Genomic DNA, 57,671 nt, shown 5'->3' on the forward strand with positions numbered 1-57,671 from the left:
CAGCCTTACGTGTTGATTCATCCGAAAGACAATGTGCTGGTGGCTTTAAGGGATTTGCCGCAAGGCGAAATTATTGATTTTGCGGGATTGCAATTTCCATTGGCACATGCGGTTGCAGCGAAACATAAGTTTACGATAAATGCCATGCTTAAGGACGACGAAGTGTTGATGTATGGCGTTCTTGTGGGCAAATTAAACTACGATTTGCCACAAGGCGAATTGATTACGACCGACAATTTAAGGCATGCAGCTGAAGGTTATCAGCTGGGCGAACGCAAATTAGCATGGGAGAAACCAGATGTATCCTATTTTTCAAATAAAACATTTAACGGTTTCCATCGGTCAAATGGAACAGTGGGTACTGCCAACCATTGGCTAGTGATTCCGTTAGTATTCTGCGAAAACAGAAATGTCTTGACGCTGAAGTCGGCGCTGGAAGAGAAATTAGGCTATCAGATTGAATCAAAAGATTATTCCGACAAAGTCGATGAGCTGATTGCCAAATACCAAAATGGAGCTTCGGTGGATGAATTGTTGCAAGTAGATTTAAGTTCAGCCAAGCAAAACCGTCAATCTAAACGTTTATTTGAGAATGTGGATGGCGTGAAATTTTTAAACCACGATATGGGTTGTGGCGGAACACGCATGGACTCGGATGCTTTATGTGGCTTGTTAGCGGGTTATATCACGCATCCAAATGTTGCTGGCGCAACGATTTTAAGTTTGGGATGCCAGCATGCGCAAGCGTCTATCTTGAGAAATGAAATCGCCAAGCGTGACCCTCAATTCGATAAACCGCTGTATATTTTCGAACAGCAATTTGAAGGAACCGAACAAGAGCTGATGCAGAAAGCAATCAAAGCTACTTTTGCGGGATTAACTATAGCGAATCAACAGACGCGTCAACCCGCTGCGTTGAATAAATTATGCATTGGTCTGGAATGCGGTGGTTCAGATGGTTTTTCAGGTATTTCAGCGAATCCAGCACTGGGTTATTTGTCTGATATGTTGGTGACCTTAGGCGGTTCGGTGATTTTGTCCGAATTCCCAGAGCTTTGCGGTGTTGAACAAGAACTGAGCGATCGCTGCATTGACGTGCCTACGGCTAATAAATTTATGGAGCTGATGACGACGTACAACGCCAAAGCCGAAGCGGATGGTTCGGGATTTTACATGAATCCATCTCCAGGAAACATCCGTGATGGATTGATTACAGATGCGATTAAGTCTGCTGGTGCAGCGAAAAAGGGCGGTACATCGCCCGTTGCAGCGGTAATAGATTATCCGGAATTAGCAAATCAGCCAGGGCTAAATTTATTGTGTACGCCAGGCAATGATGTAGAAAGTACAACAGCTGAAGTCGCCGCTGGGGCAAATATTGTTTTGTTTACAACAGGACTGGGAACCCCGACGGGAAATCCCATTACGCCAGTGATTAAGTTGTCAACGAATACCAAAACATTTGAGAAGATGCCGGACATTATCGACATCAATTGCGGAACAATTATCGATGGGCAGGAGAGTATTGAAGAAGCCGCGCATCGTATCCTAGACTATGTGATTGAAGTGGCGAGCGGCAACGAATTGCCAAAAGCTGTCCAATTGGGTCAAGATGATTTTATTCCTTGGAGACGAGGAGTTTCGCTATAGCATTATAAACTAAAACCTTCCAATATGAAACAGTTATTAATTATCTTTCTGCTTTTACAAAGTTTTTTTCTGAGCCATGCGCAAGAAAAATACGTTCCTTCGCAAGCAAATATCGAAAACAGAGCTTGGTTTGAAGCCTCTCGTTTTGGCGTGTTTATCCACTGGGGTGTATATAGTATTTTAGGGGATGGCGAATGGGTGATGAACAACCAGAACTTTGCGCTGGATGAATACAGTTTGTTGCCGAGCTTTTTTAATCCGATTGATTTTGATGCAAAGCAATGGGCGAAATTGTTCAAGCAGTCCGGTGCAAAATACATTACGTTTACTTCGCGCCACCATGATGGATTTTCGATGTGGAATTCAAAAGCATCTGAATACAATATCGTTAAAGCAACGCCTTTTAAACGGGATATCGTGAAAGAACTTGTCGAAGCTTGCCGGGCAGAAGATATTAAGATCATGTTTTATTATTCCTTATTGGACTGGAAACGCGACGATTACTTGCCTACAGGTAAAGTCGGAAAAGGAATCGTTGGACGGGATTCGACTAAAGGGAACTGGGATTCTTACATTGGCTTTATGAAAAGCCAGTTAACCGAGTTGCTGACCGATTACGGACGTATTGATGGGATTTGGTTTGACGGGCATTGGGATAAGCCCGACGAAGATTGGCATTACAAGGAAATCTATGGATTGATCCATCAGTTGCAACCGCAATGTTTGATTGGAAACAACCACCATATCGCACCCATCGACGGAGAAGATTTCCAGATGTTCGAACGCGATCTTCCTGGGGAAAATAAAACTGGGTTTGGAACGTCCGCAGATGATGTTGGGCATCTTCCAAAAGAAGTCTGCGGAACGATCGCTGGATCTTGGGGTTTTGATATCAAGGATCGCCATCAGAAGACTTTTAAAGAAGTTCTGCATTACTTGGTCAAAGCAGCTGGTTACGATGCCAATTTGCTGTTGAATGTCGGTCCCATGCCGAACGGTCAAATTCAAGGTTATCAGCAAGATCGTCTAAAGGAATTGGGCGCTTGGCTGTCAACCTACGGAGAAACTATTTATAATACGCGCGGAGGATTTGTTGCGCCGCATGAAGATTATGCATTAACAAAAAACACAAAAAATACCTTTATTCACGTGTTGAATGGAAAATCGGGTACATTGACAATCAAAGGCTTTGCTCCCAAAGTCAAATCGCTTGTCACTTTTGCGGGCAATCAAAAGATTAGCTTTACGCAAACGGATGAGGGATTGCAATTGGAAATACCTGATAATGCAATCAATGCGGATGATTTGGTTCTAAAATTAACAGAAAAATAATGTCAAAATTAAGCGGTAAAGTAGCGGTTGTTACAGGCGGAGGAAGTGGGATTGGCGAAGCCATCAGTAAATTATTTGCAGCAGAGGGCGCTGTCGTTCATATTGTGGATCTGAATGTAGAAGGTGCCAATCAAGTAGCGGAAACAATTGTGGCAACAGGCGGACAAGCCAAAGTTCATGCAGCAAATGTAACCGATCAGCAAGCAATTGTTCAAATTGCAAACGAAATCGGAAAGATTGATGTCCTAGTCAATAATGCCGGGATCGCCCATGTTGGGAATCTAGAAAATTGCGCAGCAGATGATTTTGATCGGGTGCTGAATGTCAATGTGAAAGGGGCTTACAATACGTTGTTTGCAGTAGTTCCACGGATGAAAGCAAATGGCGGTGGCGCGATCTTAAATTTAGCATCGATTGCTGCATGGGTCGGTATCGCCGATCGTTTTGCGTATTCAACAAGCAAGGGCGCTATTTTTGCGATGACTTTATCTGTGGCACGCGATTATCTGAACGATAATATCCGTTGCAATAGCATTTCTCCAGCGCGTGTGCATACGCCATTTGTCGATGGTTTTATCGCTAAAAACTATCCGGGTAAAGAAAGCGAGATGTTCAAAAAATTATCACAGTCGCAGCCCATTGGCCGTATGGCAAAGCCAGAAGAAATTGCTAAGTTAGCTTTGTTTTTATGTTCGGATGATGCCGGATTTATTACGGGGAATGATTACCCCATCGATGGTGGATTTATAAAATTGAATAATTAAGTTTAAAAAATAGATATGAAATTAATACGTTACGGTGAAGTTGGCGGTGAAGAAATAGGTGTTCAGATCGATGGCATCAATTATAGTGTGGCTTCGTTTGGTGGAGATTATAACGAGGCGTTTTTTGCCGAAGATGGTTTGGCTCGATTAGAACAATTTGTCAAAGACAATGAAGGCAAATTGATTGAATTGCCTGCGGATATCCGCTTGGGCGCACCATTTACTCGTCCATCTAAAATCGTTTGTATTGGCTTAAATTACAAAGATCATGCAGAAGAAACGGGAGCTAAAATTCCTGCCGAACCGATTATCTTTATGAAATCCAGCACATCGCTGGTAGGGCCGAATGACCAGATTATGATTCCCAGAAATTCAACAAAAACAGATTGGGAAGTAGAATTAGGAATTGTGATCGGAAAGAAAGCATCCTATGTCGAAGAAGCTGAAGCATTGGATTTTGTAGCAGGTTATGTATTGCACAATGATGTTTCCGAACGCGAATACCAGTTGGAACGTGGCGGAACTTGGGATAAGGGAAAAGGATGCGACACCTTTGCGCCGATGGGCCCATTTTTGGCGACGAAAGATGAATTTGAAGATATTCACAACATTAAGCTTTGGCTAAAAGTGAATGGAAAAACTTTCCAGAGCGGAAATACAAGCAACTTGATTTTCTCTGTGCCATTTGTTGTGGCTTATGTTTCCCAATTTATGACCTTATTGCCAGGCGATGTGATTTCTACAGGAACACCTGCAGGTGTAGGGTTGGGATTTGATCCCCCAATTTATTTAAAACCTGGCGATGTAGTCGAATTAGGAGCAGATGGTTTGGGCGAAGCAAGACAGGAAGTGGTAAGTTTTAAATCCCACTAAGTCCCCCTAGCCCCCGAAGGGGGAACTATGATGGAAAGAGAACATAGCCCTAATTTCGGATTACGCTATCAGTGATTGGGAAAAATGCATCGATAGAAATTTGAATTAAATATTCTATTTAAAAAAATAATATCAATCCTTGTTTCCCCCTTTGGGGGATAAGGGGTATAATAATTAACCATATGCGAATAGATGCTCATCAACATTTTTGGATATACGATGCGGTAAAAGATGCATGGATTACAGATGAAATGGCTGTATTGCAACGCAACTTTATGCCGACGGATCTTGCACCCGTTTTAAAAGCCAATCAGATAGACGGCGTAATCGCTGTGCAAGCTGACCAATCGCTTCAGGAGACACAGTTTCTAGTCGATCTATCGACCATGTACGCGATGATTAAAGCGGTAGTCGGATGGGTTGATCTGCAATCGCCTACGCTGCATGAACAACTGAATCATTTCAGGCAATTTCCGATTATCAAAGGCTTCCGGCATATCGTTGAAGCAGAATCTGATCCCGATTTCTTGCTTCGTGATGCGGTGCAGGGAGGCATCGAAAAGCTAACGGAGTATGGCTATACCTATGATTTATTGGTCAAACCTATTCATTATCCAGCGGCATTATCCTGTGTTCGCAACAATCCCGAACAGCAGTTTATTTTAGATCATATGGCGAAGCCAAATATCAAAGATAAAGCATTTGAAGATTGGGCGCAGTTTATCGATGAATTGGGTCGTCTGCCAAATGTCGCCTGCAAGATTTCTGGACTAGCGACAGAATCAGATTGGGAAAATTGGGAATTGGTAGATTTTGCGCCGTACATACAGCATGCAGTTCGCAGTTTTGGAAAGGACCGTTTGTTATTCGGCTCTGATTGGCCGGTCTGCTATTTGGCTGCCAGTTATGAAGAAGTGATAGCGATTGTAGAGAATAATTTGGTGGATTTTACTTCAGCGGAGCTGAATGGATTTTGGGGAGAGAATGCAAAGCGCATTTATAAATTTTAAAAGAAAATGGATTTAAATCTAAGAGATAAAGTCATTGTAGTAACCGGAGCGGCGAAAGGAATAGGCCGTGGTATTGTGCATGCTTTGGCAAAAGAAGGAGCGATTCCGGTCATTGTCGGCCGTACGCAAGCAGATAACCTGATCATACAGCAGGAAGTAGAAGCTTTGGGGGCCACAGCATTTGCTGTCGAAGCCGAATTATCGGATCCGAAAGCATGCGAAGAAGCTGTAAAAGCCGTCATCCAGAAGTACAATCGAATTGATGGTTTGGTCAATAATGCAGGAGTTAATGATGGCGTCGGTCTGGCATCTGGTAGCTACGAAGGCTTTGTTGCATCTCTGCATAAAAACTTAATCCATTATTACTTAATGGCACATTATGCCTTGGATGAACTTAAAAAATCCAAAGGCCCAATCTTAAATATTTCCTCGAAAACTGCCGAAACGGGGCAGGGGAATACCTCCGCATACGCTGCATCCAATGGCGGAAGAAATGCGCTTACGCGCGAGTGGGCCGTAGAATTATTGCCTTTTGATATCCGCGTCAATGCGATTGTCGTTGCCGAAGCGTCCACGCCTCAATACGATAACTGGATCAAGACGCTCGATAATCCGGAAGAAACCCTAAAGAAAATCACCGACCGCATCCCTTTTCAAAACCGAATGACGACTTCCGAGGAAATCGCCAATACCGCTGTCTTTCTTCTTTCCGACAGATCCAGCCATACCACCGGACAGCTAATCCATATCGATGGCGGTTATGTGCATTTGGATCGATCGCTGATTAAGGAGTGATAGATATGAGATATGAGATTTGAGATATGAGAGGATAGATATGAGATTTGAGAATTCGCAAGCGCAAATTGTCAATCTGACGGAATGGACGAGTCTCAAGTTAGTGACTAGAAATGTTTTTTTACTTTTAAATTTTTACTTTTTACTTTGAAAACTGGGAGATGTCGAACTTTGAATAAACGGGATTTGCAATCCCGTAAAATAGAGCGGATTGCAAATCCGCTGTTATCAGACATTCAGGATGACCCTTCGGAACATCCTGAATAGCGAAATAGCGAATATTGTCAATCTGAGTGAAACGAAGATTCTCGCAATTTGATTCTGCTGTTTCTTAATTTAAAAATGAATGAAAAACGTCAACTAATTACATCATGAATTCCGATTTAATACTTCTGATAACGAGCAGTATCATTTGCTTTTTGACGATAGGCTATACCATCAAAAGAAATAGAAAATTTGGTCTAATCAATCTGGCTTTATTTGGAATATATAGTCTGTATTTCTATTTTAATTATTTTATTAATGACGGAGGTGGCATTTCGTTGATTTATTGGGCTTATCTTTTATTTGTTACCTTATTACACAGCACCCTTATTGGAGGTTATTATATCATTAAGTATTTCAGAGGGGTGTTTAGTGGATAATGAAACAGCGCTATTAGCAGGCGCAAGTTGTCAATCTGACGGAATGGACGAGTCTCAAGTTAGTGACTAGAAATGTTTTTTTACTTTTAAATTTTTACTTTTTACTTTGAAAACAGGAAGATGTCGAACTTTGAATAAACGGGATTTGCAATCCCGCAAAATAGAGCGGATTGCAAATCCGCTGTTATCAGACATTCAGGATGACCCTTCGGAACATCCTGAATAGCTAAATATTGTCATTCTGACGGAACGGAAGAGTCTCAAACTTACATCCTAGATTCTTTGCTGTGCTCAAAATGACATTAGGTGTAATTGTCATTCTGAATAAAACGAAGATTCTCAACAATCATTATCGACCTATATTACCTAGAAATGTTTTTGAATTTTGAATTTTAACTTTTGAATTAAACTCCTGAATTTACTCCAAAGAAACATTTTTCAATATGGTATGTTAAACAAGCATATACCAAATGAAAATGATATGAAAACGAAAAATCAAGCTAATCCTATCAAAAAGTATCCGAGTCCACCGTTTAAAAAGCAAACTCAAAAACCGCCAGGTGTTGAAAAAGATTTAAAACCAAAAGCCGACCATGGTGAGAAGAGCTATCAAGGTAATGGCTTATTAAAAGACAAAGCCGTCATTATTACAGGTGGCGATTCTGGAATCGGAAAAGCAGTTGCCATTGCGATGGCGAGAGAAGGAGCGGATATAGTAATTTCTTATCTGGATAAAGTAGAAGATGAAGATGCGAAAGACACGCTTAAATGGGTGAAGAAAGCAGGCCGTAAAGCGATACTAGTTCGTGGCGATATTCGTTCGGAAGCGCAGTGCAAAAAGATTGTAAACAAATGTGTTAAGGAATTCGGAAAGGTTGATATCATTATCAATAATGCAGCATATCAGATGACTTATCAAACGGTCGAAGAGATAACAGCTGAAGAATGGAACAAAACATTTGAAACCAATATGAGCGCAATGTTTTATTTAGTCAAACATGCAAAAAGCCATATTCCAGCAGGAGGTTCGATTATCAATACAACCTCGGTCAATGCTTACGACCCAAATCCTACTTTATTGCCGTATGCAGCAACCAAAGGCGCTATTCAGAATTTTACAGCGAGCTTAGCACAACTATTTTTGGAAGATGGTTCTGGCATTCGGGTTAACGCTGTCGCTCCAGGCCCGATATGGACGCCATTAATTCCGAGCACAATTCCAAAACATGATAAGTTTGGCGATAACACACCGATTGGAAGGCCGGGGCAACCCATTGAGATTGCTCCAATCTATGTCTTCTTAGCATCCGAAGCAGCGTCTTATATCTCCGGGGCTACCATACCAGCAACAGGTGGTCGAGTAACGATTTAGTGGTTAATAAGTTTTTTTCGGGTAAGGAATAAAGAGCAAGGAGCAAGGATTTTGTCAATCTGAGTGAAACGAAGATTCTCAAACGTACGTCTTAGATTCTTCTCTGCGCTACCAATGACAGATTTAATACTGGCTAAGCCATACAGATATTGCTCCGTAGGAGCTACCGCTTTGTAGCAAGATTAATTGATAAATATATGCGTGCCTTAGGCACGCTCCTTTTGGAAAAGGATTGTACCTACCGTACAGAATATTTCGCTGGGATGTTTGCTACAAAGCGGTTGTGCTTAGGACACATTGACTGGAAAATGTATTGCTTTTGAACTTGCTCCGTAGGAGCAAAATACTTGTAGCAAAGGAATGCGCAATAAAAGCAGCGTGCCGTAGGTACGCAACAATTTATTTTTAAGCTATATGAATCTTTTCGATTGGGTTGCGTACCTAGGGCACGCATTAAATCTCTTACGTATTTCTACAAACATTCAGCCTCTGACGAGGCTTTAAAAGAGAGTATAATCCAAACTTTACTATCTCCAGGTCTTACGCAACAAAACATCAATCAGCAAAACATTGTCATCCTATTCCAAAAGTTTTGCGCGCAAAATTTTACCCCTCAGAATGACAATATGTATAATTGTCACTCCGCTGTTCGATATCTTCCGAAGGGAGATGTCGAACTTATAATAAACGGGATTTCCAATCCCGAAAGACTAGTTTATTTGCGGATTAAAAATCCGCTTTTATCAAAGATTCTGGATGCCCTTTCGGAACATCCAGAATAGCGAACAATATGCGTTATTGTCACTCTGAGTGAAACGAAGAGTCTCAAACTTACATTTTAGATTCTTCAAGATAAAACATGCACACGCGAAACGCGTGCGCTAGCGAATGAATTAATACGCATAAAGGTTTTTTTACTTTTGAATTTTTACTTTTTACTTTGAAAAGCTTTTTACTTTGAAAAACTTTCTACCCCTTCAATCCTAATAGTTCTTTTTCTTTATTCCATGTAAAAGACGTAAATACAATCGCGAGCAGACAGGCAGCAATCATAACAATAAAGCCACCGTCCCATCCGAAATGATCAACAACGTATCCCATTGCGATGTTCGCAAATAAAGCTCCGCCCATATAACCGAATAATCCTGTTAATCCTGCAGCTGTTCCTGCAGCTTTCTTAGGAGCTAAATCCAATGCTTGCACACCGATCAACATTACCGGACCATAGATCAAGAATCCGATAGCGACTAATGCGATATTGTCAACAAGGATATTTCCTGGAGGATTTTTCCAATACACAACAACAGCCACTAGTACCAATAGCATATAGATAATCGTTGCGGGAGCTCTTCTGCCTTTGAAGACTTTATCCGAAATCCATCCACACAATAAAGTTCCAGGGATTCCGGCATATTCATATAAGAAATATGCCCATCCAGTTTCCTTAACAGAAAATCCTTTGGCTTCTTCCAAGTAGGTCGGCGACCAATCAAGAATACCATAGCGCACTAAATACACAAAAGCATTCGCGAAAGCGATATACCAAAGCATTTTGTTATTGAAAATATATTTAAAGAATATTTCTTTTGCCGAAAGCTCAATTTCATTCTTTTCGCTGTAATCCTTCGGGTAATCATTTTTATATTTCTCAATAGGAGGCAGGCCACAGGATTGGGGGGTATCTCTCACCAAAGCATAAGCTATAATAGCGAATAGGATCGCAATCATTCCCGGAAAGTAAAACTTGCTATGCCAGTCGGCAAAGATTTCCATTCCATAGATCGTAATCGGACCAACCAATCCGCCACCCACATTATGGGCAACATTCCAGATAGACATTTTAGTTCCGCGTTCTTTTACGGAAAACCAATGCACCATCACCCGTCCACAGGCTGGCCATCCCATTCCTTGAAACCATCCGTTGATAAATAACAGGACGAACATCAGTAGGATGGAAGAGGTAGCGAAGGGAACGAATCCCATAAAGATCATCGTACAAGCGGAAAGCAATAGTCCGACGGTCAAGAAAACTCTCGCATTGCTTCGGTCAGATACATTTCCCATAAAAAACTTGCTCAATCCATAAGCGATCGACACGCCTGATAAAGCCCATCCTAAATCTGACTTGCTATAGCCTTGTTCCAATAAGTCAGGCATGGCCATGCTGAAGTTTTTCCGTACTAGGTAATATCCGGCATAGCCGATAAATATCCCTAAGAAAACTTTCCAGCGCAAAGTTTTATAGACAGGATCGACACGGTCGAGCGGCAAAGGTTCTTTATGAGCTGCGGGTTTGAATATATTTAATGACATGATCGTTTTTTGGTAGATGTATAAGTATGCTAAAACAGATTAGGATAATCGGAAATAATTCCGTCGACACCTAATTTCCTTAAAGATTCGATTTCTTGAACTGTATTGACCGTCCAAGGAATTACTTTAATGCCCTGCTGTTTTGCTTGATTTAATAAGTCTTCCGTTACTATTTTGTAATTAGGACTCAGGATATAAGGTTTGAAACCAAGTTCGCTAATGATTTCCTGAATCGATTGTTTGTTTTTGGCATCGATCAGGTAGGATGTTTTGATAGCTGGGTATTTCTTATTGATGTACTGGATCGTACGTTTGTCAAAAGATTGGATAACGGTGCGGGATGCAATACCAGCTTTCGTTATTTCAGCGACTAACAGGTCTGAGAATTCTTTAGGAGCAGGATGGTATTCGCCATCTTTGCCCTCTTTGCTTTTTGTCTCAATGTTATAGAACATCGGAGCATGACGCTTTAGCTTCGCATAAGCTTCAGACTCTTTGATCAGGTCACTTAGCAAGGCAATATGTGTTTCTATTTTTTTCTGCTGCGGAAAATCTGCATAAGGCTTTGTTCCGATATCGTAAGCGGCAAGTTCCTTATAATTTAGGTCATAAATCAATGGGCCTTGATTTCCTTGCAATTCTTTGCCATTCGGATCCAACACAAATTTTGCATTTAAGTAATGGTCATGATAGACCACGACTTGCTTATCCTTCGTGATGTGGCAATCCATTTCCAATGTCGTTACTTTTGGAAGATCAATGGCGACTTTCATTGCGCCAATTGAATTCTCTGGATAAAGTCCACGTGCGCCACGATGTCCTTCATACGCAAAGGCTGGGAAAGGTATCGAATCTTGAGCAACAGTTTTTTGCATCTTACATCCATGTGTAGTTAAAGCGGCTAATAATACAGCGGCTATAAGTGAATTCTTTTTTATCATTTTAGTAGAATATAAATTGGGAGCACAAGCTATATACTCCCAAAAATAATCATTAATTCATTGAGGTGCTAAACTCTTTTGGCCTAACCATTTTTTGTGTGGATTTATTTCCAAAACGGTCTTCAACGGTTATGTCTATTGTAGATTTTGCATCTGAAGCTGTCGCTAAAAACAAATGCGATGTCGAGCTGGAGACAAATGAATCCGTCGGGTTGGCATTAACATTTAAGCGCTGCATCGAGTAGGAGATAATGTGCAAAGGATCCGGTTTGTGAACACGCTGGATCGCTAAGGGTTTTCCATTTTCGGTAACTGTAATTTTCCAGTTCGGCTCATATCCCCATACATTCAGCAGGATTTCATTTTTGCTATTCTTCGTTGCATATTCTTTTGCATAAGTCGGAACTTTCGCTTTATACGTGTCATTCGCCTTTGGCGTAAATTTATCTGCCGTAATGTGAACGTTATTTAAATCATAAGCTCTGAACTGATACGTCTTGTCATAGCCAATGCTCTTGTAATACCATGTCAGGTCTTTTCCAGTATTCTCCCAAACTTGATAACCTCCGGGGCTTCCATCTTTTGAAATATGGTTTCCGGCATAACCCGAACGTCCTGTCCACCACCAAGTCGCACAAACAGCAGCAACATTATGTTCCATCAACGTCGGACTTTCAATGCGGTAATTAACATGTGTATGGCCTGTCAATACTTGGATATTGCTGAATCCTTCCAGATTAGCAACAAGGTCTTTGCTATTTTTTAAGTAGTAATTGTAATTGTTGATATTGGGGTTTGTATGCAAAGGAATATGCATTGCCAAAATGATAGGAGCAGATTTGTCCGAAATGGTCTCTAAATCTTTTTTTAACCAATCAAGCTGATTTTGCGTAATCCTAGCTTCGTACGAACGATCGCCAACAACACCAATCGAGCCACCGTTATTATTAAAAACGGTATTGTCCAAAACAATATAATGTACTTTTCCAATATTGAATGAATAATAAGTCGGTCCAATCGTCTTGCGGTATGCATTTTCAGATAACCAGTCATTGGCAACGTAAGGATCATTGTCATGATTTCCAATCGTATTATAAATCGGAATATGTAGATCTTTCATCTGGTTCAGGTATTCCGGCAGGGCAAAACTATTGCTATACCAATAGGCATCCCAAGTTTGATCTCCTAAAGTCAGTCCATAGACTTTGCCAGAAGTCTTTGCAATCAGTGCTTTGGCATCTGCCATAAAACCTTTTTGAAATTGGGAAAGATCATCATTTCTATTTGCCAAATGCATATCGGCCATCACTAGCAGCGTATGGTTCTCATTGTTGACCGAAGTCAATTCAAAGTCTTTGATTTCTGATTTTGACGTTTCGCCATTTAGGCTTTTGTAAAACTGAGGAATTGTATTCTTTGTTGCAACTTCATAATTGGAGGGCACGGAGATAAACACATAGCCATTTTTTTTGGCAGAAGCCAAATAATAGATGCCATTTGCATCGGTCGAGGTAACTTCAACACCATCTGAAACAATCACATTTGCAACGCCTTTGCCTTTAGAATATACCGTTCCTTTGACAGTCATACCTTCTTTCTCAGGAATGTCTTTGTTGAAGATTAGGCTTACGTCGACATTTGCTAAGTGAATTGATTTGTCATTTCTTACTAATGTCAAGTCATACGAAGTTTCTTGAATCTTCTCTGAAAAGGGAAGTATAGCTTGTGTTCCCTTTATCTCTTTGATCGGAATTGTAAACATGCTGTTTTCAGACAATGACCTAAATTGAATCAAGTCTTCGGCTTTGAAACCATTACCAATCAATTCAAAATCTTTGTTGATCACAATTTCAAAGTTTTTAGGAATATCAAGTTGGCTTATTTCAATTGTTCCGTTTGTTGGCTGTTCAACATGCAACTTTTTTCCACATGAAGCAGAAATAAAAAGCAACAGTAAAAAAGGGTAGATGATGGTTTTATAATTCATTTTACAGGATTAAGTAAAATAATACTATCCAGAAATTTACGAAAAATTCTGGATAGTATATACACTTATTAATCTTCTAGTACGGTAATGTTTTCCCCTGTTTCTAATTCACTGATAACAGATGATTTTGTCATCGTATGGAATACATAGTTTCTTGGAGTTGTCCATTTGCGAGTAGTTGTATTAAATACACCGCCAAGCTTAACAAAGAAACCGACATCAGTAGGGGTTGAATGTGGGATGCGGTATTGGTTGGTTCCCATTGAAAACAAAGGCTGTGCTTCGCCAGTCGTTTGGTTAGTCACGTTGTAATGGTCATTGTTGCCAATGCGATAACCTTTAATGCCTATGGAATCAACAATTGTCGCTGTTCCTGTTCCACCGAAGAAGACAGCATCAATCGGAACTGTTTGTTCTCCGACATTCGTTCCAACGAACAAACCTATTGCACCGGCATTTCCACTATTTGGCAATAGACCTGAACTCGCATTTCCTATACCATCACCAGCGGTAGTCGTATAGGCGATTGTTCTAATCCAGTTCGCTGCAGAAATAGAAGTAGAGTTTGGACCATTAATTCTTTTTTGGCTACCGCCAACATAGAAAAATTCGCCCTTGCTTACTTTTCCTTCGGTTAAATTAAACTTATACGTTCTTCCTCCACCTGTTGCCCAGCCTGCTGCTGGAGGAGCTCCAGGATTTGGAGTAGCCGCTCCCGCATTAGTTCCCAAAATCAATGAGAAAGGAATTTCTGTAAAATCGATATCCGTATTGGCACGAAGCTGAATGTATTCATAATTTCCATCTCCGCCATTCGGGTCATTTACAAATCCAGTAATGATCAATGGCATTGCACCTAGGTTTCCTGGGATTTCAGGATCGGAGATATCTCTAATGTTAGAGTAGAATAATGGGAGGATGTCAAATTTTGTCGTTGCAGGAGCTTTAGATCCTAACAAAACACCAACTATTTCAATGTTTCTCGGAAGTTTCTCTTGTGCGAAATCTGCTGTAGGCAATGTGCGCAAGGTTACTGTATCTGCTCCGTTCAACAATAGCTTTCCACCTTCTAAAGTTTCACCTTCTGTAGGTTTAGGGAAAACTTCGCATCCTAGAATAGATACTAATGTACTCTCAAATACATCAGGGCGTGAATTAATTGCGTTTGCATTCGTACGTCGGCTATGTAATTGATTACTAGATGAAATTTTTTGAATATCAGACTCAGTTACCCCATCAAGATAAAGATATCCGTCTTTTTTAAGGGTTTTGTTCTCAATATTGACAACAATAGAATCACCAGGTAAGTAATTCGTTGCAATAGATCCAACCTTTATAGCAATACCTCTGAATTGTGCATTCTTATACTGTTGCATAAGAATCAAGCCTTCGGGAACATTTCCATTCTGATGATTTGAAATTACCAAACCTGTAATCTCTTTTGCAGAACTTACTTTGTCTTCAGTTAGCTGTATATCTTGTCCTTTATACACGGCTCTCAAATATTCTAATGAGATGTATGGACTTGGCGATCCTGCCGCGTAATCATGTTTTTCACAAGATTGGAATACATAAATGAGCGCCAGCAATGGAATTGCCAGTTTTAATTTCGAAAATAATTTATTGAACTTTTTCATAATTTCCTTCTTATGGTTTTTGCCACCAAACTAATGTGTTAATATTGTCAGCACCTTGAATTTCGACTGCTTTTCTATAATTCTCTCTATTTGATGATTGAATGTATACTGGGTAGTTTAAACGCACAGGCATTTTTCCTTGATTTAAATGACCAGATAGAATAGGTAATTTCGGATATCCTGTTCTTCTGAACTCAAACCAGGATTGTAGGTCTGTGAAAAACAAGGCATAATATTTCTGCTGAAAGATCAGTTCCATTTTATTGTCCAATGATGCATCTTCATTCCAAACGACATGCTCACCCAATAAGTAATTTTCAGGAAGTTCATAACCCCAAAGCTGGATGGCATTTGTTACTCCCGTTTCATAGTAAGTTTTCGCAGGTGTTGATGAAACATACCCTTTAATAGCAGCTTCCGCTAACGTGAACTGCAATTCAGAATAATTTAAGATATTTCCAAGAAGTGGTTCAACCATCAATGAAGTCGGAAGTGTTGATTTTGAAGCTGGAGGATCTCCCAAAGGATATCCACTAGGGATTCCAGCATATTCGCCATCGCTTAATGTAGCCCATTTTTGAATACGTGGATCAGACCATTCGTTTAAATTATCAACAAAAAAGCTTGCTAGTTTCGGCGTATACCAATCTGCCGGTCTCCAAGTTGCAAATGGAGAAACATAAGGCGATGAACCAGACCAACGTAAAATAGCAGATTCTGTATTGTTTGCCATAACAGGATAAACTGTTGGTTGCTCATCAACAAGTTTTTTAATAATTGCAGCTGTTCCTAATTCTGACTTTTGCGAAACGCGCATTAATAAACGCAAGTACAATGAATTCCCGAATTTTCTCCATAACAATGCGTTTCCAGCAAAAATCGGATCACTAGCTCCATCGATATTGGTGCTATTTGTCAATAAGGTATTTGCTTCTTCTAGTTTTACAAATAGATCTTTGTAAATATCAGATTGTAAATCGAATGAAGGAGTAAAGTTGTTTTCTTTACTTTGGATTGCATTGAAATAGGGGATATCTCCGTACGTATCTGTCAACATAGAGAATATCCAAGCCTGACAGATCAACGATATACCCATGTACGTTTTAGAATCTAATTCTTCAGCATAGGTATAAATATCTTTGAAATTTGTCAATTGCAAATACCAGTTGTTCCAAAGGTAATCACCCTCAGAAGAACGTATTTCATAACGAAATATGCGGCCATCGCCATCACCCATATTTACCGTGACTTGCATCAATTCATTCGTCAAGCGCTGACTGCGGCTCATGTTGTATCCAACGACTTTTGTTATCGCAGGAGCTAATAAGTTTTTCGGAAGAACTTTCTCAACACCATTTGGATTTGTGTTAATTTCTTCGAATCCTTGATTACATGATGTTATTACAAAAAGTCCTAACAGCATGCTTATCGTTTTTAATTTTCTCATTTTCTTAATTACGATTAAATACCAATAACTAAATTAAATCCAAATGTTCTTGTTGCAGGAAATTGTCCGAGCTCAAAACCTTTGTTAATATCTCCATTGCCAAGCGTTCCGAATTCAGGATCAAAACCTGGCCATTTAGTCCATGTATATAGATCACGTCCAAATACACCGATCGTCGCACGGTTAATTCCGAAACGTGACAATTGCTTAGCATTTAGATTGAAATCGATGCGTGCTTCTCTTAATTTTAAGAAATCGGTAGAATAACTTGTACCTTCCACATTATCGCGTCCTAAATGTGCATTGTAGTAATCCCAGATATTCTCTGCGATTACGTCATTCGGACGGAAAGATCCATCTGTATTCTGAATAACACCATTTCCGATAATTCCGTTGTAACGGCCAGGAAGTGTGTTTTTAGTTTTTCCTTGTTCGGCTAAAGTCGCTGCGGTCAATGAATAACCTACTGCACCAATCTGCGCATCAAATAGGAAACTGATTCTAAATTGTTTGTAACTGAATTGATTGTTGATACTTGCTCTCCAGGTCGGATTTGTATTTCCGATATACATCAAGCTGTCGGTCAATGTCGGCAATCCGTTGTTGTAAATAATATCACCCTGTGGCGAACGGTTGTATCCGCGTCCATATAAATCACCCATTGTTCCACCAACATAAGCCATGATAGCACCGCGGCTACCCGGACCATTTTGTAAAGTCATGAAAGGCTGATCTTCGGTAAGTTCTAAGATTTTGTTCTTATTCGCACTGAACGTTCCATTGATGTTCCAGACAAAATCAGATTTAGTTTTAATTGGATTTGCAAATGCTTCAATTTCAATTCCGCTATTTTCAATCTCACCTGCATTGATAATCGCCGTGCTAGATCCCGAAGAACGGTCTAAGATGGCTGATAAATGCTGTTCGTAAGTATTCATTTTGTAGTACGTAAATCCTAACGAATACCTATTTCTAACAAATTTTAAATCTGTACCCACCTCAAAACTTCTTGTTCTTAATGGCTTTAAAGTCAAATTAGGAACTTGTGTAGGGTTGGATGAACCTCCAGGGAACGTTGGTTCGCTATTGTAAACGTAGCTCGTTTGGTAAGGAGTCGTTGAACCGCTACCGACAGCTGCTATCGAAGATCTTAATTTTACATAAGAGATTGCCTGAGGGAATTTAACGATTTCAGATAAGATCAAACTCACGTTTGCTCCAGGATAGAAAAACGATGAATTTCCTTTTGAGTTAGGCGTTGCCAATGTACTGTTCCAGTCATTCCTTGCTGAAAAGTCAAAATAGGCAAAATCTTTATATGAAAATGTTCCTAAAGCATAGATACTATTCATTCTGTATCGAGCTGTCTGAGGAGTTGTAATTACGATACCTGCTGCATTTGCAATTGTATAGATTCCAGGAAACGACAATGAATCTGCCGCGTTTCTTTCTTGATAGTAATCATTTTTCAATGTACTTGCTCCGACAGAAACCCCAAATTTAATATCTCGGTTAAGCTCTTTGTTGTAATTGATCATTACATCCGTACTTTGCTCCTGAGAATTGATGCTTTGCGTGCGATACATTCCTTTTCTATACTTTTCCGTATCATAAGGGCGCTGTTGCGAACGTCTTTCGTTAGAAAAATCCAAATTCGTTCTCACCATCATATTCAACTCGTTCGAGAATGTATAGGTTGCTTCCACATTTCCGGTGATTCCTTTTCTATTTGATTTATTCAACATTTCGTTGGTAATCAAATAAGGGTTATCCGGAAAACTACTAAATGGATAACTTTGTGCAACACCTTCTTGGCCATTTAACCAGTAATTATCTAACCAGTTTAAAGGTGCATTAGGTAACCAAAAGATATTCCAATACATCAACGACTGATTGTTGTAACCCGTTGAAGGCAAGTTGTCGCTATGGTTTTGTTTGTAGTTGATCCTAGTCTGTACTTTTAATTTATCAGTAAACTGATGAGCTGCATTGATAGCAACTGTATTTCGGTCATATCCCGTATTCGGAATAATCCATTTATTATTTAGGTTGGTGTAGGAGAAACGCATGGTTGTCGTTTCATTTCCACCATCTAATGTTAACGAATTCGTAAAGGTTCGGCCTGTATCGAAAAACTCTTTGCGAGCATCTGGGTAAGGAACCCAAGGCGTACGCTCGGTACCTCTCGTTTGTGTAATCGGATCATATTGAAAAAAAGATTGTCCATCAAATTTAGGCCCCCAAGCAGAACTTGTGCTTCTCGTACTTGCGCCATCAACACCTGCGTTGAATGAATAATAAGTAGCGCCTTCCACCCCTTGACCATATTCATTTTGATAATCTGGCCATCTAGAAATCTGTTCAATGGTTGTGTTGGAAGTGAATGTCACACCTACACCTTTTTTAGAAGCTCCTGATTTGGTTGTAATAATAATAGCACCATTCGCACCGCGCTCTCCATAAAGCGCTGTCGCATTCGGGCCTTTAAGCACATTTAAGCTTAAAATATCTTCCGGGTTGATGTCATTCAAACCACTACCAAAGTCAGTAGGAGAGTCTGATGCCAAATAAGCACCGCTTCCGTTTCCTGTCATGCGTCCACTACCTCCGTTGATAATAATCCCATCGACAACGATTAAGGCATCATTCACACCTGTTAAATTATTTTCTCCGCGCAAAATGATTTTATTAGATCCAGCAGGGCCTCCACCAGATCTTACAAGATTGACACCCGCAACCTTTCCAGATAATGCATCCGTCCAGTTATTGGAAACAGCATCGGTTAGTTGTTCACCTTTTATTTCAGTGGCTGCATAACCCAAAGCTCTTACTTCGCGCTTAATTCCAAGCGCAGTAACAACAACTTCTGAAATTTCACTTGAAGTTTCTTCGAGCTCAATGGTTACGTTGTTTTGAGGAGTAGTAAAGGATTGTGTTTTAGTGGTGTATCCGATTAATTGGAAGCTAATCGTTGCGCCAGAAGTGACTTCGATTTCAAATAATCCGCTGTTATCTGTAGAGCCTAGCGACCTTCCGTTTTCTAAAACAGAAACGCTTGACAAAGCCAATTTTGTTGTTGAGTCAACTATCTTTCCTTTGATTTTAATTTTTTGCTGGATGGCTGAATCATTTACTTTTTCAGAAACATTTCCGTACAAATTGTTTTCAAAAAATAAAAATGCCAGCAAGAATAGCAGAAGAAAGCCATTGGGCAAACGACGCCATTTTACTTTGGATAGTAAATTTTTTAACATGATGTTGATTTAGATGATTTAGTTGCAAAAATTGTTATTGCAAAGTTAACTGTATATTAACTTTCGGTTAACAATAGGTGCGGTTTATGGTTATGAATTTAATAAGGTTTTAGCCTATAAAGGTTTAGTAAATTTTGGTAAAGGTTTAGTGAATTTTTTAAATTTTAAAGGTTTAGTAAAGTTAATTTATGTAATTAATGAATTATAGTATAAAGCAATACGGCCAGTAGGCTTCCTGCAATCGGGCCAAGTACCGGAACCCAAGCATAAGGAGCATTAAAACCTGCTTTGTTTTTAATTGGCAATAAGGCATGAACGATGCGAGGGCCTAAATCACGAGCCGGATTGATCGCATAACCGGTCGTTCCACCTAAAGAAAGACCAATTACCCAGACCAGAAAAGCAACTGGAATTCCTCCCAGCGAACCCATTCCAATGGTCGTGGTATCACCTAAAGAAGCATCCGTAAAATGAAGGATTGCAAAGATTAATACAAATGTTCCTATAAGCTCAGAAAGAAAATTCAACGGATAGTTCTTGATGGCAGGAGAGGTACAGAATACCGCTTGTTTTGCACCCGCATCTTCTGTAACGTCAAAATGGTCTTTGTGCATCAGCCACACTAAAAATGCGCCAATCATTGCGCCTAGAAACTGAGCTAAAATATAGTTTAACGTCGTTGCCCAATCCATTTTGCCCAAGGCTAAATTTGCAATCGTTACTGCTGGATTCAAATGTGCGCCACTGTAAGGCCCTGCGATGCAAACGCCGATAAAAACGGCTAATGCCCAGGCTGTACAGATAACGATCCAACCAGAATTATGACCTTTGGTACCCTTAAGAACCACATTCGCCACGACACCACCCCCGAGAAGTATCAATATGGCTGTTCCGATTAATTCTGCAATAAATGCGCTCATCATCTTTAAGTTTTAGGTGTATGAATTAAGCTTTTTCAGCCCAAAATTTAACAGTCTCCACCGCACGGTTCCATTCTTTTAAATTCTCGCTGTAATTTATTTTTTTGTTTACTTCAAAAGTTTTGTCTTCTTTCCAAAGTTCTTGCAATTCATTGATGTCTTTCCAGAAACCAACAGCTAAGCCTGCTAAATAAGCCGCTCCTAAAGCCGTAGTTTCTGTGATTTTAGGACGAATAACTTTGCTTTTTAGGATATCAGCTTGAAATTGCATCAAGAAGCTATTTTTTGTGGCTCCGCCATCGACGCGGACTTCTTTGATCTTCGCACCTGAATCGGCTTCCATTGCTTTCAAGATATCATAGGTCTGATAAGCAATACTTTCTAGCGAAGCACGCGCAATATGAGCATCATTGCTTCCTCTTGAAATTCCGAAAATCGACCCACGAGCATCAGGTACCCAATGCGGAGAACCCAATCCAGCAAAAGCGGGAACCATATAGACACCATTTGTATCCGGTACGCTTGTCGCCAATTTTTCTATTTCACTTGATTTCTTAATAATTCCTAACTCGTCTCTTAACCATTGAACAACAGCACCTCCAATAAAGATACTGCCTTCTAAGGCGTAAGTTACTTTGTTGCCAATCTTCCAACCGATTGTGGTCACGAGCTTATTTGTCGAAATAACAGGCTTGCTTCCAATATTCATTAGTAAAAAGCATCCTGTGCCATAGGTGTTTTTCACCATTCCTTTTGTCGTGCATAATTGTCCGAACAAAGCGGCTTGTTGATCACCAGCAATTCCTGCAATGGGTACAGGCTTAGCAGTTAATTCTGCACTCGTTTCTCCATACACTTCCGAACTGCTTTTGACTTCGGGCAACATGGATTCTGGAATATTGAAGATCTCCAGCAATTCTTTATCCCAAGCCAAATCGTTGATGTTATACAGCATGGTTCTCGATGCATTGGAAACATCGGTGATGTGCTTTTTGCCATCCGTTAAATTCCAGATCAACCAGCTATCGACTGTTCCGAAAGCTAACTGGCCTTTTTCTGCTAAAGCGCGCGCGCCTTTCACATGTTCCAAAATCCAGTTGATTTTCGAAGCGGAAAAGTAAGCATCGATTAAAAGCCCTGTTTTCTTTTGAATGGTTTCCAGATGGCCTTGCTCCGCAATTTCACGGCAGTAAGCAGCAGTTCTTCTGTCTTGCCAAACAATGGCATTGTAAACAGGTTCGCCAGTTTTTCGGCTCCAAACAACCGTTGTTTCGCGCTGGTTGGTGATGCCGATTCCTTTAACCAAATCGATTTTAACCTTCGATTTAGCTAGAACTTCTGTTACGACAGCGAGCTGCGTTGACCAGATAGTCTGCGGATTATGTTCTACCCATCCTGATTTTGGAAAAATCTGTTCAAATTCTTTTTGAGCGATATTCACGATCTGACCTTTCTTGTCAAATAATATGGCTCTCGAACTTGTCGTTCCTTGATCTAGTGCTAAAATATATTCTTTTACCATAATTGTATTTTTTAGGTTTACCTATGGGTTTATAGCGTATAGTTTTTTACTAATGTTTCAAATTCTGATAATTCATGATCGATCCATGCTTGGTCTTTTCCCAACGTTTGAGCCATGACCTTCGCAACAAGTGGTGCAGATTCTTTTGCGGCTTGCGCATCCAAAAGAAGCATTCTAGTTCTTCTCGACAGAAAATCCTCCACATGCAAAGCCATTTCATTTTGGCAAGACCAAACGATTTCTGCGATTACATTCTCAAAGCCGGGATGTATTTTTTGCCCAAGCGAGGCATCTGAAGCAATTAGTTTTTTGATTTCAATGGCATCAGAACCATAGACTTGCCAATGCGTATTGGTTTTCTCGGTCGTGTAGCCATGGATTTCTAAATGTTTCGTTTTGCAAGCGACTTCAGGTAGGTTTCCTACTTTAGCCACCATGTTCACTGTATCTTCGCCCATCTTGCGATACGTAGTCCATTTCCCTCCGGTAATGGTAATCAAGTTCGAATCGCTTTTGATTAGCTTATGGTCTCTTGAAATTTCTTTTGTACTGTTCGAATCGCCATCTTTTGGCGCAGCCAAAGGTCGTAAACCGGCATAAATGCTTTTCACATCTGCACGAGTAGGCGCATTCTCTAAATATTGATTAGCTGTTTTTAGAATAAATTCAATTTCTTCTTCCAAAGGCCTAGGTTCGATTTGATGTTCGTTAATCGGGGTATCAGTCGTTCCTAACAAAACATGTTCGTGCCATGGCACACCGAATAAGACACGACCATCACTGGTTTCAGGAATCATTAAGGCATCTCGACCGCCAAGAAACTTCTTGTCGACAACGATATGAGCGCCTTGACTTGGGCGTACTAAATTCTTATGCGTGGCAGTATCTAATTTTAGGATATCGTCGACGAAAATTCCCGTTGCGTTCACAACAGCTTTCGCTTTTACTCGATGCGCTGTGTTCGTTTCTCTATCGATAAATGATAACCCAATTACTTTACCGTTCAAATCTTTATGAATGCTGTTGACTTCGGCGTAGTTAATTATTGTTGCTCCATAGCTTGCCGCTGTCTGCGCTAAATTTACCGCGAGACGGGCATCATCAAACTGTCCGTCAAAATACAAGACACCGCCTTGCAGGTTGGTTGTGTTTATTTTCGGAAGCTTTTGCACTACTTCATCTTTGGATAACAATACGGATTTTCCGATGTGCAGTTTTCCTGCCATCCAATCATATAATTTCAATCCAATCAAAAACTTCATCTTATTAAAGAAACTATACGAAGGAATAACAAAGCTTTGTGTAGAAGAAACGTGCGGAGCATTCTTAAAGAGCAAGCCGCGTTCATGAAGTGCGCCTAGCACAAGCTTGATATCGCCATTGGCTAAATAACGAACTCCGCCGTGTACCAGCTTGGTGCTTTTGCTTGAAGTTCCTTTGGCAAAATCATACTTTTCGACCAAAATGGTTTTATATCCTCTTGAAGCGGCATCGACTGCAACACCCAATCCGGTTGCTCCACCTCCGATAATCGCAACATCCCATAGCGTATCGTCTTTTAGGTTTTGAATAGCTTCGTTTCTGGATAATTTCATTTTGTTTACGTAGTTAGTATTTAGATATTTAACAAAAGTATAAAATTTCGGAATAAAACGAAATAAAACGAAAACATTTTTGATTTATTTGATTATATATTCTAATTTAGGGTAATGAATAACGTAGAACGTCACCAATACATCCTAAAAAAAGCTTCCGAAGGCGGGCATATTTCAGTTTCAAATCTTTGCGAAGAACTAACCGTCTCATCCGTAACCATTCGAAAGGATTTACAATTTTTAGAAGATAGCGGTCTATTGTTTCGAACGCATGGGGGAGCGACTTTGCAGAACCCGTATCAGACCGACCGGCCCGTCTTTGAGAAAGAAAAAATCCACTCTATTGAAAAGAGCAAGATTGGCAAACGCGCCGCGCAATTAATCGAAGAGAATGATTCGATTATTATTGCTTCGGGCACGACCATGCAATATTTGGCCAAAGAAATCGTGCCTAAAGGCAACTTGACAGTCGTAACATCTGCGCTGAATGTTTCTCAGGAGTTAATCAAACATCCCAACGTGGAAATCATACAGCTTGGTGGTTCTATTCGCCATTCTTCGAATTCGGTGATGGGGCAGTTCGCCGAAGACACGCTGACAAACTTCTTCTGTTCGAAACTATTTTTAGGTGTCGACGGCATTGATGAAGAATTTGGAATCACGACGACCAATGCACAAGAGGCGCAATTGAACCGAAAAATGATTCATGCAGCGCAAAAGGTGATTGTTTTGGCCGATTCAAGTAAGTTTGGCCGTAAAAGTTTTGGAAAAATCGTTGAATTCGGGAAAATAGACATCCTTATTTCGGATAGCATACCTAAAAAATACATCGAATTATTTGATTCTTTAGGTATTCAAACCATTATTTGCTAACTTAGATTGTTTGTTGATAAAAAATCAGGGTTAAACTTAGATCATAAAATAAATTACCATAATGAAAGAAAAAAATAGTTCAAGAAGAGATTTCATTAAAAAATCACTTCTTGGAGCAGCTGCTTTTACCATCGTTCCACGGTTTGTCCTGGGCGGAAATGGTTACCTAGCGCCTAGTGATCATTTGACTAAAGGCGTTATCGGTGTTGGTGCTATGGGTCGCGGTCACTTTGCGTATGCAGGGACTAAGACGGTCGCGATTTGTGATGTTGATACGAGACATCTTGCGCTTGCACAGAATGCTTTAGGTGGCGGTATTAAAGAATTGCATGATTATCGTGAGTTGATTCAGCTTCCTGAAGTTGATATTGTCCACATTGCAACTCCTCCGCATTGGCATGGAATTATGGCTGTAGAGGCCGCGCGCTCCGGAAAGGATATTTGGTGTGAAAAACCGATGACGAGAACTATTGGAGAAGGTAAAAAAGTTAAGGAAGCTGTTGCGCAGCATGGAAACATGTTCCGCTTAAATACCTGGTTTCGTTTTACGGATAATTTTTACGGAATGAATGTTCCAGTAAAGAAAATCAAAAAATTAGTGGATACAGGCATGCTTGGATGGCCTTTGAAAGTGACGATCAGCAAGCATACTGGATTTGACTGGAAGTTCTATTGGGTAGGAAAGGAAAACCTTCCTGTGGAGCAAGCGCCAAAAGAGTTGGATTATGAAATGTGGTTAGGGCCAGCGCCTTACAAACCATATAGTACGCATCGTGTTCATACGACCTTTAGAGGATATTGGGATTATGATGGCGGCGGTTTAGGTGACATGGGTCAGCATTATTTAGACCCTGTTCAATATTTCTTAGGAAAAGACAATGAAAGTCCGGTTTCAATTGAAGTGGATGCGCCTCAACAGCATAGCGATGCCGTTGGAACTTGGCGTAAGATTGTATACACCTATGCAGATGGATGCCAGATTATTTTAGATGGTGCGGGTACAGAAGAAGGAAAAGGATATATCGAAGGCCCAGACGGAAAATTATTCAAAGGATTTGTTTCGGATATTCCTGATTTGGAACGCAAGCTAGCACAATACCCTGAACCGGAAGCTCAGGTGACTGATTTCTTGGAGTCGGTAAGAACGCGCAAGAAGTTTGCTTTAAATGAAGAAAATGGCTATTATTCAGCAACGCTTGTCAACTTGGGATTGGCAGCGCTTCGCTTGAACAGAACATTGAAATATGATTCTGCGAAGCAGGAATTTGTGAATGATGAAGCTGCGAACCGTTTAATTAATCAACCAATGCGTGGTCCTTGGACTATCTAACCTAGACAAAACTGAAATGAAAAAAATATTCAATACCATAGCCGCTTTGTTGATTGTACAGGCTGCCGCTTATGCGCAGCAACCTGCAAATCGCACGGCAGCGACAAAAATAGCAGATGTGCTGGCGCAGCAGCCTGCGGAAGAAATTACGAAATTCCGAGAAGCCATGAAAGGTTTGGAGGAATTTACTGCAACCGACATTGCACAGCTTTTATCCGGCTTGAAACCGCAGGGCGGAGATAACAAAACGATTGAATTTGCTGCAAACTCCTATGCATTCTATGTGATGCAACCAGGATTGGAGGCTAAGCGCGAAGTTTTTGCGCAAGGGCTTATCTTGGCATTAAGCCAGCTTCAAGATAAAGATAACAAAGGTTTCGTTTTTGAATTGATGAAGCAAGCTTCAAAGAACGAATCGATTGCTGCTGTCGCTCCGTATTTAGCAGATGAGTATTTAGCGGAGAAAGCGGCGCGGACGCTGAATGCGATTCGCACGGCAGAAGCCACACAAGCTTTGTCAGCTGCATTAGCGAATGCTAAAAACGAGAAATTAACAACTTCCATCGTTGCTGCTTTGGGCGATTTGGAATCAAAAGCCGACGAAGAACGGATAATCGCTTTACTAGGCACGTATACTTCGGACAATTTCCAGCGTACAGGTTTTACAGCTTTAAGTAAAATTGGAGGAATTGCCTCTGCACCGGTATTCTTGGCAAAATTAAAAGCAACAAATTATCAATTCGATAAGTCGAATGTTGGAGGACTTTCCATTGATTATGCACATGCGCTTATCGCGAATAATCATGGCAAGCTGGCTGAGCAATTTGCAAATACACTCTACAAGAACGCGTTAAAAATCGAAGATAATGTGGTCGTTGATGGAGCAATCCAAGTTTTAACGGAATTGAATCCATCCAAGCAGCATAAAACATTGGTTGGCTTAGCTGGGGCAAATGATGTGGTCACTCAAAATGTAGCGTTGGATTTGCTATTGGCAAATCAACAGCCTGCAGATGCGAAGAAAGTCATTAAGTTATTGGCTAAAAGTTCTGAAGAAGGACAAGAAGGCATTTTTAATTATTTAGCGGCCTTGGGCGATGCGAATAACATTCCGCTGATTGAAAAGTCATTGGCTAAATTGACCAATTCAAATGCAAAAATCGCAGCCTACAATGCATTGAGCAGTTTGTCTAAAGGTGCTAACACGGAATTTATCATTTCACAGTTCGCACAAGCAAACGAAGCGGAGTCTAGCATTCTCCAGAACTTAATTCTTTCTTCGAAAGATAAAAATGCCATCAATTCTGTCAATACTGCATTGGCATCGGCTGATAAAAAGACTAAATTAAATTTATTAGCTGTTCTTGCATCGCGCAAAAATGAAAGTTCGTCTAAAGCTGTTTTAGCAGAAATAGGAAATGAAGATGCAGAAATTCGTTTGGCAGCTTACAAAGCCTTGCCGAATGTTGTGAATCCAGAAGATTTTGATGCCGTAGCGGCTTTGCTCAACAACTCAAATCCTGAGGAAGCAAAACTGGCGCAGCTCGCAGTGATTAACGCGCTGAAGGCAAGCTCAGATTCTGATGCGAAAATCGAACGCCTAGCGACCAATATCTCACGTTCTCAAGCCCCTTCGGCAGCAAATTATTTTCCAATCTTTGCTGGAATCGGCGGAAAGGAATCGTTGGATGCCGTAACAAATTATGTTTTTAACAACAGCGCTGTGAAAACAGAAGCTATTCAAGCTATTGCTAATTGGTCAAATCCAGAAGCATTAAACACGTTGGTGGCTTTGTCGCGCGTCGAAAAAGATGCTCCTTTATTCAATACCATTTATAGAGGTTTGATTAAGCAGGTCAATGCGAGCACAGAAACGCCTGAACAAAAAACCTTGTTGTTGAAAGAGGCTTTTTCATTGGCACAGAATGTGGAACAAAAGCGTTTGGCCTTGTCTTCGCTTCAGCAAACAGGTACTTACCAGGCTTTGGTCTTCGCTGGTCAATTTTTAAATGACAAAGAATTAAAGAATGCGGCAACCAATACAGCGATGAATATCGGTATGGACCATCCTGAATATTACGGAACGGACGTTCGGACAATTCTTAATGCGGTCATGGGCAATCTTACAGGCAGCGAAAGTTCGTATTTGCGCGAGGCTTTGGTTCGTCATTTGGCAGAAATGTCGGCTGAGGAAGGTTACGTTTCCATTTTTAATGGGAAAGATTTGACCGGCTGGAAAGGCTTGGTGGAGAATCCAATCAAACGTACTACAATGTCAGAAAGACAGTTGGCTGAAAAGCAAGTAGAAGCTGACAAGAAAATGAATGAATCGTGGCAAGCCATCGATGGCGATTTAGTCTTCGAGGGACATGGAGATAACATCGCTACGGTTAAGCAATACGGTGATTTTGAAATGCTGGTAGATTGGAAGCTGGACAAGAATGGAAAGGAGCCCGATGCAGGTATTTATTTAAGAGGCACTCCGCAAATCCAGATTTGGGATATTTCACGCACAAATGTTGGTGCGCAAGTAGGTTCTGGTGGTCTATACAACAACAGCAAGCATCCGAAAGACCCGCTTAAAGTAGCTGATAACGCGTTGGGCGAATGGAATACATTCAAGATTAAAATGGTCGGCGAAAAAGTTACCGTTTGGTTAAATGGCGAATTGGTAGTCGACAATGTTACCTTGGAGAACTACTGGGATAGAAATCAATCGATTTTCCCTACCGAGCAAATCGAATTGCAGGCGCATGGTTCACGCGTGTGGTACCGCGATATTTTTATCAAAGAATTGCCTCGCAAAGAACTTTTCCAGCTTTCGCAAAAGGAAGCTCAAGAAGGATATAAAGTGCTTTTCGATGGAACTAATTTAGATGCTTGGACAGAAACGCCTGCCTACGAAATCACTCAGCAGGGTTTTATCCGCTCGAATCCAGATGCAAAATTCGGAAAGAACTTATACACGAAAGCAGAGTATGCTGACTTTAGTTTTAAGTTCGATTTCAAATTAACTCCCGGAGCGAATAATGGTGTCGGAATCCGCACGCCGTTAGAAGGCGATGCTGCTTACGAAGGCATGGAAATCCAGATTTTGGATAATAGCGCAGACATTTACAAGGATTTGAAACCTTATCAGTTTCATGGTTCGGTCTATGGAATCATGGCTGCATCCAAAGGACAGTTAAGGCCGGTAGGAGAGTGGAATACACAAGAAATCCGCATTCAGGGCAATAAAATTCAAGTTACGTTAAATGGTCATCTAATCTTGAATGGCGATTTGTCCCAAGCGACCAAAAACGGAACCTTAGATGGGAAGAATCATCCAGGATTAAAGCGTACTTCAGGTCATATTGGCTTCTTAGGCCATGGAACTGAGGTTTTCCTTAAAAATATCCGCGTGAAGGCATTGTAATCTTTGCTTTGACAAAATTTTTGAAGAGAGGCTGCCGGAAGGCAGCCTTTTTTTTATGAATTCGTATCCGTTGGAGTTTCAAAAATGGATATCGAAAATCGGTTTGGCAGTGATTACTTCGGGTGCTGGAAGAATTGTAGATTAAACGCTTTTGGGAATCGGTATAAGATATGGAAGAATTAAAACAGAAGAAATCAGAAAGCAGATCGCTTAATAAATTAGAGGGATTATTTGCATAAAATTATTGTATATTGTTTAATCATTTTTCTTTTATAGGAGGTCGTTTATAAAGTCTCGTCTAAAGCTTATGAAACTCAAACAAAATGAAATAAGAAAACTAGTATTAATTCTTGCTGTAACGGCTCAACTTATGGGTTGCATATCGACAAGAGGTCAAAAGATGAAAACTGAAGATTTATCGGGGACCTATATTTTGGAAACTGATTTAAAATATAAAGCACTGTCTAATGATAAAAATTATTCAAGTTTGGAACTTCATAAAAACGGAACGTATATCTTGAATAAGGCTGCAATAACGTTTACTCCAGTAATAGAACAATGTACTTACGCATCGAAGGGTAGGTGGTCAGTTGTCGCGGGAAACTTGATTGAGATTACCAGCGAAGATCATTATGAAAAGCAGCAAGGGTTTGAGTATGATTTAAAAAATGAAAACAAGCTATCTCAAGACAGTTTGTATATTCAGGTAGTTTTTCCTACAGATTTTCATCCTGTACATTTGAACTTTACATTTAACCACAACAACAGCAAGTCCATTAAGACAGACAAGACATACATCGTACTGTCTAAATCGCAATACTTGCGGAGTGCTGCTAATCAGGTAGCCTTTAGTTTGAGTGCGAATTTCTTTGGAGCACCTCTTTCTAAGAGCAGAACTACATTTAATATTTTTTTTGAGGAACTCATTGATACAAAAGTTAACAACTATCTCACCATTACACTGCCAAACTTTGATAGGTGTTTTTTTGAATTTGAACCTTATAATGGAGAGTTTATTTATGTAAAGAACAGTAATCAATTAGTATGGCAAGGAGAAATATGGCAATAGTAACCCATACGGCTAAGTGACTTAATGCGTATGTACGAGCGTCATTTGTAGACGAGATTGGTTATCAGCATTAGTGATTTACGAGCAAATGATGTAGATGACTAGGTATAATTCAATACATATTCGATTGAAAGCTTTGCTTTCCCTAAATAAAAAACCGGGCTATTTAAATCAATTAAATAGCCCGGCTTTTTTATCTTACGTCTTTAGTTCCTTAGCGTTAATAGCGCTGTATTTCGTTATAAATGCTGGCAAGTTTTCCGTCTTCGAATCGGAATTGAACAAGCTCAAATTCATCTTCTTGCAAAGCATACCTAAAAGTCCAAGTAGCCGCATTCGCTATAATTTCATCGTACGAACTAGAAAGCTGTTTAGCATCTAAAGAAATGTTTCTGAATAAATGAGCAAAGTTCACACGGTTGCTGATTGTTTCCAGTTTTTCGTAAACCGTTGCTACAGGATCGTTGACTTCAACTGTTGTTGTAAAGCCATTTGGCCATGCATTTACTTTTTGGCCATTGCTCAATTGTATGGAGGCGACTTTATCCTCTTTAAAGGAAATCTGCAAGGCCTCGGCATTTCCATCTAAGGTGCCTAAATGCAGTGCGTCATAATCTGAAAAAGCAGATTTAATTTGCGATAAACTTGAATAGCTTTGTTTCGTGATATTCAAATGCGTGTGGGCGTTTGCATTTGCATAGGTCTGAAAATCCGCATAGACTTTTTCGGAACTTTCTCCGATGGTTACACCAAATTTACTGCCGGTAAAAATACTGTCTTTAACGACTTCAATTGGTGTCTCGACATCGCAACACGGTTCAAGGTTGATTGGATCGTCCTTGCACGAACTGAGGACTGATACCAATAGGATGGGGGCAAGAATGGAATGTAGTTTCATTTTAGTTGTTTTACTGATTTAACGTTTTACTTTCAAAGCAATGATTGCTTCGTTTTTAAAATACATAAAATTACTCAGAAAACAGGTTTTTTAGCCGAAAACTGACATAGCATTGACTCAAAAGGCATGTTATTACTTTTAAAGAAAGTCGAGCATTGCTAATCGTTTCAAGTTCAGCGAAACTACTAAACGTTAGGTTTGAGATTCATTCATCTCAAAAACAGAATCTATTTTCCAGTTGGTTTTGTCTTTGGATGCTTTCACGGCTAACTGATCGCAACGTTCATTCAAAGGATGCCCTGCATGACCTTTTACCCAAACTAAACGGACCTGATGTAACTTATAGGCGCTCATTAGGCGAAGCCAAAGGTCTTTGTTTTTCTTGCCAGCAAAACCTTTGCTGATCCAGCCATAGACCCATTTCTTATCAATTGCGTCGATAACATATTTAGAATCTGAATAGACGGTGACTTGCTGATTTAGTTTTTTGATCGCTTCCAGCCCGATAATAACCGCCATCAATTCCATTCGGTTATTGGTCGTCTTGCGGTATCCGCCAGAAAATTCCTTTTCTAATAATTTTCCGATGAAATCAGGATTATCTCCTTGGTAGATTGTGCGCAGAATAGTTCCATAGCCACCAGGACCCGGATTCCCGCTCGATGCACCATCCGTATAAAGTTCGATCATAGCACAAAAGTGATAATTTAAAAGGTAAAAGAAAAAAATAGTTCTTCACCTTTTGTACGATCCAGGAATCTTTAGATACCTAAAAAGCTGTTTGTTTACTTCTTACGAAGATAAACAAACAGCCTTTTATTTTTATTCAACGGTTTCGAGAACACGATGAACTATGATTTGTTAATTTACCAGCCTTTTACTGCACCGCCTTTAAAGACAACTTCAGCTGTAGAATCTACTTGTTCAGATTGGTATGCTTTTATAAAGTTCTTTACTTTTTCTTCGTTTTGATTGTCTTTACGACCTACGATTAGGTTGACGTAAGGAGATTTCTCATCCTCGACAAACAAACCGTCTTTTTTGGCGGTCAAGTTGTTGCTCGCTGCAAAGTTGTTGTTGATGATCGCTACAGTTACTTTCGGATCATCTAACGTTCTTGGTAATTGAGGTGCTTCCAATTCCAGCAGTTTGATGTTCTTCGGGTTTTCGACAATGTTTTGTGCCGTTGGCAATAATCCAACGCCGTCTTCCAGCTTGATAATTCCTACATGAGCCAATAAAAGCAATGCACGGCCTAAGTTTGTTGGATCGTTCGGAATAACAATCGTTGCTCCGTCTGGCAATTCATTTAAGCTTTTAATCTTTTTTGAATAACCTGCCATTGGATACACAAATGTATTTCCCAAAATTTCGAAATCATAGCCTCTGCTTTTCGATTGGTCATCTAAATACGGTTTTGTCTGAAAAACATTGACATCAATCTCTTTCTGGCGCAAAGCTTCATTTGGCATTACATAATCATTGAATGTAATTAACTCAACGTCCAAATTGTATTTTTCTTTGGCAACACGCTTTGCCGTTTCTGCTAGGATATGTTCTGGTCCAGCCTGAACTCCTACTGTAATGACATTCGATTTGTCTTTGTTCGAACAAGACAGCAAGGTTGCGATTATGATGCTGAAGATTATATTTTTCATGAAATTAAACTGTTATGTATGTATATATTATTTTCTGTGATCAAAACTTTTTGATACGCGGTCTCCGATAAATTGAATCGAAAATACGATCAGGACCAATAAAACCAAAACGGTATTCATGATCAATGCATCGTAACCCACGTAACCATATTGATAGCCGATATGTCCTAAACCGCCAGCGCCAACTGCGCCACCCATTGCCGAATAACCGACTAAGGTGATTAGAGTCAACGTTGCCGAATTGACGATAGCAGGCAAAGCTTCTGGAATCAATACTTTAGTAACTAATTGTATGGGCCTCGTGCCCATAGACCGCGCCGCTTCGATCAGTCCGTAAGGAATTTCCAATAGACAATTTTCCACCAAACGAGCTACAAATGGCGCAGCTCCAATGCTCAATGGAACGATTGCCGCTTCCACACCGATCGATGTACCGACAATCATCCTGGTAAACGGGATCATCCAGACAATCAAGATAATAAACGGAATGGCACGAAAAACATTGACGAAGAACGACACCAAACGGTAACGGCTTTTATTCGCCAGCATCTGATTCGGGCGCGACATAAATAAGATTACACCGATGGGCAATCCGATAAGAAAACTAAATAGGCCGGAAACAAAAGTCATCAATAATGTTTCTCCTGTTCCTTTAGCTAATAACCAAATAATTGCTTCTGACATGTTGGAATAGGATTAATCTAAGCTTAATGATGGGTTTAACAATTCTTTTGTGATGGCAGATTTAGGATTCTGGAATAATTCTTCCACACTGCTCTGTTCGATGATTTCACCATTTGCAATCACCGCTACTTTATTGCACAATGCGCGGATAACTTGCATTTCATGCGTAATCAGTACGATCGTAATCGCTAATTCGCGATTGATTCTTTTTAATAAACCCAATATGGAACGAGTTGTCATTGGATCCAACGCACTGGTCGCTTCATCACACAATAAAACTTCAGGGTCTGTTGCTAATGCTCTAGCTATTGCCACACGCTGTTTTTGTCCTCCCGAAAGATTAGCTGGATATTCATCGCGCTTGTCGACCAAGTCAACCAAAACCAACAGCTCTTCGACTTTCTTTTTAATAAACGCTTTGTTTTTTGTAGTCAGTTCGATAGGGAAGGCGATGTTTTCAAAAACTGTCCGAGAAGATAATAAGTTAAAATGCTGAAAGATCATTCCGATATTTTTGCGGGCATCCAATAATTGTGCACTGCTTAAAGACAATAAATTAGTTCCTGAGACGATGACTTGACCTGAAGTCGGTCTTTCCAATAAATTAATCGTTCGAATCAATGTGCTTTTTCCTGCTCCTGAAGAGCCAATGATTCCGTATATATCACCCTTATCTATCTGTATTGAAATATCTTTTAAGGCAACGACCTCTTTATCTTTCTTTACGAATACCTTATTGACCTTTTCTAATCTTATCATTCTATCTTTTTGAGAACTGAAATGGTTTGGTCCGATGAAAAATCACCGGCTTTTTGCAAATATTTGACAAATATAAGAATAGTATATAAGCTTTGTAGATTTTTATTCAGAGAATGTATGGGCTCGGTCTAAAAAGAATCGATAGCTTAGGTCGAAGTACTTAAAATAATAATCCTATTTTTGTTGAATCACAAAACTTTTACCTACTTCATGCAAGATTTAACAAATTATTCGGAGAAAAAACTAACGATAGATTTAGCGAAAGCAACTGCCAATTCGCTTAAAATTGTAATTCCGATTGTCTTGTTGTTTGGTATTCCATACGTTTTGCTCCATACAGAACAATTTACGATAGCGAATTTTAAAAGCACGCTGAGTTATTTAGGGAAGAAGTATTCTTTTTTTCTAGGGCTTATTCCCTTAGTTGTGATGCTGATCGGAATCGTTTTGCATGAGTTGATTCATGGATTGACATTTCTGCCCTTTTGCAAGAATGGGGTTAAATCGATTAAGTTCGGAATATTAAAACAGTACATGACTCCATATTGCCATTGCAAAGAACCGTTGAAAGTGAAACATTATCGAGTTGGTGTTTTGATGCCAGCAATCGTATTGGGATTTATTCCGGCTATTGTTTCAATTGTCATCGGCGATTTTTATTTATTGCTCTTCGGAATGTTTTTTACGCAAGCGGCTGTCGGTGATTTCATGATATTGGATATTTTGAAAAATGAAAATAAAGAAGACTATGTGCTGGATCATCCAAGTGAAGCAGGGTGCATGCTGTATAGTCCTATTCAAAGTTAAATGCTATTCATTTTTATATTTTTAATTCGTGGAAAGCATATAAAATTCATTTGATTAAAATTAGTACTTTTGTAGCGAAGCAAATCAGTTCTATCGCTGCTTCTTCGGAAGGAGAGGAAAGTCCGGGCAACATAGAGCAACTCACTTCCTAACGGGAAGGCATTGCGCAAGCAATGACAGCAAGTGCCACAGAAAATATACCGCCTATCGCAAGATCGGTAAGGGTGAAAACGTGAGGTAAGAGCTCACGGTCTTGTATGGCAACATGCATTACGGTAAACCTTGGGTGTTGAAAGACCAAATAGGTTACGGATTTTGAAGGTTGCTCGCCTTCTTTTTTAACGAAAATCCGTAATGGGTAGGTTGATGGAGCTTATTCGCGAGAATACGCCTAGATAAATGATAGAAGATCTTGCAAAAGATAACAGAACCCGGCTTATATGATTTGCTTCTTTTTAATCCGATTTTTTATATTAATTTAACAGCGAAAACGCTAAACTATAATTTAAACTATGACTACAGTATTAGTTATTGATGACGAAAGACCAATCCGAAGTACGCTAAGAGATATTCTGGAGTACGAAGAATACAAAGTTATTGATGTGGATAATGGTCTTGATGGTCTTGAAATACTAAAAAAAGAGAAAATCGACCTTGTCTTATGTGATATTAAGATGAATAAGATGGATGGGATGGAAGTGTTGACTGCTGCGCAACAACTGACTGACACGCCATTTATTATGATTTCCGGACACGGAACGATCGAAACCGCGATTGAATCTGCAAAAAAAGGTGCTTATGATTTCTTAGAAAAACCTTTGGATTTAAATCGTTTATTGATTACGGTTCGTAATGCGCTGGAAAGAGGTTCTTTGGTTAAAGAAACGAAAGTCCTTAAAAAGAAATTTACCCGCACGAAAGAAATTTTGGGTAACTCCCTGGGCATCGAACAGATTAAGGAAACGATTGATCGCGTAGCGCCGACCGAAGCTCGTGTGTTGATTACAGGAGCAAATGGTTCTGGAAAAGAATTGGTTGCGAGATGGCTGCATGAGAAATCAAACCGTTCGTCTTCGCCGTTGATCGAAGTAAACTGTGCGGCTATTCCTTCCGAATTAATCGAGTCCGAATTATTCGGTCACGAAAAAGGATCGTTTACATCGGCTGTGAAACAACGCATTGGAAAATTCGAGCAGGCCAATCAAGGAACTTTGTTTTTGGATGAGATTGGCGATATGAGCCTTTCCGCGCAAGCAAAAGTTTTGCGTGCTTTGCAAGAGAATAAAATTACGCGCGTAGGAGGTGAAAAAGAACTTGATGTGAACGTTCGCGTTATTGCGGCGACGAATAAGGATTTATTAAAAGAAATCGAACTGGGCAATTTCCGTATGGACTTGTACCACCGGTTAAGCGTGATCTTAATTCACGTGCCGTCGTTAATCGAACGCATTGACGATATTCCATTATTGGCTAAAACTTTCTGTGAGGAGGTGTGTGCGGAATACAACATCAAAGTAAAAGAAATCACTCCAGACGCTACCAAAGCTTTGCAAGCATTGCCTTGGACAGGAAATATTCGTGAGCTGCGTAACTTGATTGAGCGTTTGATTATTTTGAGCGACCAAAAGATTACCGAAAAGGATGTGATTGCTTTTGCAAATCCACGTGCTGAAATAGTGAAGTCAGGAAATATGGACACCGATTACGAAGGTTTCGATTACGACAAATTTGAGTCTTTTCAGGATTTTAAAGATTTTGCGGAATGCAAGTTCATTAAATATAAACTGGATAAAAATTCATGGAATGTTTCTAAAACTGCGGATGAAATTGGTATTCAACGAAGCCATTTGTACAGCAAGATTGATAAATTTGGTCTCAAGCGAGATTAATTTCAACTAAATTTTAAAGGAACTCTTTAATCCGTAAAACGGTTAAAGAGTTTTTTTGTGAATGAAGGTTTTTTGAAGAATGTATTTCTTTTGCGAAAAAAAATCGAGTATTTCCATAGAAATTATAACAAAATTTTATAATTTAGTGAAATCAACTAAACAGAGTCATACAATTCTTTACAAAACGTTAACTTCAATAAGTATGGAGAGAAGAAATTTTATTAGATCTATGGCAGTAGTAGGAGTGGCCGGTGCCACATTAACAGCATGTGCAAGTCCGGAAGACGACGGAAAAGAAGATTTGAAATCCGGTGTTATTCTACATTCCGTCTATTTTTGGCTGAAGACTGATCTAACTGAAGACGAACGTGCGGATTTCTTAAATTTCTTTAAAGCGTTAAATTCAATACCAAATGTTCGGTTTTTGACTTATGGTGCTCCAGCTCCAACAAATCCAAGACCTGTCGTTGAAAATTCATTTGACTATAACTTAATAGTGACCTTTGATAAAATGGAAAATTTAAATGTGTATGAAACCCATCCAACGCATTTAAAAGCCATAGAAGATTATTCAAAATATTGGACTAAGGTAATGGTGCATGATACGCTGATTGCGTAATGCCAAATAACTTGTTCGAAAGCATTAATTTTCTACCTTGAGAAATAGAAAAAATGGCTGCCTGAAAAGGCAGCCATTTTAATTTAATCATTAAATTTTCTTTTTTGTCTTCTAATCAACACGAAGATAATGATCACAATTAACGCGCCTCCGATTCCAATGTATACACCTGAAGAAAATTCGCCCGCATTATCACTTGTTGTATCTTGTGCCCTCGCAATCTCAGATAAACAAGTTAGCATGAAAATACCAAACCACTTGCTCATATTTTAATTTTGTTTAAATAAGTTAAAGCTAAATATACTAAATTATTGTGTGTAAAGCAATAGAAGTACCAAGCTATAAATTATCCTGAATAAATTTTGTTAAATTTTGTAAATTCTTTTGGCTGAAGTCAAATTTTATTCCTGCCACTTCATATATTTCAGGTATCGTGTTTGTGTAACCCAGTTTTAGCGCGTCCAAATACGAATTTATTGTTAATTCTTTATTAAGCGTGTAGTTTCGCCAAAGCGCAATTGCTCCTAATTGGGCAAAACCATATTCAATATAATAAAACGGAACTTCAAATAAGTGCAATTGCTTTTGCCAAAGGTATAAACGGGCATCTTTTTCATTATCCCAGTTCGTATAGCCATTTCCAAACTCTTTATAAATCGAATTCCATGCGGATTCTCTTTCGTCGATGCTGTGTTCGGGATGCGTATAAATCCAATGCTGAAATTTGTCAATCGTTGCGACCCACGGAAGCGTAGAAATGGCATCTTCCAATTGAATGCGTTTTGCACGTTTTAGCTCCTCTTCATTACCAAAGAAAATTTCCCATTCGCTCATGGAAAATAATTCCATCGACATGGAAGCCAATTCCGCTACTTCGCTAGGTAAATTCTTAAATTCCGTCAGTTCTAAATCCGAAGAAATAAAGGTATGGACAGCATGTCCTCCCTCATGAACCATCGTGGTCAAATCTCTCAGTGTTCCTGCCGAATTCATAAAGATAAAAGGTGCACCTGATTCTGCTAATGGATAATTGTAACCTCCTGGGGCTTTTCCGATCCTGCTTTCCACATCAAACAAATTATTGTCTTTCATGATAGTCAGACAATTCCCGATGTACGGATTTAGCCTGTTGAATACCGCTGTTGTTTTGTTGATCAATTCTTCGCCATCGGCAAACGGTTTTAGTGGAGGCAAGCCATCGGGATCAACGGCCATATCCCAAGGTTTCAAAGGGTCGATTTGAAGTTTTGCTTTCCGTTCGTCAGCAATCTGTTGCATAACCGGAACAACTTCTTTGGCAACAGCATGATGAAAATCTAAACAATCCTGCACGCCATAATCAAAACGTCCCATCGCGGCGAACATGTAATCCCTAAAGTTCTCAAAACCGGCATTCAGAGCAACCTTATGCCTTAATTGAATTAATTCAGTAAACAAGGTGTTTAGCGAATCTTTATGCTCCAGGCGTTTGGCAGTCACTTTTTGCCAGACCGCTTCTCGTTTAGTACGGTCTGTGTCTTGAAGAAATACGGACGCTTGTTGCAGCGTCAGTTCCTTTCCGTCCACTTCAACCGTTAAGCCTCCTGAAATCTGCTGGTATTCTTGCTGTTTAAGCTGTATTTGAGTAAACAATGGAATGTTTTCTTCACGAAACAATTCCAATGATTTCCGTACTTTTCGCAAATAGATAAAATATTTATCCGAATCCAATTGATCAAGAAATGGACTTTCTACTAATCGGATATCCAGGTCATTCGTCAGCGGGGCAATTTTCGGTTCAATTTCAGTTGCGAAGTATTGAAATGCATTGACCGCTTCTTCATTTGCCGTATCGCTAGTCATTTTGATATACCGCCAAGCATAATCTTCCTGCAGAACGGCATCCAATTCACTGCGGTCTTGCAACCATTTTTCTAACTCAGCAACCGATTCAATGGCTCTTTCTTTCAATTCTACATATATAGGTTCAATACTTTCCCAATTGATTTCCTGATCTTCTGGGACATACGTACGAGGCTTTGCTAATGCTGTTTTCATGATGCAAGATATTAAAAATTGCAAATTAAAAATTCTTTTTAATTCAAAAGTCGGCAGAGATTTTTTGAGTGATAGTATATAGTAGTTAGTATATAGTATTTAGAGTGTGGCGCATAGCTCTGCGAAACTCTGTGATATCCTCTGTGAAACTCTGTGTATAACCTTCTCAAACGAAAGGACCGCAGAAGACGCTGAGAAGGCGCAAAAGACACGGAGTAAAATTCAAAATTCAGAAGTAAAAATTAAAAAATGCGGAAGAACTTTCCGAATAATTCCCGCTTTAGGATTAGAGGAATAAGCACACGCGAAACGCGTGCGCTAGCAAATGGATTAATACCCAGAAAGGTTTTTGAATTTTTACTTTTTACTTTAAAAAAAACCACCTGAAATTAATTTCCAGATGGCTTTAATTGTACTTTAGTTAATTATTGGTTTAGATAATTTCTGCTAAAAAGTTTCCATCTTGATGGATCAAATCCCGCTTTTTAATAATTTCTTGAAGATTGATTTTTGCAATCACGTACTTAAAGTTTTCTGCGTAATAACGTTCTGAGATGCTGTCGAATTGGATTTGTTCCAACGTTTTTTCATCCGCGTAGCGGAAATACACCTCTAATTGATAATCCGTGCTGTATTCAACTTGCTGCGATTCCAAATGCTTTTTGTATTCATAACGGTAATCATAACGCAAAGCCGTAATATCTGATAATACAGCGGAACCTGTAGGGTGGCCGCCAGCGCCTTTTCCGTAAAAGAATTGCTCGTCTGCAAATGCCGCTTTAACCAAAACGCCATTGTATTCATTCTCCACGTTGCTTAAAATATTATCCTTGCGGATAAATTTCGGAAGAACATATAAAACCACATGTTTTGAATCCACTTCTTTCGCTAAAGGAATCAATTTGATTTTGTAATTTTTTTCGTTCGCAAATTGAATATCTGAGTTGCCTAGTTTATCAATTCCAAGGTTCAAGATTTCATCGGGATTGATGTACAATCCGTAAGCATGCGACGCAACGATTGCCAGTTTGTATTTTGGATCGTAACCACCAACATCCAATGTAGGATCCGTTTCAGCAAAACCTAAATCCTGCGCTTTCTTCAATGCGACTTCGTAGGATTGTTTCTCATTAAATATTTTTGACAAAATGTAATTTGACGATCCATTGAAAATTCCACTTACAGAATGCAATAGCTCGTTGTCATAATACTCTTCCAAATTCCGAATAATCGGAATACTTCCGCACACCGCACCTTCATACAATAAAGAAGTTCCATGTTCCTGCTGGATTTTGACCAATTCTTCCAGATGCGTAGCAATCATTTTTTTGTTTGCGGACACTACGTTCTTTCCTGAACGAAGCGCGCGAACGGTGATATCATACGCTGCATCAGCATCGTTAATCAATTCAACAACGGTATTTATTTCTGGATCATCTAAAATAACCGACGCATCGGTGGTAAACAAAGAAGCCGGAAGAGAGCGTTCTTTAGTCGGATCTTTGATCACAAATTTTTTAATGCTAAGGTTAAGGTCCTTGGTTTTAATAATATCATATAAACCCTGCCCAACTACTCCAAACCCAAAAATTCCTAATGTCAGTCTCTTACTCATGTACTTTTTAAAATGTATGTTATTGAATTATGCAATGTTAACTTGTTCTGTTTTGTCGATTGATCTATTCTGTAGAAATTGTTGGATGACCTGCGTCAATGTTTTGGTTTCAATCAGGAAACCATCATGTCCAAAGAAAGATTCCAATGCGTAGTAAGATGCATTTGGAATATGCTTCGCAATAAATTCCTGCTCCGATGAAGGAAATAGCACATCCGAAGGAATACCGATTACCAAGCTTTTAGCGCTGATGCTTGCCAACGCATCTTCCACAGATTTTCTATTTCTACCTAAATGATGGCTGTCCATTGCTTTGGTCAAATACCAATAGCTGTATGCGTTGAAACGCTTGACCAATTTATCGCCTTGATAAGCCTGATAAGAGGACGCTTTATATTCATCCGTTTTTTCCGAATCCGTTTCAGACTGCGTTGTATTGTATGCTGTATATGTTCGGTAAGAAATCAATGCAATGCTTCGCGCGGCTTTCAGGCCTTTGTCGCCGCCATTGATTTTCTTGTCAAAAAACGTAGCATCCGCTTCAATTGCCAGACGCTGGCTTTCATTGAATGCGACGCCCCAAGGTGAGAACTGTGCATTTGTTCCGATCGCAATCAGATGGTTGATCTTAATTGTTTTTGCAACTGCCCATTCCAAGACTTGCTGGCCTCCTAAAGAGCCACCGATCAACACGTCAATTGCAGCAATTCCTAGATGATCGGCTAACAATTGATTGCCTTTGACAATATCCCGAATCGTAAAATTCGGAAAACTCAAATAATAGGGCTCACCTGTAGCCGGATTGGTGCTCAACGGATTTGTCGTTCCATAATGTGAACCCAAAATATTGGCGCACACGATAAAATAATCGTTCGGATTAAATAAATCCTGCTCGCCAAATAATCCTGGCCACCAATCCAATACATCTGAATTTGCTGTCAGCGCATGACAGACCCAAACCACATTATTGCGTTCGGAATTTAACTCTCCATAAGTATGATAGGCAATTTGCAATCCGTCAATTACAGCTCCGCTCTCAAAAACGAACGGCTGATTATAGTTGAAATTTTTAACGCTCATCTTACTTACTCTGCTTCCTTTTCATGTCCGATTCCATTCTTGCGGTCGTACTTATTTTATTTTGTCAAATGCTTGCTGTAAATCTGCTTTGATATCGTCGATGTGCTCGATGCCCACCGAAAGTCTTAATTGACCTGGCAATACGCCTGCCGCACGTTGTTCTTCCTCCGATAATTGCTGATGTGTCGTTGCCGCAGGATGAATAATCAACGTTTTGGCGTCGCCAACATTTGCCAAATGGCTAACCAACTCCAGTGAATCGATAAATTGATTGGCTTTATCAGCAGTTCCTTTGATCGTAAATGATAACACAGAACCAAAGCCATTCTTCAGATATTTTTGTGCCAATTGATGATAAGGATGATTCTTCAATCCTGGATAGCTGACTTTCTCTACTTGTGGATGTGCTTCCAGCCATTGTGCAACATTCAATGCATTATCGATATGGCGTTGGACGCGAAGCGATAAAGTTTCTATTCCTTGAACCAATAAAAATGAATTGAAAGGGGATAGGGCAGGACCGAAATCACGCAAACCTTCAACACGTGCCCGAATAGCAAATTGAATATTTCCGAAAGGACCGTTCACTCCGAAAACATCCGAAAATACCAAACCATGATAGCCTTCTGATGGTTCTGAAAACTGTTTGAATTTTCCATTTCCCCAATTGTAATTTCCGCCGTCGATAATCACGCCACCAATGCTTGTGCCATGTCCGCCGATCCATTTGGTTGCGGATTCCACAACTACATTTGCTCCATGCTCGAAAGGCTTAAATAAATAACCGCCAGCACCGAAAGTGTTATCCACGATCAATGGCAAGTCATGTTTCTTGGCTAATGAAGCAATCGCATCAAAATCAGGAATGCTGTAGCTTGGGTTTCCAATCGTCTCCACATAGATTGCTTTGGTTTTTTCATCCACAGCAGCTTCCAGTTTGGAAAGATCTTGTGTATCAATAAAACGGACTTCAATGCCTAAGCGCTTAAAAGCTACTTTGAACTGATTGTAGGTTCCACCGTAAAGATTCACATCAGCAATAAAATTATCACCGCTTTCTAAAATGTTGTTCAGTGCAATAAATTGAGCCGCTTGTCCAGACGAAACAGCAACAGCTGCAACACCGCCTTCTAAGGCAGCAATGCGTTTTTCAAATACATCCGTTGTCGGATTCATAATCCGTGTATAGATATTTCCGAATTCTTTTAAAGCAAACAGGTTTGCTCCATGTTCCGCATTTTGAAAAACATAAGAAGTTGTTTGGTATATAGGAAGCGCGCGCGCTCCAGTAGTTGGATCAGCTTCCTGACCAGCATGAACTTGTAGGGTTTCGAAGTTTAGGTTTTTTAAATCTGACATTGTATAGTATTTAATGATGGTTCTTGTGAAAATAATTAACAGTACGCTCGATGATTGGTCGTCTTAGAACATGATTGCTAAACGAATAATTTCATACCGAAATTACTTGGCGATCATAGACGACCTACGCATTCGCATAGGACAACATAACGTAATGCTTGCCAAACCTGCTGTTTGACCTTGCGTGTTAATTGCTGTAATGTAGTGTTGCATAGTCTTTAAAATTTATATGCTCTAAAGCGACATTGCTTCAGACAGGATTTGGCACCTTTTCAAATTGTTTGATGGTTGCCAGTGGGTCATAGAGCCAGTCTCTCGCCACTTCTTTATAAATCAAGACCGACTTGTGGAAGGTGTTGATTAGTGTACTACGTTCGAAGTACGTTGCAAATTTAGTTTAAATAATTAAAAAGTAAAAATTAAAAGTTAAAAAATTGTTGGAGGTTTGAGTGATGGGGGTGATGCGGGTTATAAAGGTGATGTAAGTAGTCTCTTTATGAATAAGGAGCAAAGATTAAGGAATAAGGATTTGGATTGAAGTTTTGGATAATCAAATGATTAATGTCTAGAAAGTTTTTTTTACTTTTTTAAATTTGATTTTTTACTTTAAAAAGTTTTTTACTTTTGAGTTACGCTTCGAATTCGACATATTTGGGTAATATGAATCTTGTTAAGTGATTAAATAATTAGTCCTACTAAAATTCAACAACATAAAACCAGTCAATCATGAAAATCAATATCGTTCTAATCCTTGTCTTTGTGATCCAAACCATGCTATTTGGACAAAGCAAAACACCTGTCCGTCCGCTTTACATTCCGTTTTCGGTCGATAGTGAATATGGATTAATGGATACGCTAGGCAATGAATTTGCTGAACCAGGAAAGTACGATTTGATCTACAACAAGAATGATTTTAGGTATTATATTATTGGAGATCGAATCAAGGATGCGGATTATCCCAAGTTTACCTATTGGTTGATGGATCCTCAAACGGCAAAGAAAATCGACTTGGGCGATCTAATCGATGATGATCCTGTGATGAGGATTGCTGATACGGCATGGTACCATTTCCATAAAGATAATAAAAGCATTTTGGCGTCGCCTTTATCCAACAAATCATTTGCCTTCGATCAGAAATATACTGAGGTAAGCGGAACTAAATTATATGATACACTTGGCAAATATCCAACACAATTGTTTTTTGCTGAACTAGAAGATTACGACAAAGAGGTTTGGAAATTGGTAGATAACAAGTTAATTAAAGAATCGAAAATAAAAAAATCCTACACAATCGAAACCGTGGGTACTTACATCGATAGCAGTTATTATCGCCGCAACTTTGCAATAGGAATCGCTGTTTTAACGACGAAGCCGGTAGCAGAAACAAAACAAGCTCCAGCGGTTGCTAATGGAAAATTACCCCCGCCAGTAATCACGCCAATAGATAATGATGGAAATGAGGATGAGTTTTATGCCAATATTTATGATAAGGATTTAAAGCTTGTGGGAACAACTAAGACGAGCGAAGAAGAACTCAGTAAAATCTTCCAAAAATCTGCTAAGGTCGGAAACTATCTGATCGCCAGTCCGAGCATAGGAGGAGGGATTATCAAACAAACAGGAGATGATCACAGCGTAGATTTAAATGAAACGTATGCGATTAAGCGTATCCTAAAATCAAGAGGAAATTATGGTACTCAAGAATATTATTTTGTCAGAAAGGAAGCAGATAATCAAGTGACCGAAATCGCAACGTTAGTAGATACCAAACCTAACTGGGCTTATTTCGGAAACCAGAAACTATTGTCGTTCTTTTTTTATACGGATAAACGCCTGAGTGCTTATTTTGATTATAATGGTGTGGCGATGCCAAAAGGAAAACTGATGATTCCGGCGAAATATTACAATGAAAAACAAGACCCAGCATTTGTTCCTTATTTGTTTAAATAGATTAGATAATTTTTTAAGGCATATTATGCAAACAAGTTATAAGATTAATATAGAAACTCCTTGCAAAAAGATAAATTGGAATGAAATGTCCGCGATTGAAAAAGGAAAGTCTTGTTCTCTATGCAATCGGGATGTTTTTGATTTTTTAAATTGGCCTGATGAGGCGATTATTCATTTTCTAAATAAATCTGATGGACCGACTTGTGGAAGGTTGAGCCGTGAACAGATCAATCGAATTATTTCTATTCAAGATAAATCGAAAATAAACAACCGTTATAAAATTGTGGCAAGTATTTTTTTGTTCTTGTCCTCTGCTAATTTGCACGCTTCTGAAAATCCTGCTGTTTTGACTGAATATAATCGGGATTATCAATCGATCCATTCTTTTCCCAAGGTAATTAAGAATAAAATAACCAACGACAGCACACAGCGAATGATATCTGGATTATTGATGGAGAAGGATTCAAAACAACCAATTAAGAATGTTAGTATAGAAATAAAGGGAACGCCTGCCAAAACCCAAACTGATTCGCTATGCTATTTCGAATTATTTCTGTCTGAAAACTATTCAAAAAATGAAATCGTTTTACTTGTTTTGGATGACTATGGTTTTGAAGGTCCGACAGAAAGTACTGTTTATAAAAACCAACTGCCGATGACAGATTTATTTATCGAAAAGCCAGGCTTTTTAATAGGAGAGATCATGTATTCTAAACAAAAGAAATGGTGGCAATTTTGGAAGAAAAGATTGAATTAGGTAATTACTAGGTTAGAGATTATATTGATTATTCTCACTTTAAAAACGTGGACAAATGATGTTCCGACGCTATTCCATGCTTACAGATTAAGAAATGGATTGCCGATAAAGCGGAATAAGTTGTTTAATGGGTGATAATTATTAAGAAAATATTTATCTATATTTGCGCTGTATTTAAAAAGCGTGGTAAACCAAGTTATGAAGAAAGCCAGCCTATTGATTGCGGTACTTGCTTATGCATGTAATCTCGTAGCGCAAATACATGAACCTCAAATTTTAGTTTTAGCTCCCAAGGAATTTAAATATGACAAAGTCTTCGAGAGCGAAGTAAAAGAAAAAAGCAAGGAATTATCAAAGTTCCAGACATCTGAAGAAATGTTAGCTTATTCTCAATCTGATGAATTTAAAAGCCAGCCAGAAAACATGCAAATCATTGCGCTTGCCCAAATTGAGTTTAATAAAGACCTTGATTTTTCTAAAAAGGCAACAATGATTGCACAGAGCCATCTAACTTACCGATTCTTCGAACGTTTCCCAAACTTGTTGATTTTACCGACGAAAATAGAATCAGGTGGAAGCGTAGTTGAATTAAAAAGAATTTCGGATGACGCGAAGATGCAATACGTTCTTAACTTTTCTAAAATTACACTTTACAAAAAGCAGGGAATAGGTTTCGCAACAATTTCTGTACAATTATACGATCAAGCATCCCAGTCTCTTCTAATCAATGCCGATTACGAAGGTGATTGGTTTAGTCAAGGTTTTGAATTTGGATGTGAGAACGAAAGTATTGATTGTCCAATTAATAATGCTCTTTCACAAATTCTTGAAAATGTTGTACTTGAAGTAGCTTCGAATAGTCCAGCATTAAAGAAGGATAAGGAACTTGCTCTGCTTCGGCTTGAGGAGCTGAAAACTAGTTATTTATCAAAACCGTACGATAAGGATTTTCTCAAATCGGTACTTCCTCATGCAGGTGAAGACATTAATCTAGATGATCAATACCAGATTTTGATCGATCCTTCACAAACAAAGTTTGTTGCTTTTTTTATTAAACAAGCGCCCAATCAAGATATTAAAGAGCTTACAGAAAGCAACAAGGACAATCAAGTAAAAATTATTTCAAGCAAGGATCATAAAGGATCTTTAGCAGAAATTCCTCAGACTTATGCATACATCGTCAAGGCAGTAAAAAGAAAGGATAGATGGTACTTTGAAAAATCAAATGCAACTTATTTTGAGGCAAATTCCCTTGAAGAAGGTAAAATAAATTATTTTTCCAGTTTGGCTTCTTTGAATTTTTTCAAAGAAAACTCAACAGAGCATAATTCTGATTTTTGGGAAACAGAGCTGTTCGCTAAAGTGGTTGATTTGAAAAAGGACCCAGAGTGGGATAAATATGGCGAGACGATATGGGAATCGGATGAATTGAATAATCGACCTTATATCGGTGAATATGAAATCGTTGCGAATACATTGAGAATAGAAGCTGAGGAAGAAAATGCAAAATTTTACGAAACAACAGAACCACGATATTCTGAGTTTTATTCAAAGCTAAAATCTACCAATCCGAAGGAGTTTACCAATATTTCAGTCCACTCCCTCGTGTTTCCTATTGATCGTTCAGTAACAATTAACCCAATATTAGCCACTGACAACAAAGGGAAAAAAACATTGCGTTATTATGTGATCGTAAACGGATCATCTGATATTTATGAATGGACTTATTTTCAACCAAAAGAAATTCCTGAAGATGAGTTTGGCAATCAAGTTATCGAACAAATAGGGAGTCTAACAAATTGGAACTTTTCGGCAGACAATTTAAATGATTCCGAATTTTGGAACAACTATGTTTTAAAGAAAGCTAATGATGTGTATGTTTATTTAAATAAGCTTTAGGAAAACTAAGCTATAACGGTTTTATTATGAAGAGAAGCTAATTTAAGAAAGGAATTGTTGCTTAAAAGTGGAGATTCCAAACCGAGTTTTTTAAAACGACTAATGGCATTAAAGTTCAAAATAGTAGATTCAAAAATTTGGAAAGACTTTTAAATCTTTTATCGCAAATGAATATGCGGTATACCACTTATGTTTTGTGAAACTCCGCGTCAAACCTTGCCAAATTTTAGATCATCGCGGAGGACGCGAAAAAGGTGCAAAATTTTACGGAAGAATAAGGAATGAAAATCAAAGATTTAGTGATGCAATCCTATTGAAACGAAGATTCTTTAAGTTGCGGTGTCGCAGCGATGGATGGATTACGATTGATAGATTTAAGTGCCGTTTTACTTTTACTGATAAGGTGAATGGAAACGGCACTTGTTTTTGTATTGCTGGTATGTCTGGATGCTGACTGATTAAACATCGGGTATATTCGGTTCTACGAGTTTGATTAATTTTTCGATCGATTCTTGCCAGCCTAAGTAGCACATTTCTGCAGGGATCTGATCTGGAATCCCTTCTTGTAGAATCTCTAGTTCCGTACCGCAGGAAACTGGATGCAGACGGACAGTGCTTGTCATTTCCCCAGGCATATTAGGGTCATCAAAGGTATCGCTGAAGCGAATAAATTCATTTTCTTTTATTTCATGAAATGTACCTCCAAAAGAATGGGCTTTTTGTGTCGTGAAATTGATAAAGGTCATTTTATACGTTCCTTCGACTTTGAAGTCAAATTGTTCTACGGTACAAAGGAAGCCATAAGGTGGCAACCAAAAGGACTGAGCAACGGGATTAGAGAAGGCCCTAAATACTTTTTCGGGACTTGCTTGAATAATGCGATGTATGGAAACTGTGTTCTTTTTCATGGTCTTAAAATTTAAATCGTAAATGTTTATTTATGCGTAGCTTACTGATCTGTTGTTGTGGATTTTCTTATCGTATCTGTAAGAGACAGCTAGGATAGCCAGAAAAACTAGGGGCATCAACATGTAGCCAATGTTTTGATCCACACAGGCATGGCTGATAAACGCAAAAATCAGGTTGAAGCTCAATCCTGCATAGGCCCATTCTTTTAGCACAGCAGGTGTTTTGGGATAGGAAATGGCAATAACACCGAGCACTTTGCAGATCATTAATGCGAATGCGAAATAATCGGGATAGCCTAAGGCTCTTGTTCCAACTGTTCCATATTCTGGCGCGAAGATCATGGTTGCGATAGGCATTACGGCTTCCCAAAGAATGATAATCGTAGTCGCTATCCAGAAGATTGTTTTATCTTTTTTCATGGTGTTTAGATTTATGATTTTTGTGATTCAACATAGTTTACAAAATTGTCCAAGATGGCTTGCCAGCCTTGTTTTTGAAATTCAGGGTCATTTTCTGTTTCAGGATCAAAGGTAATTTCAATTTTAGTTTTGTCATTTGTTGCTGTAAATAAGGTCTGTACTTCTCTTCCGTCAGGCATTGTGTAGTTAATTTGCTTATCCAATTCTACTACATCATAGGTTCCTTCAAAGTCAAAGCCGAAACTGCCGTCTTTGGCTTCCATTCTATTTTTGAATTTTCCGCCCACGCGCAGGTCGTTTTCGCTGCTTGGGCAATGCCAGCTTTCATGCGCTGCATTCCATTGTACAATATCTTTTTCGTTGTTGTAAGCATCCCACACTTTTGCTACTGGAGCTTGTACCGTTGCTTCTACCGTAATTTGTTGTTGCTGTGCCATTGTGATCGTTCTTGTTTATAAATTGTATATCCAAAATTACGGAAGAAAATAGGGGATTGTCTATTGCGAAAATGACAATCTTAGGGGTAGATTATGACAAAACAAATGTATATCTTGCAGTATACTAATTCGAAATCTTATGCGAATTTCTGTCTATGTGCCCGAGTATGGAGCAATTGAAGGTGTTACGCCTCCATTTAGGTGTTTTCAGACTGCCAATGATTTTTTAACAGCATTTGGCAAAAAGCCTATTTTTGAAGTCGAATATGTGGGACTGCATCATCAGGTTCCCGCGAATGATGGGGAGTATAGCATAAAAACAAACCGATTGCTTAAAGATGTATCTTCAACCGATTTGCTTATTATTCCTCCCATCTTTGGGGATGTCGGCAAATGCTTAAAAGCGAATGCGAAAGCAATTCCTTATTTGAAAAAACTGCATGAACAGGGTACGAGCCTTGCCAGCTTGTGCATCGGTGCATTTCTTTTGGCAGAAACAGGCTTGCTCGATGGGAAGACCTGTTCGACGCATTGGGCGTATGTCAATGAATTTAAAGCCCGCTATCCTTCTGTTGAGGTAGAGGATGGGGCAATTATTACGGAATATGACTCAATCTATAGTAGCGGCGGGGCGAATAGTTTGTGGAATTTATTGCTGTACTTGGTTGAAAAGTTTGCGGATCGGCAAACGGCGGTTTTGATCTCTAAATATTTTGCACTGGATATTAGCCGGGACAGCCAGTCGCAATTTGCTATTTTCAATGGACAGCGGAATCATGGGGATTCGGATATTCAGAAGGTGCAGGATTATATCGAGAAAAAATATACGGAGAAATTAACGATCGATACATTGGCTGACCTGATTCCTTCGGGACGCCGTACGTTCGAAAGGCGATTTAAGGAAGCGACGAACAATACGCCTGTGGCTTATATCCAGCGAGTGCGGATTGAAGCGGCGAAAGCGTTCTTTGAGGCATCGAAAAAGAATGTGAGCGAAATTATGTTCGATGTGGGGTATACGGATACGAAGGCTTTTCGGGATATTTTTAAGAAGCATACGGGTCTGACGCCGATTGAGTATAGGAATAGGTTTTCGGTAGGCAGTAAGCTTTAGGCGGTAGGCGGTAGGCGATAGGCAGTAGGCTTTAGGCTGTAAGCCGTAAGAGACAGACTTTGGGGTTGTTAGATTTGATTGAGAAACATGGAGGGATGTTGTTGAGCGGATTTCACCATCACAAAATTCAATAATTTTTAATTTGATTTTGTAAATTCGATTTGTAGAATACGTATTCCTAAAAACTGATAAAGATGAAAATCCCTGCGATACACGGATATATCGATCGACGAATTTTGATAAACTTTACGGCTGACCCAAAGTCGGTTGAAAAAATTCTTCCTTATCCCTTTAAGCCAAAATTATATAAAGATAAAGCTATTGTTGGCATTTGCCTGATTAGGTTAAAGGATATTAAACCGAAGGGCTTGCCTAATTGTTTTGGTGTAAGTTCTGAAAACGGTGCTCATCGAATCGCTGTCGAGTGGGTAGAGGAAGGTGAGAAAAAGTCTGGTGTTTACATTCCTAGAAGAGATACTTCTTTACGTTTAAATACCCTAGTCGGTGGGAGATTATTTCCTGGAAAGCATCATCTGGCAGCGTTTAATGTCCAGGAGGAAAATGGAAGCTATCATATCGATTTTAAAAGTTCTGATCAAACAGAAATTGCCATAGATGCTGTTGAAACTGAGGAACTGAATGCTCAATCTGTTTTCGAAACATTGAGCAATGCTTCGGCTTTTTTTGAAGCTGGCGATCTTGGTTATTCACCGAATAATAACAAATTTGATGGGCTTAGGCTAAAGGCTTATCAATGGAAAGTCAAGGCGCTTGCGGTGTCAAAAGTCAAATCTAGTTTTTTTGAGAATGAAGAAATTTTCCCGAAACGTTCTGTTGTATTTGACAATGCTTTACTAATGGAAAATATAGAGCATGAATGGAAGAGTGAAAGGACTATTGTCGGTGTTTAAAGAAATTATTAATAGAAAATCTATAAAATTAAACTCTTAAACAAGAGAATGATAACTATAGCTCAACTATTCAATACAAAAACTGTTATCATCTACAAGGATCTGAAAATGGGTATGTTATAGGAATTGATGATCAAGGAAATGTTTAAGCGATTCCATATGACAGTTTGCCTAAACTTTTTTTAACCAGAGTCAATTGCTAATTTGAAGGAGTAGGGTTTAAAAGTCTTCACAAATTAAAATTCAGTACTATCTATATATGGATCAGATTTATATATAAATTTCCAATCGTTATTCACTTTTTGATACCAATAGGTAATGTTCTGGTCGTTTGCTGTTTTCCAGGTCACTTCTCGAATAAGGATAGGAGTTTTAGGAGGGTTTTTTGGAAAGATTTCGTCTTCCGAAAAATAATTTCGTAGTTCGATTCTAAAATCACCGCCCCAATTTGCTTTATCTAAATCGTATTGAATATCAATCTGGGGTTTGTACTCAGCGACTAACTTATCTAATGTAAAACGTGAAACTTGGGTTGTGTCCAGATAGACAGCTTTTGCTTCTTTCGTTGTGTCTTGTTCTGTTTCAAGCATTGGGTTTCCATTTACTGAAGCTTTTTGATCTTGAGAATTTGGATTTGCACAAGAAATAGCAATCCATATTTGAGTAACGGCCACGATAATTAGAAGTGATACTTTCATTTCAATTAGACTTTCTCTCTTTTCATTTGTATTAAAATTACTCAAATATTTCAGATTCGTCGATATTTGAGAGAGCAGATTATTGGATATAAAAAAAATATCTATCGATAACCTGATCAAAATAAAAAAGCACAGGAACTACCTGTGCTTTTTATATCTCCTAAAGAAATAACCTTATCCCTTTTTCTTTTTCATGGTCATTTTAGCTTTTGTGCCGGCGCCATAGTTATAGGTTTTGCTATTGCTTTCCTTTTTCTTGTGGAAAGCGCCGCCTTGTGTTTCGTCGAGGCTATTTTTTTTGCTAGACTTTTTTTCGTCCTTGGCAATGCTATACACGATCAGTTTGTCGGGAAGATCCATCACTGGGATTCGGTCTCCCAATGCTTGTTCGATTTTCTTGATTTCTGGCAATTCTAAATCCGTGGCGAATGTAATTGCGATTGTCTCATCCTCATCATTGGTTTTTACCATTCGAGCAAGGAATGTTTCTTTATTTTCCGGCACTTCGAAGTGGAAAATAAATGGTATTCCGCTAAGGTCTAGGGTACTTGTGCCTTCATTTGCAATAAATAGAATACGGCATTCAGGAGTCTGCTTGAAATCATTGATTTCATCAAATCCTGCATCATCAAAAAATAATGGATGCAATACAGCGACTTCACCCGCCTTTTTGCTATGGATGCTTTGGCTTAGTTTCTGAGCAGTCAAGCGACTATTGACGAATACAACGACTTTATCAAATACTTCATCGTCGCGCAACAACAGATTTAGCAAGTTAATCTTTGTGGTGAAATTCGGAACCTGATACAGCATAAGCTCATGTGTTTCAGCAGATTTTTCTCCTAATTCGTCAACTTCGATGATGGTAGGAAAAGGCATAAAAGGATCCAGCATTAAATGCAGTTTTTCATGTTCTACTGTGCTGAAAGCCAAGTATTGCACTTTACCACAGCTTTGTGCCAATTCCCGAACCGGGGTTTGCATTCCCTGTTTGATAATTTCTTCTGCATCATCGACGATAAACGTCTGTATACGGTTTAAATTGAGTCCCAGCTTAAGGTAAACCGCACGCGCACGGTTGGGCGTAGCCACAACGATATCCACTCCAGCCACTAAATCCTCAATCTCTTCCTCCATACTGCCACTTGTTTTTAGCCCCATGATGGCTAGGCTTTTATTTTTGCTGACAGCTTCGAAACGTTCAACGATTTCATTGATCCGCTCTTGATTCGGAGCCAAAACCAAGACTTTGGGCGCTTCATCGTTTGTGTATTTAAGACGCATTAAAACTCCCAGAACGTAGGTTGTCGTTTTTCCTGCACCTTCAGGAGCGATGCCAATAATATCCTGTCCGCCGATAATGCGTGACATGGATTTTAGTTGGATTTCCTTTGCAGAAAGATAGCCTAGCTCGGAGATGTTGGCATGCAAACGCTTGCTGAGTTTTAATTTATCTAAAGACACGTGTATTGTATTAATTGAATAAAGGGCAAAGTTAGGTAAATTATTTAAGCTTTATGCTTTAAGCCGTTGGCTTTAGGGGGTAAGGGTTGGGTTCTTATTTAAATACGTAAAGTTTATTGGCTACTGCCAAAAGCTTTTTTTGTTTTATAAGACAATAATTTATATTTTCGTGTACGTTAACGTTTTTATAAATCCTACAGCTTAAACTCGATATGCATAAAAAATTAATCCATAATGGACAAGTGATTACTCCGGAAGGCATTCTATCCAATGGATATGTGTATGTGGTTTCGGGTAAAATCGTGGGGGTCGGTGATGGGATTATTGAAGTTTCGGATGATGTAGAACGCATTGATGCTCAAGGGCTCTATATTTCTCCTGGATTTATAGACATTCATGTGCATGGAGGTGGCGGTGCTGATTTTATGGACGGAACGGTCGAAGCATTTTTGAAAGTTGCAGAAACTCATGTGAACTATGGAACAACAGCTTTAAGTCCCACGACGTTGACAAGCCATGTAGAAGATCTTTTTTCGATTTTGGACGCTTATGCCGTTGCCAATGAGCGCAATACGAAAGGTGCTCAATTTATTGGAGTCCATTTAGAAGGGCCTTATTTTTCGATGAACCAGCGTGGCGCACAAAATCCAAAGTTTATTCGGAATCCAGATCCAGAAGAATATAAGCGGATTTTGGATTATTCAGATGCTATTGCACGCTGGAGCGCAGCGCCTGAATTGCCTGGTGCATTGGAGTTTGGGAAATACGTAAAATCAAAAGGGAAAATCTTGGCTTTAGCCCATACAGACGCTATTTACGAGGAAGTGTTGGAGGGATTTAATCATGGATTTACCTTGGCGACACACTTTTATTCGGCCATGTCTGGGGTCACCCGTCGAAATGCTTACCGGTATGCCGGTGCTGTCGAAGCGGGTTACCTGATTGATGAGATGGACGTTGAAATTATTGCCGATGGCATACATGTTCCGGCTCCTTTGCTTCAATTGGTCGTTAAGATTAAAGGAGCTGACCGGATTGCATTGGTTACTGATGCGATGCGTTCGGCAGGAATGCCAGAAGGAGAGAGTGTGTTGGGGAATATCGAAACGGGTTTGAAAGTGCTTGTGGAAGATGGAGTTGCTAAGCTAAGCGACCGATCTGCGTTTGCCGGAAGTGTTGCAACAGCCGATCGGCTAGTGCGGACGATGATTCGCGAAGCGAAAGTTTCTCTGGAGGATGCTGTAAAGATGATGACAGCAACGCCTGCGCGAATCGTTGGTCTTTCTGAAAAGAAAGGCTCATTGGAACCTGAAAAGGATGCCGATATTGTTTTATTTGATCAAGATATTCAAGTGAAACTAACTATGGTTGGAGGAATTGTGTTGCATTATCAGCTAAATAAACAATCTAAGTAAAGAATTAATGAAGGAAAACCAAGAGAAGCCGTTGATTGGCGTTAAAGAAATTGCTCGCAGAGCGAATGTGTCAATTGCGACTGTCGATCGCGTATTGCATAAACGTTCTGGGGTTTCCAAAGCAACGAAAGAAAAGATAGAGGCGATTATTGCAGAACTCAATTACCAGCCTAATATTTTTGCGCGCACCTTGTCATCCAATAAGACGCTTAAAATAGCGGCGCTTTTACCTAAAGCTTCGCCTGAGTCTGCATTTTGGAATGCTCCACTGGAAGGAATCCAACAAGCAGCGTCAGAAATAAGCCCTTATGGCTTAGGTATAGATGTCTTTCTATTCGACCAAAATGATAAGAACACATTTGAATCTCAAGCAAATGCCATATTGGAAAAAGATTATCAGGCCGTTTTATTAGCGCCGATGTTTATGGCAAAGGCCAAAAAATTTATACAGTCTTGCCATCAGTCCGCTATTCCGTATGTGTTTATCAATTCGGATATTCCAGGTCAAGATAGTTTGGCGTATTACGGACCTGATTTATTTCAAAGCGGGTATATGGGCGGGCATTTGTTGCGCTACATTGTCCCTGCATCGGCTAATGTTTTGTTGGTCAATATTTCAAAAGAGATTGATGCACATCATCATTTGTTGCGAAAAGAAGAAGGAGTAAGGGAATACTTTTCGGAACATGAACTTTCTCAGGAATTGCACCGACTGGATATTCGCAATACGGATTATGTATTTATTGCAAAAGCATTGGATCAGTTTTTTGCTTCGCAACACGATATCACAGCGATCTTTGTCACAAACTCACGCGTTTCTTCAGTTGCCAAATACCTGGAGGAACGTGGATTAAGTCATTTGACCTTAGTTGGGTTTGACTTTTTGCCTGAAAATATTGAGTACCTGAAAACAAATGTGATTGATTTTTTGATCTGCCAGAAACCTTATGAGCAGGGTTACAAAGGAATTATGGCCTTGTACCAGCATTTAATCCATCATATCGATCCAAAAAAGGTGAATTTTATGCCCATAGATGTAATTTCTAGGGAAAATTATATGTTTTACACGAATTAAGTCTGTAGACAATCTAAAAAAGATTTTTTACTGATAATTTTTGTTTAATAAATCATTTTATTTATATTCGTTAACGTTACCGTAAATTATAAATACAAAACAATCTCGGTTATATCCAATTTGTTTTGCCTGTTTTGAGCAATGATGCACAAAACAAATCATCAACTAAAGCTTTGTACTTAACCTAAACAGCATGTTTAAGCAATTCAATTTATTAGTATCCATTCTTGCACTTATCCTAATTATGAGGCAGCCTGTTTTTTCGCAAACAAAACCTCTTCATGATTTTGCCGTTAAAGGTTTTCATTTGGATTTGCGGATTCAAGTGATGCCAATGCCTGCGCTAAAAGCGTTCGCAAAGAAATTAAGCGAAAATGGGATCAATACATTAGTTATGGAATGGGAAGCTTCTTATCCATTCGAGAAGCATCCGTTGATTGCCAATCGATTTGCTTATTCGCGCGAGGAAGTCAAA

The 57,671-nt window shown here is 39.3% G+C and carries 46 protein-coding genes, 1 other RNA gene and 1 riboswitch (2 of these 48 running past the window's edge); of the genes, 23 read left to right on the top strand and 24 right to left on the bottom strand.

Going from position 1 to position 57,671, the window contains the following annotated elements; genetic code table 11:
• The 7 genes from C4F49_RS14070 to C4F49_RS14100 all read left to right on the top strand — a co-directional run.
• Nucleotides 1-1,650, top strand: partial view of a UxaA family hydrolase gene (locus tag C4F49_RS14070; RefSeq protein WP_196936481.1) — the 3' portion only. It extends 15 nt beyond the left edge of the window; 1,650 of the gene's 1,665 nt are visible here — the last part of the coding sequence; its start codon lies off the left edge, out of view; it ends in the stop codon at nucleotides 1,648-1,650.
• Nucleotides 1,651-1,674: 24 nt separating this feature from the next.
• Nucleotides 1,675-2,982 carry an alpha-L-fucosidase gene (locus tag C4F49_RS14075; protein WP_231388320.1) on the top strand — a complete coding sequence of 436 codons (1,308 nt, stop codon included), beginning with the start codon at nucleotides 1,675-1,677 and terminating at the stop codon, nucleotides 2,980-2,982.
• Nucleotides 2,982-3,746, top strand: coding sequence for an SDR family NAD(P)-dependent oxidoreductase (locus C4F49_RS14080; protein WP_196936482.1), 765 nt, complete (start codon nucleotides 2,982-2,984; stop codon nucleotides 3,744-3,746). The genes C4F49_RS14075 and C4F49_RS14080 overlap by 1 nt, the downstream gene beginning before the upstream one ends.
• A gap of 15 nt (nucleotides 3,747-3,761) precedes the next feature.
• A complete protein-coding gene (locus tag C4F49_RS14085; protein ID WP_196936483.1) occupies nucleotides 3,762-4,619 on the top strand; it encodes a fumarylacetoacetate hydrolase family protein in 858 nt (285 codons plus the stop codon).
• Nucleotides 4,620-4,801: 182 nt separating this feature from the next.
• The gene (locus C4F49_RS14090) at nucleotides 4,802-5,629 is read left to right on the top strand and encodes an amidohydrolase family protein (protein ID WP_196936484.1); all 828 of its coding nucleotides are present in this window, start codon (nucleotides 4,802-4,804) and stop codon (nucleotides 5,627-5,629) included.
• 6 nt (nucleotides 5,630-5,635) lie between these two features.
• Nucleotides 5,636-6,424 carry an L-fucose dehydrogenase gene (locus C4F49_RS14095; RefSeq protein ID WP_196936485.1) on the top strand — a complete coding sequence of 263 codons (789 nt, stop codon included), beginning with the start codon at nucleotides 5,636-5,638 and terminating at the stop codon, nucleotides 6,422-6,424.
• Between the two features lie 1,125 nt (nucleotides 6,425-7,549).
• Complete coding sequence (locus C4F49_RS14100; RefSeq protein WP_196936486.1) at nucleotides 7,550-8,440, top strand: SDR family oxidoreductase; 891 nt, start codon at nucleotides 7,550-7,552, stop codon at nucleotides 8,438-8,440.
• A 969-nt stretch (nucleotides 8,441-9,409) separates the two neighbouring features.
• Here C4F49_RS14100 and glpT read toward each other — a convergent pair.
• The 9 genes from glpT to C4F49_RS14145 form a co-directional block, all read right to left on the bottom strand.
• Nucleotides 9,410-10,753 (bottom strand): glycerol-3-phosphate transporter, encoded by a 1,344-nt coding sequence (glpT, locus tag C4F49_RS14105; protein ID WP_196936487.1) that lies wholly within the window; start codon nucleotides 10,751-10,753, stop codon nucleotides 9,410-9,412.
• A gap of 29 nt (nucleotides 10,754-10,782) precedes the next feature.
• Nucleotides 10,783-11,694, bottom strand: a complete 912-nt coding sequence (locus C4F49_RS14110; protein WP_196936488.1) for a glycerophosphodiester phosphodiesterase family protein — start codon at nucleotides 11,692-11,694, stop codon at nucleotides 10,783-10,785.
• Nucleotides 11,695-11,746: 52 nt separating this feature from the next.
• The gene (locus C4F49_RS14115; RefSeq protein WP_196936489.1) at nucleotides 11,747-13,681 is read right to left on the bottom strand and encodes a calcineurin-like phosphoesterase C-terminal domain-containing protein; all 1,935 of its coding nucleotides are present in this window, start codon (nucleotides 13,679-13,681) and stop codon (nucleotides 11,747-11,749) included.
• 68 nt (nucleotides 13,682-13,749) lie between these two features.
• Nucleotides 13,750-15,318 (bottom strand): DUF5689 domain-containing protein, encoded by a 1,569-nt coding sequence (locus tag C4F49_RS14120; protein ID WP_196936490.1) that lies wholly within the window; start codon nucleotides 15,316-15,318, stop codon nucleotides 13,750-13,752.
• Between the two features lie 10 nt (nucleotides 15,319-15,328).
• The gene (locus C4F49_RS14125; RefSeq protein WP_196936491.1) at nucleotides 15,329-16,765 is read right to left on the bottom strand and encodes a SusD/RagB family nutrient-binding outer membrane lipoprotein; all 1,437 of its coding nucleotides are present in this window, start codon (nucleotides 16,763-16,765) and stop codon (nucleotides 15,329-15,331) included.
• Between the two features lie 14 nt (nucleotides 16,766-16,779).
• Nucleotides 16,780-20,019 carry a SusC/RagA family TonB-linked outer membrane protein gene (locus C4F49_RS14130; protein ID WP_196936492.1) on the bottom strand — a complete coding sequence of 1,080 codons (3,240 nt, stop codon included), beginning with the start codon at nucleotides 20,017-20,019 and terminating at the stop codon, nucleotides 16,780-16,782.
• Between the two features lie 194 nt (nucleotides 20,020-20,213).
• Entirely contained in the window at nucleotides 20,214-20,939 is a 726-nt protein-coding gene (locus C4F49_RS14135; protein WP_196936493.1) for an MIP/aquaporin family protein, read from the bottom strand.
• Nucleotides 20,940-20,964: 25 nt separating this feature from the next.
• Nucleotides 20,965-22,461 carry a glycerol kinase GlpK gene (glpK, locus tag C4F49_RS14140; protein WP_196936494.1) on the bottom strand — a complete coding sequence of 499 codons (1,497 nt, stop codon included), beginning with the start codon at nucleotides 22,459-22,461 and terminating at the stop codon, nucleotides 20,965-20,967.
• Nucleotides 22,462-22,490: 29 nt separating this feature from the next.
• The gene (locus C4F49_RS14145; RefSeq protein ID WP_196936495.1) at nucleotides 22,491-24,056 is read right to left on the bottom strand and encodes a glycerol-3-phosphate dehydrogenase/oxidase; all 1,566 of its coding nucleotides are present in this window, start codon (nucleotides 24,054-24,056) and stop codon (nucleotides 22,491-22,493) included.
• 114 nt (nucleotides 24,057-24,170) lie between these two features.
• Here C4F49_RS14145 and C4F49_RS14150 point away from each other — a divergent pair, with 114 nt between their 5' ends.
• From C4F49_RS14150 to C4F49_RS14165, 4 genes are all read left to right on the top strand, one after another.
• Entirely contained in the window at nucleotides 24,171-24,929 is a 759-nt protein-coding gene (locus tag C4F49_RS14150; RefSeq protein ID WP_196936496.1) for a DeoR/GlpR family DNA-binding transcription regulator, read from the top strand.
• Between the two features lie 61 nt (nucleotides 24,930-24,990).
• The gene (locus C4F49_RS14155) at nucleotides 24,991-26,259 is read left to right on the top strand and encodes a Gfo/Idh/MocA family oxidoreductase (protein ID WP_196936497.1); all 1,269 of its coding nucleotides are present in this window, start codon (nucleotides 24,991-24,993) and stop codon (nucleotides 26,257-26,259) included.
• 16 nt (nucleotides 26,260-26,275) lie between these two features.
• Nucleotides 26,276-29,674: a DUF1080 domain-containing protein gene (locus C4F49_RS14160; protein WP_196936498.1), complete on the top strand. Its 3,399-nt coding sequence runs from the start codon at nucleotides 26,276-26,278 to the stop codon at nucleotides 29,672-29,674.
• A 307-nt stretch (nucleotides 29,675-29,981) separates the two neighbouring features.
• Nucleotides 29,982-30,743, top strand: a complete 762-nt coding sequence (locus C4F49_RS14165) for a hypothetical protein (protein ID WP_196936499.1) — start codon at nucleotides 29,982-29,984, stop codon at nucleotides 30,741-30,743.
• Nucleotides 30,744-30,963: 220 nt separating this feature from the next.
• Here C4F49_RS14165 and C4F49_RS14170 read toward each other — a convergent pair whose 3' ends face one another.
• The 5 genes from C4F49_RS14170 to C4F49_RS14190 all read right to left on the bottom strand — a co-directional run bounded on the left by C4F49_RS14170 (nucleotide 30,964) and on the right by C4F49_RS14190 (nucleotide 34,742).
• A complete protein-coding gene (locus C4F49_RS14170) occupies nucleotides 30,964-31,641 on the bottom strand; it encodes a hypothetical protein (RefSeq protein WP_196936500.1) in 678 nt (225 codons plus the stop codon).
• 192 nt (nucleotides 31,642-31,833) lie between these two features.
• Complete coding sequence (rnhA, locus tag C4F49_RS14175; protein WP_196936501.1) at nucleotides 31,834-32,331, bottom strand: ribonuclease HI; 498 nt, start codon at nucleotides 32,329-32,331, stop codon at nucleotides 31,834-31,836.
• Nucleotides 32,332-32,507: 176 nt separating this feature from the next.
• Complete coding sequence (gene metQ / locus C4F49_RS14180; RefSeq protein WP_196936502.1) at nucleotides 32,508-33,299, bottom strand: methionine ABC transporter substrate-binding lipoprotein MetQ; 792 nt, start codon at nucleotides 33,297-33,299, stop codon at nucleotides 32,508-32,510.
• A 27-nt stretch (nucleotides 33,300-33,326) separates the two neighbouring features.
• Nucleotides 33,327-33,983 carry a methionine ABC transporter permease MetI gene (gene metI / locus C4F49_RS14185; protein ID WP_196936503.1) on the bottom strand — a complete coding sequence of 219 codons (657 nt, stop codon included), beginning with the start codon at nucleotides 33,981-33,983 and terminating at the stop codon, nucleotides 33,327-33,329.
• Between the two features lie 12 nt (nucleotides 33,984-33,995).
• On the bottom strand, nucleotides 33,996-34,742 hold the full coding sequence (locus C4F49_RS14190) for a methionine ABC transporter ATP-binding protein (protein ID WP_196936504.1): 747 nt from the start codon (nucleotides 34,740-34,742) through the stop codon (nucleotides 33,996-33,998).
• A 210-nt stretch (nucleotides 34,743-34,952) separates the two neighbouring features.
• Between C4F49_RS14190 and C4F49_RS14195 the strand changes: the two genes are divergently transcribed.
• From C4F49_RS14195 to C4F49_RS14210, 4 genes are all read left to right on the top strand, one after another.
• Complete coding sequence (locus C4F49_RS14195) at nucleotides 34,953-35,549, top strand: DUF3267 domain-containing protein (RefSeq protein ID WP_196936505.1); 597 nt, start codon at nucleotides 34,953-34,955, stop codon at nucleotides 35,547-35,549.
• Nucleotides 35,550-35,626: 77 nt separating this feature from the next.
• Nucleotides 35,627-36,004: RNase P RNA component class A (rnpB, locus tag C4F49_RS14200), an RNA gene on the top strand.
• A gap of 57 nt (nucleotides 36,005-36,061) precedes the next feature.
• Nucleotides 36,062-37,438, top strand: a complete 1,377-nt coding sequence (locus C4F49_RS14205; RefSeq protein ID WP_196936506.1) for a sigma-54-dependent transcriptional regulator — start codon at nucleotides 36,062-36,064, stop codon at nucleotides 37,436-37,438.
• A gap of 229 nt (nucleotides 37,439-37,667) precedes the next feature.
• On the top strand, nucleotides 37,668-38,057 hold the full coding sequence (locus C4F49_RS14210) for a Dabb family protein (protein WP_231388321.1): 390 nt from the start codon (nucleotides 37,668-37,670) through the stop codon (nucleotides 38,055-38,057).
• Nucleotides 38,058-38,140: 83 nt separating this feature from the next.
• On the opposite strand, the gene C4F49_RS14215 is transcribed toward C4F49_RS14210, so the two are convergent.
• The 5 genes from C4F49_RS14215 to C4F49_RS14235 form a co-directional block, all read right to left on the bottom strand.
• Nucleotides 38,141-38,323, bottom strand: a complete 183-nt coding sequence (locus tag C4F49_RS14215; RefSeq protein WP_196936508.1) for an LPXTG cell wall anchor domain-containing protein — start codon at nucleotides 38,321-38,323, stop codon at nucleotides 38,141-38,143.
• A gap of 73 nt (nucleotides 38,324-38,396) precedes the next feature.
• On the bottom strand, nucleotides 38,397-40,094 hold the full coding sequence (locus C4F49_RS14220; protein WP_196936509.1) for a M3 family oligoendopeptidase: 1,698 nt from the start codon (nucleotides 40,092-40,094) through the stop codon (nucleotides 38,397-38,399).
• Nucleotides 40,095-40,527: 433 nt separating this feature from the next.
• Nucleotides 40,528-41,709: a homoserine dehydrogenase gene (locus C4F49_RS14225; protein ID WP_196936510.1), complete on the bottom strand. Its 1,182-nt coding sequence runs from the start codon at nucleotides 41,707-41,709 to the stop codon at nucleotides 40,528-40,530.
• A 27-nt stretch (nucleotides 41,710-41,736) separates the two neighbouring features.
• On the bottom strand, nucleotides 41,737-42,789 hold the full coding sequence (locus C4F49_RS14230) for a homoserine O-acetyltransferase family protein (RefSeq protein WP_196936511.1): 1,053 nt from the start codon (nucleotides 42,787-42,789) through the stop codon (nucleotides 41,737-41,739).
• Between the two features lie 51 nt (nucleotides 42,790-42,840).
• Entirely contained in the window at nucleotides 42,841-44,148 is a 1,308-nt protein-coding gene (locus tag C4F49_RS14235; protein ID WP_196936512.1) for an O-acetylhomoserine aminocarboxypropyltransferase/cysteine synthase family protein, read from the bottom strand.
• A gap of 222 nt (nucleotides 44,149-44,370) precedes the next feature.
• Nucleotides 44,371-44,483, bottom strand: a riboswitch (SAM riboswitch).
• Nucleotides 44,484-44,874: 391 nt separating this feature from the next.
• Here C4F49_RS14235 and C4F49_RS14240 point away from each other — a divergent pair.
• The 3 genes from C4F49_RS14240 (at nucleotide 44,875) to C4F49_RS14250 (ending at nucleotide 48,754) form a co-directional block, all read left to right on the top strand.
• Nucleotides 44,875-46,098: a hypothetical protein gene (locus C4F49_RS14240; RefSeq protein ID WP_196936513.1), complete on the top strand. Its 1,224-nt coding sequence runs from the start codon at nucleotides 44,875-44,877 to the stop codon at nucleotides 46,096-46,098.
• An 85-nt stretch (nucleotides 46,099-46,183) separates the two neighbouring features.
• Complete coding sequence (locus tag C4F49_RS14245) at nucleotides 46,184-46,855, top strand: peptidase associated/transthyretin-like domain-containing protein (protein WP_196936514.1); 672 nt, start codon at nucleotides 46,184-46,186, stop codon at nucleotides 46,853-46,855.
• A 198-nt stretch (nucleotides 46,856-47,053) separates the two neighbouring features.
• Nucleotides 47,054-48,754, top strand: coding sequence for a hypothetical protein (locus tag C4F49_RS14250; RefSeq protein WP_196936515.1), 1,701 nt, complete (start codon nucleotides 47,054-47,056; stop codon nucleotides 48,752-48,754).
• A gap of 458 nt (nucleotides 48,755-49,212) precedes the next feature.
• On the opposite strand, the gene C4F49_RS14260 is transcribed toward C4F49_RS14250, so the two are convergent.
• The 3 genes from C4F49_RS14260 to C4F49_RS14270 are packed head-to-tail and all read right to left on the bottom strand — an operon-like array spanning nucleotide 49,213 to nucleotide 50,519.
• The gene (locus C4F49_RS14260) at nucleotides 49,213-49,662 is read right to left on the bottom strand and encodes an SRPBCC family protein (RefSeq protein WP_196936517.1); all 450 of its coding nucleotides are present in this window, start codon (nucleotides 49,660-49,662) and stop codon (nucleotides 49,213-49,215) included.
• A 30-nt stretch (nucleotides 49,663-49,692) separates the two neighbouring features.
• Nucleotides 49,693-50,082: a DoxX family protein gene (locus tag C4F49_RS14265; RefSeq protein ID WP_196936518.1), complete on the bottom strand. Its 390-nt coding sequence runs from the start codon at nucleotides 50,080-50,082 to the stop codon at nucleotides 49,693-49,695.
• 11 nt (nucleotides 50,083-50,093) lie between these two features.
• Entirely contained in the window at nucleotides 50,094-50,519 is a 426-nt protein-coding gene (locus C4F49_RS14270) for an SRPBCC family protein (protein ID WP_196936519.1), read from the bottom strand.
• Nucleotides 50,520-50,658: 139 nt separating this feature from the next.
• Between C4F49_RS14270 and C4F49_RS14275 the strand changes: the two genes are divergently transcribed.
• Complete coding sequence (locus C4F49_RS14275; protein ID WP_196936520.1) at nucleotides 50,659-51,633, top strand: GlxA family transcriptional regulator; 975 nt, start codon at nucleotides 50,659-50,661, stop codon at nucleotides 51,631-51,633.
• A gap of 194 nt (nucleotides 51,634-51,827) precedes the next feature.
• Nucleotides 51,828-52,544, top strand: a complete 717-nt coding sequence (locus tag C4F49_RS14280; protein ID WP_196936521.1) for a DUF2071 domain-containing protein — start codon at nucleotides 51,828-51,830, stop codon at nucleotides 52,542-52,544.
• A 236-nt stretch (nucleotides 52,545-52,780) separates the two neighbouring features.
• Here the strand turns inward: C4F49_RS14280 and C4F49_RS14285 are convergent, their stop codons facing one another.
• Both C4F49_RS14285 and C4F49_RS14290 read right to left on the bottom strand, forming a co-directional pair.
• Nucleotides 52,781-53,242 (bottom strand): hypothetical protein, encoded by a 462-nt coding sequence (locus C4F49_RS14285; protein WP_196936522.1) that lies wholly within the window; start codon nucleotides 53,240-53,242, stop codon nucleotides 52,781-52,783.
• Nucleotides 53,243-53,416: 174 nt separating this feature from the next.
• Entirely contained in the window at nucleotides 53,417-54,706 is a 1,290-nt protein-coding gene (locus C4F49_RS14290) for a DEAD/DEAH box helicase (protein WP_196936523.1), read from the bottom strand.
• A gap of 212 nt (nucleotides 54,707-54,918) precedes the next feature.
• On the opposite strand from C4F49_RS14290, the gene nagA reads away from it, so the two are divergent.
• The 3 genes from nagA to C4F49_RS14305 form a co-directional block, all read left to right on the top strand.
• Nucleotides 54,919-56,121 carry an N-acetylglucosamine-6-phosphate deacetylase gene (nagA, locus tag C4F49_RS14295; RefSeq protein ID WP_196936524.1) on the top strand — a complete coding sequence of 401 codons (1,203 nt, stop codon included), beginning with the start codon at nucleotides 54,919-54,921 and terminating at the stop codon, nucleotides 56,119-56,121.
• 7 nt (nucleotides 56,122-56,128) lie between these two features.
• On the top strand, nucleotides 56,129-57,196 hold the full coding sequence (locus C4F49_RS14300; protein WP_196936525.1) for a LacI family DNA-binding transcriptional regulator: 1,068 nt from the start codon (nucleotides 56,129-56,131) through the stop codon (nucleotides 57,194-57,196).
• A 244-nt stretch (nucleotides 57,197-57,440) separates the two neighbouring features.
• A protein-coding gene (locus C4F49_RS14305) for a beta-N-acetylhexosaminidase (protein ID WP_196936526.1) crosses the window boundary here: on the top strand, nucleotides 57,441-57,671 show its beginning. The gene runs 1,275 nt beyond the window's last position; the window shows 231 of its 1,506 coding nt (coding positions 1-231); the start codon lies at nucleotides 57,441-57,443; its stop codon lies off the right edge, out of view.

This window comes from Sphingobacterium hungaricum (assembly GCF_015210005.1).
GTDB lineage: Bacteria > Bacteroidota > Bacteroidia > Sphingobacteriales > Sphingobacteriaceae > Sphingobacterium > Sphingobacterium hungaricum.

Bases quoted from the DNA above. Each gene is read 5' to 3' on its own strand.
- C4F49_RS14075 (WP_231388320.1), top strand. From the start codon at position 1,675: ATGAAACAGTTATTAATTATCTTTCTGCTTTTACAAAGTTTTTTTCTG.
- C4F49_RS14080 (WP_196936482.1), top strand. From the start codon at position 2,982: ATGTCAAAATTAAGCGGTAAAGTAGCGGTTGTTACAGGCGGAGGAAGT.
- C4F49_RS14085 (WP_196936483.1), top strand. From the start codon at position 3,762: ATGAAATTAATACGTTACGGTGAAGTTGGCGGTGAAGAAATAGGTGTT.
- C4F49_RS14090 (WP_196936484.1), top strand. From the start codon at position 4,802: ATGCGAATAGATGCTCATCAACATTTTTGGATATACGATGCGGTAAAA.
- C4F49_RS14095 (WP_196936485.1), top strand. From the start codon at position 5,636: ATGGATTTAAATCTAAGAGATAAAGTCATTGTAGTAACCGGAGCGGCG.
- C4F49_RS14100 (WP_196936486.1), top strand. From the start codon at position 7,550: ATGAAAACGAAAAATCAAGCTAATCCTATCAAAAAGTATCCGAGTCCA.
- glpT (WP_196936487.1), bottom strand. From the start codon at position 10,753: ATGTCATTAAATATATTCAAACCCGCAGCTCATAAAGAACCTTTGCCG.
- C4F49_RS14110 (WP_196936488.1), bottom strand. From the start codon at position 11,694: ATGATAAAAAAGAATTCACTTATAGCCGCTGTATTATTAGCCGCTTTA.
- C4F49_RS14115 (WP_196936489.1), bottom strand. From the start codon at position 13,681: ATGAATTATAAAACCATCATCTACCCTTTTTTACTGTTGCTTTTTATT.
- C4F49_RS14120 (WP_196936490.1), bottom strand. From the start codon at position 15,318: ATGAAAAAGTTCAATAAATTATTTTCGAAATTAAAACTGGCAATTCCA.
- C4F49_RS14125 (WP_196936491.1), bottom strand. From the start codon at position 16,765: ATGAGAAAATTAAAAACGATAAGCATGCTGTTAGGACTTTTTGTAATA.
- C4F49_RS14130 (WP_196936492.1), bottom strand. From the start codon at position 20,019: ATGTTAAAAAATTTACTATCCAAAGTAAAATGGCGTCGTTTGCCCAAT.
- C4F49_RS14135 (WP_196936493.1), bottom strand. From the start codon at position 20,939: ATGAGCGCATTTATTGCAGAATTAATCGGAACAGCCATATTGATACTT.
- glpK (WP_196936494.1), bottom strand. From the start codon at position 22,461: ATGGTAAAAGAATATATTTTAGCACTAGATCAAGGAACGACAAGTTCG.
- C4F49_RS14145 (WP_196936495.1), bottom strand. From the start codon at position 24,056: ATGAAATTATCCAGAAACGAAGCTATTCAAAACCTAAAAGACGATACG.
- C4F49_RS14150 (WP_196936496.1), top strand. From the start codon at position 24,171: ATGAATAACGTAGAACGTCACCAATACATCCTAAAAAAAGCTTCCGAA.
- C4F49_RS14155 (WP_196936497.1), top strand. From the start codon at position 24,991: ATGAAAGAAAAAAATAGTTCAAGAAGAGATTTCATTAAAAAATCACTT.
- C4F49_RS14160 (WP_196936498.1), top strand. From the start codon at position 26,276: ATGAAAAAAATATTCAATACCATAGCCGCTTTGTTGATTGTACAGGCT.
- C4F49_RS14165 (WP_196936499.1), top strand. From the start codon at position 29,982: ATGAAACTCAAACAAAATGAAATAAGAAAACTAGTATTAATTCTTGCT.
- C4F49_RS14170 (WP_196936500.1), bottom strand. From the start codon at position 31,641: ATGAAACTACATTCCATTCTTGCCCCCATCCTATTGGTATCAGTCCTC.
- rnhA (WP_196936501.1), bottom strand. From the start codon at position 32,331: ATGATCGAACTTTATACGGATGGTGCATCGAGCGGGAATCCGGGTCCT.
- metQ (WP_196936502.1), bottom strand. From the start codon at position 33,299: ATGAAAAATATAATCTTCAGCATCATAATCGCAACCTTGCTGTCTTGT.
- metI (WP_196936503.1), bottom strand. From the start codon at position 33,983: ATGTCAGAAGCAATTATTTGGTTATTAGCTAAAGGAACAGGAGAAACA.
- C4F49_RS14190 (WP_196936504.1), bottom strand. From the start codon at position 34,742: ATGATAAGATTAGAAAAGGTCAATAAGGTATTCGTAAAGAAAGATAAA.
- C4F49_RS14195 (WP_196936505.1), top strand. From the start codon at position 34,953: ATGCAAGATTTAACAAATTATTCGGAGAAAAAACTAACGATAGATTTA.
- C4F49_RS14205 (WP_196936506.1), top strand. From the start codon at position 36,062: ATGACTACAGTATTAGTTATTGATGACGAAAGACCAATCCGAAGTACG.
- C4F49_RS14210 (WP_231388321.1), top strand. From the start codon at position 37,668: ATGGCAGTAGTAGGAGTGGCCGGTGCCACATTAACAGCATGTGCAAGT.
- C4F49_RS14215 (WP_196936508.1), bottom strand. From the start codon at position 38,323: ATGAGCAAGTGGTTTGGTATTTTCATGCTAACTTGTTTATCTGAGATT.
- C4F49_RS14220 (WP_196936509.1), bottom strand. From the start codon at position 40,094: ATGAAAACAGCATTAGCAAAGCCTCGTACGTATGTCCCAGAAGATCAG.
- C4F49_RS14225 (WP_196936510.1), bottom strand. From the start codon at position 41,709: ATGAGTAAGAGACTGACATTAGGAATTTTTGGGTTTGGAGTAGTTGGG.
- C4F49_RS14230 (WP_196936511.1), bottom strand. From the start codon at position 42,789: ATGAGCGTTAAAAATTTCAACTATAATCAGCCGTTCGTTTTTGAGAGC.
- C4F49_RS14235 (WP_196936512.1), bottom strand. From the start codon at position 44,148: ATGTCAGATTTAAAAAACCTAAACTTCGAAACCCTACAAGTTCATGCT.
- C4F49_RS14240 (WP_196936513.1), top strand. From the start codon at position 44,875: ATGAAAATCAATATCGTTCTAATCCTTGTCTTTGTGATCCAAACCATG.
- C4F49_RS14245 (WP_196936514.1), top strand. From the start codon at position 46,184: ATGTCCGCGATTGAAAAAGGAAAGTCTTGTTCTCTATGCAATCGGGAT.
- C4F49_RS14250 (WP_196936515.1), top strand. From the start codon at position 47,054: ATGAAGAAAGCCAGCCTATTGATTGCGGTACTTGCTTATGCATGTAAT.
- C4F49_RS14260 (WP_196936517.1), bottom strand. From the start codon at position 49,662: ATGAAAAAGAACACAGTTTCCATACATCGCATTATTCAAGCAAGTCCC.
- C4F49_RS14265 (WP_196936518.1), bottom strand. From the start codon at position 50,082: ATGAAAAAAGATAAAACAATCTTCTGGATAGCGACTACGATTATCATT.
- C4F49_RS14270 (WP_196936519.1), bottom strand. From the start codon at position 50,519: ATGGCACAGCAACAACAAATTACGGTAGAAGCAACGGTACAAGCTCCA.
- C4F49_RS14275 (WP_196936520.1), top strand. From the start codon at position 50,659: ATGCGAATTTCTGTCTATGTGCCCGAGTATGGAGCAATTGAAGGTGTT.
- C4F49_RS14280 (WP_196936521.1), top strand. From the start codon at position 51,828: ATGAAAATCCCTGCGATACACGGATATATCGATCGACGAATTTTGATA.
- C4F49_RS14285 (WP_196936522.1), bottom strand. From the start codon at position 53,242: ATGAAAGTATCACTTCTAATTATCGTGGCCGTTACTCAAATATGGATT.
- nagA (WP_196936524.1), top strand. From the start codon at position 54,919: ATGCATAAAAAATTAATCCATAATGGACAAGTGATTACTCCGGAAGGC.
- C4F49_RS14300 (WP_196936525.1), top strand. From the start codon at position 56,129: ATGAAGGAAAACCAAGAGAAGCCGTTGATTGGCGTTAAAGAAATTGCT.